Source organism: Methanosarcina sp. 2.H.T.1A.6, from assembly GCF_000979455.1.
Classification (GTDB): domain Archaea; phylum Halobacteriota; class Methanosarcinia; order Methanosarcinales; family Methanosarcinaceae; genus Methanosarcina.
On record NZ_JJOY01000014.1, the window covers coordinates 57,672 to 115,342 of the forward strand.

General features: G+C 45.4%; 52 protein-coding genes and 2 tRNA genes (2 of these 54 cut by a window edge). 11 read left to right on the plus strand and 43 right to left on the minus strand.

Features of this window, described 5'->3' with window-relative positions:
- From EO98_RS17380 to EO98_RS03905, 5 genes are all read right to left on the minus strand, one after another.
- Positions 1 to 596, minus strand: the 5' portion of a protein-coding gene (locus EO98_RS17380) for a PGF-pre-PGF domain-containing protein (RefSeq protein WP_052739196.1). The gene continues 976 nt to the left of window position 1, outside the view; only the first 596 of its 1,572 coding nucleotides appear in the window; it begins with the start codon at positions 594 to 596; the stop codon falls past the left edge of the window.
- A gap of 456 nt (positions 597 to 1,052) precedes the next feature.
- Positions 1,053 to 1,124, minus strand: a tRNA-Thr gene (locus EO98_RS03885).
- Between the two features lie 562 nt (positions 1,125 to 1,686).
- Complete coding sequence (locus EO98_RS03890; RefSeq protein ID WP_048141502.1) at positions 1,687 to 2,697, minus strand: class I SAM-dependent methyltransferase family protein; 1,011 nt, start codon at positions 2,695 to 2,697, stop codon at positions 1,687 to 1,689.
- 779 nt (positions 2,698 to 3,476) lie between these two features.
- Complete coding sequence (locus tag EO98_RS03900) at positions 3,477 to 4,490, minus strand: transcription initiation factor IIB (protein WP_048134465.1); 1,014 nt, start codon at positions 4,488 to 4,490, stop codon at positions 3,477 to 3,479.
- Positions 4,491 to 4,682: 192 nt separating this feature from the next.
- A complete protein-coding gene (locus tag EO98_RS03905; RefSeq protein WP_048134510.1) occupies positions 4,683 to 4,943 on the minus strand; it encodes a Gar1/Naf1 family protein in 261 nt (86 codons plus the stop codon).
- Positions 4,944 to 5,264: 321 nt separating this feature from the next.
- On the opposite strand from EO98_RS03905, the gene ppdK reads away from it, so the two are divergent.
- Entirely contained in the window at positions 5,265 to 7,925 is a 2,661-nt protein-coding gene (gene ppdK, locus EO98_RS03910) for a pyruvate, phosphate dikinase (protein WP_048160032.1), read from the plus strand.
- 226 nt (positions 7,926 to 8,151) lie between these two features.
- Here the strand turns inward: ppdK and EO98_RS03915 are convergent, their stop codons facing one another.
- The 17 genes from EO98_RS03915 to EO98_RS03995 all read right to left on the minus strand — a co-directional run bounded on the left by EO98_RS03915 (position 8,152) and on the right by EO98_RS03995 (position 23,578).
- Positions 8,152 to 9,117, minus strand: a complete 966-nt coding sequence (locus EO98_RS03915) for a polyprenyl synthetase family protein (protein WP_048141586.1) — start codon at positions 9,115 to 9,117, stop codon at positions 8,152 to 8,154.
- A gap of 38 nt (positions 9,118 to 9,155) precedes the next feature.
- Positions 9,156 to 10,499: an RNase J family beta-CASP ribonuclease gene (locus EO98_RS03920; protein ID WP_048141509.1), complete on the minus strand. Its 1,344-nt coding sequence runs from the start codon at positions 10,497 to 10,499 to the stop codon at positions 9,156 to 9,158.
- Positions 10,500 to 12,036: 1,537 nt separating this feature from the next.
- Entirely contained in the window at positions 12,037 to 13,134 is a 1,098-nt protein-coding gene (fni, locus tag EO98_RS03925; protein ID WP_048141511.1) for a type 2 isopentenyl-diphosphate Delta-isomerase, read from the minus strand.
- A gap of 3 nt (positions 13,135 to 13,137) precedes the next feature.
- Entirely contained in the window at positions 13,138 to 13,920 is a 783-nt protein-coding gene (locus EO98_RS03930) for an isopentenyl phosphate kinase (protein WP_048141513.1), read from the minus strand.
- Positions 13,921 to 14,156: 236 nt separating this feature from the next.
- A complete protein-coding gene (locus EO98_RS03935; protein ID WP_048141515.1) occupies positions 14,157 to 15,062 on the minus strand; it encodes a mevalonate kinase in 906 nt (301 codons plus the stop codon).
- A gap of 214 nt (positions 15,063 to 15,276) precedes the next feature.
- Positions 15,277 to 16,080, minus strand: coding sequence for an MEMO1 family protein (locus EO98_RS03940; protein WP_048141518.1), 804 nt, complete (start codon positions 16,078 to 16,080; stop codon positions 15,277 to 15,279).
- Positions 16,081 to 16,148: 68 nt separating this feature from the next.
- The gene (gene rpsB / locus EO98_RS03945) at positions 16,149 to 16,886 is read right to left on the minus strand and encodes a 30S ribosomal protein S2 (protein ID WP_052733563.1); all 738 of its coding nucleotides are present in this window, start codon (positions 16,884 to 16,886) and stop codon (positions 16,149 to 16,151) included.
- A 68-nt stretch (positions 16,887 to 16,954) separates the two neighbouring features.
- Positions 16,955 to 17,137 carry a DNA-directed RNA polymerase subunit K gene (locus EO98_RS03950; RefSeq protein ID WP_048134451.1) on the minus strand — a complete coding sequence of 61 codons (183 nt, stop codon included), beginning with the start codon at positions 17,135 to 17,137 and terminating at the stop codon, positions 16,955 to 16,957.
- A gap of 111 nt (positions 17,138 to 17,248) precedes the next feature.
- A tRNA-Pro gene (locus EO98_RS03955) sits at positions 17,249 to 17,323 on the minus strand.
- Positions 17,324 to 17,512, minus strand: a complete 189-nt coding sequence (locus tag EO98_RS03960) for a DNA-directed RNA polymerase subunit N (RefSeq protein WP_048141520.1) — start codon at positions 17,510 to 17,512, stop codon at positions 17,324 to 17,326.
- 8 nt (positions 17,513 to 17,520) lie between these two features.
- Positions 17,521 to 17,925 (minus strand): 30S ribosomal protein S9, encoded by a 405-nt coding sequence (locus EO98_RS03965; protein WP_048134449.1) that lies wholly within the window; start codon positions 17,923 to 17,925, stop codon positions 17,521 to 17,523.
- Positions 17,926 to 17,938: 13 nt separating this feature from the next.
- Positions 17,939 to 18,361, minus strand: a complete 423-nt coding sequence (locus EO98_RS03970; protein ID WP_048134447.1) for a 50S ribosomal protein L13 — start codon at positions 18,359 to 18,361, stop codon at positions 17,939 to 17,941.
- 9 nt (positions 18,362 to 18,370) lie between these two features.
- The gene (locus EO98_RS03975) at positions 18,371 to 18,751 is read right to left on the minus strand and encodes a 50S ribosomal protein L18e (protein ID WP_048134446.1); all 381 of its coding nucleotides are present in this window, start codon (positions 18,749 to 18,751) and stop codon (positions 18,371 to 18,373) included.
- A 171-nt stretch (positions 18,752 to 18,922) separates the two neighbouring features.
- A complete protein-coding gene (locus tag EO98_RS03980) occupies positions 18,923 to 19,447 on the minus strand; it encodes a DUF2240 family protein (protein WP_048141522.1) in 525 nt (174 codons plus the stop codon).
- 187 nt (positions 19,448 to 19,634) lie between these two features.
- Entirely contained in the window at positions 19,635 to 21,206 is a 1,572-nt protein-coding gene (gene serA, locus EO98_RS03985) for a phosphoglycerate dehydrogenase (protein ID WP_048141524.1), read from the minus strand.
- Between the two features lie 148 nt (positions 21,207 to 21,354).
- Positions 21,355 to 22,224, minus strand: coding sequence for an RPA family protein (locus EO98_RS03990; protein WP_048141526.1), 870 nt, complete (start codon positions 22,222 to 22,224; stop codon positions 21,355 to 21,357).
- Entirely contained in the window at positions 22,217 to 23,578 is a 1,362-nt protein-coding gene (locus tag EO98_RS03995) for a Single-stranded DNA binding protein (RefSeq protein ID WP_048141528.1), read from the minus strand. Before EO98_RS03995 ends, EO98_RS03990 begins: the two co-directional genes overlap by 8 nt.
- A 517-nt stretch (positions 23,579 to 24,095) precedes the next feature.
- Here EO98_RS03995 and EO98_RS04000 point away from each other — a divergent pair.
- On the plus strand, positions 24,096 to 25,202 hold the full coding sequence (locus EO98_RS04000; RefSeq protein ID WP_048141530.1) for a nitrous oxide reductase family maturation protein NosD: 1,107 nt from the start codon (positions 24,096 to 24,098) through the stop codon (positions 25,200 to 25,202).
- A 95-nt stretch (positions 25,203 to 25,297) separates the two neighbouring features.
- On the opposite strand, the gene EO98_RS04005 is transcribed toward EO98_RS04000, so the two are convergent.
- The 19 genes from EO98_RS04005 to EO98_RS04095 form a co-directional block, all read right to left on the minus strand.
- Positions 25,298 to 27,013, minus strand: a complete 1,716-nt coding sequence (locus EO98_RS04005; RefSeq protein ID WP_048141533.1) for a glutamate--tRNA ligase — start codon at positions 27,011 to 27,013, stop codon at positions 25,298 to 25,300.
- A 242-nt stretch (positions 27,014 to 27,255) separates the two neighbouring features.
- Complete coding sequence (locus EO98_RS04010; protein WP_048141535.1) at positions 27,256 to 27,561, minus strand: hypothetical protein; 306 nt, start codon at positions 27,559 to 27,561, stop codon at positions 27,256 to 27,258.
- Positions 27,561 to 28,295 (minus strand): fumarylacetoacetate hydrolase family protein, encoded by a 735-nt coding sequence (locus EO98_RS04015; RefSeq protein ID WP_048134432.1) that lies wholly within the window; start codon positions 28,293 to 28,295, stop codon positions 27,561 to 27,563. The genes EO98_RS04010 and EO98_RS04015 overlap by 1 nt, the downstream gene beginning before the upstream one ends.
- Before the next feature lie 77 nt (positions 28,296 to 28,372).
- Positions 28,373 to 29,152: a dihydroorotate dehydrogenase electron transfer subunit gene (locus EO98_RS04020; RefSeq protein ID WP_048141538.1), complete on the minus strand. Its 780-nt coding sequence runs from the start codon at positions 29,150 to 29,152 to the stop codon at positions 28,373 to 28,375.
- Complete coding sequence (locus EO98_RS04025) at positions 29,152 to 30,057, minus strand: dihydroorotate dehydrogenase (RefSeq protein ID WP_048141539.1); 906 nt, start codon at positions 30,055 to 30,057, stop codon at positions 29,152 to 29,154. The genes EO98_RS04020 and EO98_RS04025 overlap by 1 nt, the downstream gene beginning before the upstream one ends.
- Before the next feature lie 38 nt (positions 30,058 to 30,095).
- Positions 30,096 to 31,049: a hydroxymethylbilane synthase gene (hemC, locus tag EO98_RS04030; RefSeq protein WP_048141541.1), complete on the minus strand. Its 954-nt coding sequence runs from the start codon at positions 31,047 to 31,049 to the stop codon at positions 30,096 to 30,098.
- Between the two features lie 34 nt (positions 31,050 to 31,083).
- Positions 31,084 to 32,358, minus strand: a complete 1,275-nt coding sequence (gene hemL, locus EO98_RS04035) for a glutamate-1-semialdehyde 2,1-aminomutase (protein WP_048141543.1) — start codon at positions 32,356 to 32,358, stop codon at positions 31,084 to 31,086.
- Positions 32,359 to 32,814: 456 nt separating this feature from the next.
- Positions 32,815 to 33,789, minus strand: coding sequence for a porphobilinogen synthase (gene hemB / locus EO98_RS04040; protein ID WP_048134422.1), 975 nt, complete (start codon positions 33,787 to 33,789; stop codon positions 32,815 to 32,817).
- Between the two features lie 134 nt (positions 33,790 to 33,923).
- Positions 33,924 to 35,246, minus strand: a complete 1,323-nt coding sequence (gene hemA, locus EO98_RS04045) for a glutamyl-tRNA reductase (RefSeq protein ID WP_048141547.1) — start codon at positions 35,244 to 35,246, stop codon at positions 33,924 to 33,926.
- 267 nt (positions 35,247 to 35,513) lie between these two features.
- Positions 35,514 to 36,209, minus strand: a complete 696-nt coding sequence (locus EO98_RS04050; RefSeq protein ID WP_048141549.1) for a bifunctional precorrin-2 dehydrogenase/sirohydrochlorin ferrochelatase — start codon at positions 36,207 to 36,209, stop codon at positions 35,514 to 35,516.
- Between the two features lie 43 nt (positions 36,210 to 36,252).
- On the minus strand, positions 36,253 to 36,711 hold the full coding sequence (gene ahbB, locus EO98_RS04055; RefSeq protein WP_048134415.1) for a siroheme decarboxylase subunit beta: 459 nt from the start codon (positions 36,709 to 36,711) through the stop codon (positions 36,253 to 36,255).
- A gap of 5 nt (positions 36,712 to 36,716) precedes the next feature.
- The gene (gene ahbA, locus EO98_RS04060; RefSeq protein ID WP_048134414.1) at positions 36,717 to 37,280 is read right to left on the minus strand and encodes a siroheme decarboxylase subunit alpha; all 564 of its coding nucleotides are present in this window, start codon (positions 37,278 to 37,280) and stop codon (positions 36,717 to 36,719) included.
- Positions 37,277 to 38,326, minus strand: coding sequence for a heme b synthase (gene ahbD / locus EO98_RS04065; protein WP_048141552.1), 1,050 nt, complete (start codon positions 38,324 to 38,326; stop codon positions 37,277 to 37,279). The genes ahbA and ahbD overlap by 4 nt, the downstream gene beginning before the upstream one ends.
- A 572-nt stretch (positions 38,327 to 38,898) precedes the next feature.
- Complete coding sequence (locus tag EO98_RS04070) at positions 38,899 to 39,306, minus strand: hypothetical protein (protein ID WP_235283671.1); 408 nt, start codon at positions 39,304 to 39,306, stop codon at positions 38,899 to 38,901.
- A gap of 216 nt (positions 39,307 to 39,522) precedes the next feature.
- Positions 39,523 to 41,706, minus strand: coding sequence for a DUF3160 domain-containing protein (locus EO98_RS04075; RefSeq protein ID WP_048141591.1), 2,184 nt, complete (start codon positions 41,704 to 41,706; stop codon positions 39,523 to 39,525).
- Between the two features lie 640 nt (positions 41,707 to 42,346).
- Entirely contained in the window at positions 42,347 to 43,444 is a 1,098-nt protein-coding gene (aroC, locus tag EO98_RS04080) for a chorismate synthase (protein ID WP_048141554.1), read from the minus strand.
- 5 nt (positions 43,445 to 43,449) lie between these two features.
- Positions 43,450 to 44,340, minus strand: a complete 891-nt coding sequence (locus EO98_RS04085) for a cation diffusion facilitator family transporter (protein ID WP_200895219.1) — start codon at positions 44,338 to 44,340, stop codon at positions 43,450 to 43,452.
- 278 nt (positions 44,341 to 44,618) lie between these two features.
- Positions 44,619 to 45,362 carry a 3,4-dihydroxy-2-butanone-4-phosphate synthase gene (ribB, locus tag EO98_RS04090; protein ID WP_048141558.1) on the minus strand — a complete coding sequence of 248 codons (744 nt, stop codon included), beginning with the start codon at positions 45,360 to 45,362 and terminating at the stop codon, positions 44,619 to 44,621.
- Positions 45,359 to 46,036 (minus strand): winged helix-turn-helix domain-containing protein/riboflavin kinase, encoded by a 678-nt coding sequence (locus tag EO98_RS04095; RefSeq protein ID WP_048134406.1) that lies wholly within the window; start codon positions 46,034 to 46,036, stop codon positions 45,359 to 45,361. The genes ribB and EO98_RS04095 overlap by 4 nt, the downstream gene beginning before the upstream one ends.
- 626 nt (positions 46,037 to 46,662) lie before the next feature.
- Between EO98_RS04095 and EO98_RS04100 the strand changes: the two genes are divergently transcribed.
- The 9 genes from EO98_RS04100 (at position 46,663) to EO98_RS04140 (ending at position 55,206) form a co-directional block, all read left to right on the plus strand.
- Positions 46,663 to 47,298 carry an HVO_0476 family zinc finger protein gene (locus EO98_RS04100; protein WP_048134404.1) on the plus strand — a complete coding sequence of 212 codons (636 nt, stop codon included), beginning with the start codon at positions 46,663 to 46,665 and terminating at the stop codon, positions 47,296 to 47,298.
- Complete coding sequence (locus EO98_RS04105; RefSeq protein ID WP_048141559.1) at positions 47,240 to 47,995, plus strand: protein-L-isoaspartate O-methyltransferase; 756 nt, start codon at positions 47,240 to 47,242, stop codon at positions 47,993 to 47,995. The genes EO98_RS04100 and EO98_RS04105 overlap by 59 nt, the downstream gene beginning before the upstream one ends.
- Before the next feature lie 148 nt (positions 47,996 to 48,143).
- Positions 48,144 to 48,869: a protein-L-isoaspartate O-methyltransferase gene (locus tag EO98_RS04110; RefSeq protein WP_048141561.1), complete on the plus strand. Its 726-nt coding sequence runs from the start codon at positions 48,144 to 48,146 to the stop codon at positions 48,867 to 48,869.
- A 113-nt stretch (positions 48,870 to 48,982) separates the two neighbouring features.
- The gene (locus EO98_RS04115) at positions 48,983 to 49,447 is read left to right on the plus strand and encodes a bifunctional nuclease family protein (protein WP_048141563.1); all 465 of its coding nucleotides are present in this window, start codon (positions 48,983 to 48,985) and stop codon (positions 49,445 to 49,447) included.
- 461 nt (positions 49,448 to 49,908) lie between these two features.
- Positions 49,909 to 50,730 carry an imidazole glycerol phosphate synthase subunit HisF gene (hisF, locus tag EO98_RS04120; protein ID WP_048141564.1) on the plus strand — a complete coding sequence of 274 codons (822 nt, stop codon included), beginning with the start codon at positions 49,909 to 49,911 and terminating at the stop codon, positions 50,728 to 50,730.
- Positions 50,731 to 50,995: 265 nt separating this feature from the next.
- Positions 50,996 to 51,397, plus strand: coding sequence for a hypothetical protein (locus tag EO98_RS04125; RefSeq protein ID WP_048141566.1), 402 nt, complete (start codon positions 50,996 to 50,998; stop codon positions 51,395 to 51,397).
- 237 nt (positions 51,398 to 51,634) lie between these two features.
- Positions 51,635 to 54,265 (plus strand): DUF3656 domain-containing protein, encoded by a 2,631-nt coding sequence (locus tag EO98_RS04130; protein WP_048141568.1) that lies wholly within the window; start codon positions 51,635 to 51,637, stop codon positions 54,263 to 54,265.
- An 82-nt stretch (positions 54,266 to 54,347) separates the two neighbouring features.
- Positions 54,348 to 54,797, plus strand: coding sequence for a nucleoside 2-deoxyribosyltransferase (locus tag EO98_RS04135; protein ID WP_048141593.1), 450 nt, complete (start codon positions 54,348 to 54,350; stop codon positions 54,795 to 54,797).
- Between the two features lie 151 nt (positions 54,798 to 54,948).
- Positions 54,949 to 55,206, plus strand: a complete 258-nt coding sequence (locus tag EO98_RS04140) for a pro-sigmaK processing inhibitor BofA family protein (protein WP_048141570.1) — start codon at positions 54,949 to 54,951, stop codon at positions 55,204 to 55,206.
- A 97-nt stretch (positions 55,207 to 55,303) separates the two neighbouring features.
- On the opposite strand, the gene EO98_RS04145 is transcribed toward EO98_RS04140, so the two are convergent.
- Positions 55,304 to 56,056, minus strand: coding sequence for a class I SAM-dependent methyltransferase (locus EO98_RS04145; RefSeq protein ID WP_082098462.1), 753 nt, complete (start codon positions 56,054 to 56,056; stop codon positions 55,304 to 55,306).
- Between the two features lie 65 nt (positions 56,057 to 56,121).
- Positions 56,122 to 57,671 carry the 3' portion of a lysine--tRNA ligase gene (lysS, locus tag EO98_RS04150; protein WP_048141572.1) on the minus strand. Its footprint extends 64 nt past the window's final position, so only the last 1,550 of its 1,614 coding nucleotides appear in the window; its start codon lies beyond the right edge, outside the window; its stop codon occupies positions 56,122 to 56,124.

Below are 57,671 nucleotides of genomic sequence, written 5' to 3' on the forward strand. Positions count from 1 at the left end.
ATCTCTACATTATTTATGGAGTAATACCATTCTGGATAACCAGTTTCCATTGCCACTCCACAATCTATGAACTGACAATTTTCTGCTCCAACAGCAGTAAGATATGTTCCCGACATACCTGTTCCACATTCTATGAACTGTGTATTCAGAGCAAAAATCCTATTATCAGTAATTGCTGCCATACCGATATCATAATGTATTATTTTACTATTCCTAACCTCACAACTTGAAAATCCGGCAGGAGTAGCACAGATCCAGGAATTACTACCATTATTCTCACCATTAAAAGTGAATCCATCCATTACTCCGTTTACTGGTCCATATAAATCACTAGCCTGAAATCCACCTTGAATTATTGTATTAGCATTTCCGGATTTAGACTTTATAATCAAGTCAGGTATTTCTACATAAATATCCTCAGTATAAGTCCCAGGCTCAACAATAATTGTATCTCCTGCAGTTGCATTATTAACTGCTGCCTGTATAGACTCACCATTGTGAACTATTATGTTCGCTGCAGCACCTATTCCAGAACCTGCCATTAAGATTAAAAAGGCAGATAAAATTGCAAGAAAGCGGTTTTTCAATTTCCACACAATGAACACCCAAAGAAAGTATTTTTTAATGACTTCGTCTCAAACAATAATATAAGGAAGTAGACTTTAGACTCACATAGGAGTTATTTATCTGACTTTGGTATTGATGAAGAAGTCAATGACTAATTTTAAAAGATTTATTAATAATAAAGAATTATATTAGTAGAATAGAAGATAGTATATAATATTGTCGAACAGTTATTAATATAACTGTAGACTTATATATTTAAGCAAAGGCTTGAAAATACATACTGGGGCTTAAAATGTGCAATCTGTAATGTTCAACCAATTATAAAAGCAAAAAATGTTAACGTTTCGTCAACGACAAGCTGATATTTCCAGAGATTTGCATTCTTGCAGTTTCTTTCTAATTGTCAGGATAACTAAAACAGTATTGAAACCGCAGACAACTTATAAAGCCACCCACAAAAAGAGGACACAAAACAAAAAAACAAGAGCCGTCGGGGGGACTTGAACCCCCGGCCTGCTGATTACGAATCAGCCGCTATACCGCTAAGCCACGACGGCACATAGATTAAAGAATAAGCAGACTTAAAATAGCGATAAAGAATTTAACCATTTCGCTCGTGAGAGTTGTTTCCTTCCCGCAAAGAGAAGAATTAAAGAGAAGGAAAGCAAAAACTGCCAGTTACTTTCTTGCTCTTTAATAATTATTTTAACTTATTATTTTTCTCTTTTCTGAAAGTACTTGAGATAAAACCATATAAAAATAAGAGCAACCAAAACTGAGAAACCTATCATGAAATAGGCAAATGTGGACATCAGAAATCAGCTCCCTGTAGAATTCTAAGTATGATCTGTAATTAAGCAGTTTTAAGCAACCTTATTGAAATTGTACCTGCAAATGTTTAAACATTTCTTTTACACAGGCTTCAGAATATTAGATCATACGGTTCCTTTTCTTCCTGCAAAAAATATTTTATATATTATATTTTAATTGGCACACCCTGGCTACCAGTTACACCCTGGCTACCAGTTACACCCTAGTTGCCAGTATAAGTCGCCCGGCAGAGAGATTTTCATGCTCCGACCTTTGCGAGAGGTCGAGAAGCGAAAAATGGCAGAAATCTCAAATTACCCTTGCTTCGATGCATATATTATACTGGTGGGGGGCATAGGAACGGACTACTTTTTCCTCCAGAATTTCAATCTTCCGCCCTGCTTTTTCCGCAGCTTTTCTGATAAGTTCGACGGAGCTTTCGAAGAGATCGTCTTCATGAGTCATTCCGTAATAGTGGATTATGCCACCTGGTTTTGTAAGGAGGACAGCAGAGTCAAGGAACTCATGGGCACTGTGAGGAAGGTTCATGATTACATGATCGGCAGTGCCTGCAAACCTTTTTGCTTCTTCCCGGGCATCGCCTTCGATTGCTTCAATGTTTTTTGCGGAGTTAAGGGTTATATTTTCCCTGAGATAGCGGACAGCATCCGGGTTTTTGTCGATTGCCACAACTTTTGAAGGCTTTTTGCTTTTTGCAAACAGGATGCTGTAAGGACCGACACCTGCAAACATATCGACAACGGTATCGCCGTCCTTAACCCAGGCGAGGATTCTTGAACGTTCAGTAGAAAGACGGGGAGTAAAATAAGCTTTTGAAAGGTCGACTTTGTAGCGGCAGCCATACTCCCTATGGATGGTTTCGGTTCTGGGCTCGCCTGCAATTACCTCAAATTCCCTGATCCTGAACTCTCCGATAACAGGAGTAAGAGGCTTGACAACGGTTTTTATGTTTGGCTGGGCAAGAAGGAGGACATCGGCGATTTTGAAGGCTGTTTGTGAGTCCAGACTCTCGTCTTCCAGAAGCGCAATATCTCCGATGAGCTCATAAGCCGGATTGAAACCAAGAAGATCTCCAGGTGTGGGTTTTTTCTCCTGAGGCTCAAAATCAAACTCAGCAAGTTCAGCTTCCGCAGGAAGATCTGCCAGCTCATGCGAAAGAAGCTCTCTGGAAAGGGGAAGATAAAGAAAAGTTTCATCCGAACCTATTTTCAGAGAATTATCAAGGAGTTCAAAATCAAGGAGTACTCTCCTTGCAGATTCTCCTTTCTTTTTGGGAATTTGTATGCATTGTCGCTTCATAGAACTCCTACCTTCTGAAACTCTAAAGCTATCCTTTTGTTATTAAGTTTTCTCAATATCGAAATTGAATTTGGGACTTATTTTAATAAGGGACTTATTTCAGGAACTTTGTTTCCAAAGGCATCTTTAGACTTGAAATGATATTAAAATAGGAATTATCAATAAGCGTTCAAACAGATGGAGGGGAGTTAATCTGGCACCTGGACTGACCATATCGGAACTCAGAACTATATCACTTAGTCTACAAATAGCAACTCTATTACTTTACATAATAAGCGTTGGGGCTTTAAAGAAAAATAAATCGAAAAAAGAAGGAATAACAAAACATGGAAAAATAGTAACTGGGGGATATGCTCTTGCGATATTATCCGGCCTTTACATGTTATATTCCGCTTACAATTTAATCATTGCCGGGAAAGCCCCTTCAGTCATATATATTCATGGCCTTTTTGGAACCATAGCCCTGGCTTTTGGTTTTATCTTTGTAATTAACAGATGGAGCTGGAAAACTCTTCAAAATATGAGAATACAGCTGGCTTTATGGATACTGACCTTTAGTGGTGGGATATTGATCTATCTCACTCTTACCGGAAAATTATGAGGAAAAAAGAAAGAGAAATGTATAATTATAAAAATTAAACGCGATATGAAAACAGGATATATGCACAGCTAAAAGGCTCGATCTGAAGAAGACTGAACACAGAAAAATAGGGCACTTATACCCTGCACATACCGGAAAACCCTTTAATCAGGCTGGAAAATAAAAAAAGAAGAAGAATTTAAAGGATAATCTCAATATCCAGTTCTTCTGCTAGTTCCTTATACCTGTTCCTTATGGTAACTTCCGTAACCCCGGCAACATCTGCGACTTCCCGCTGAGTTCTCCGCTCACCGCAGAGAATGGATGCAATGTAAATTGCAGCTGCTGCAACTCCTGTTGGGCCTCTTCCGCTTGTAAGTTCTTTTTCTGATGCTTGCCTGAGGATCTCAACACTCTTTGACTGGACTTCTCCTTTCAGGTTAAGCCCGGAGCAGAACCTCGGGACATAGTCGATTGGGGAAGTTGGCATGAGTTTCAAGGCAAGTTCTCTGGAAATGAAACGGTAAGTCCTTCCGATTTCCTTCCTGCTGACCCTCGAAACCTCTTCGATCTCATCAAGAGTCCTCGGGACACTGCACTGGCGGCAGGCAGCATAAAGAGCTGCTGCGGCTACGCCTTCAATACTGCGGCCGCGGATAAGGTTCTTGTCCACAGCTTTTCTGTAAACTACTGCCGCTGTTTCCCTGACAGTTCTCGGCAGACCCAGAGCAGAAGCCATTCTGTCCAGTTCGGAAAGGGCAAAAGCCAGGTTTCTTTCAGTTGCGTTACTTACACGAATTCTGCGCTGCCATTTTCTTAAACGATAGAGCTGCGCACGGTTTTTGGAGGAGATAGACTTTCCATAGGAATCACGATTCCTCCAGTCAATCATTGTGGAAAGCCCCTTGTCGTGGATTGTGTATGTCATGGGCGCACCCACACGGGAACGCTTCATACGTTGATCGTGATCGAAAGCTCGCCATTCGGGCCCTTCATCCACAAAATCGGCATCTACGACAAGTCCGCAGTCACCGCAAACGAGCTCTGCCCGCTCGTAGTCGTGAACAAGGTTCCTACTGCCGCATTCCGGACACACGGCCTTTTCGTTCTCAAAACTTTGCTCCTTTTGCTTCTCTTTGCGAGCTTTGATCATGGCACGTATTTTTTCTCTTTCAAGAGTGTCCGAATAGCGAACCCTTTCGACTTCTACCATATTATATCACCTTACAAATTAACATGACTATGTTTATGATTCCCTGCAATCTCAAGCCTGCACAACATAAATTACAGTATATATATAAAAGAAGGGATACGAAAACTTGCGGCTATAACTAGCAAAAAACATATAAACCAGTTAAAGTTAACCATAACAAAGGATTTAAATCTTCATCGACAATCAGAGATCTCACCGAATATAGACTCTTTCATTGACGAGAGCCCGAATTTCTGAATCAGGAATTTGCCTAAAGCCCCTCACTAAAAAATATGGATGGTTCACAGGTCCAAAGACACTGGCAATTGTACCAATCCGACTCAGGGCTTTGTCAACAACAACCGAATTCAACTTTGGAGGACTACCTGAGACATTATCGGGTTTTACCTCATCCCCTCTAATTATCAGGTTTTTAGGACCTGACCTGTGCAACACGGTACCGAGTCGTTTCATATCAGCCACGAATAGTTATGCCTCTCTGCGCAGGGTAGAATACCCCGGCTTCGAGTGGATTAAACTGTCAGTCCCGAATAAGAATATATATTATAGACTGAGAAGCATATGTAGTCTACGTTTATAACATATAAAGATATCGCAAGACCTATATTATACATTGATTGGAACTAAATTGAGAGAGTAAAATATAAGATACAGTCAAGGAGAACCACAAGCTTATATATTAAATGGACATTGTTGGCAACAACCAGGCCTTAGGTCTGGGGAATTATCAGACTCTAACTCCGATTAATGATCTCGTTTCAGGGAGGAGAATCATTGTCTAAGTTCGTATATTTTTTTGGAAAGGATGTAACTGACGGCAAAAGTAGTATGAAAGACCTGCTTGGAGGTAAGGGTGCAAACCTTGCCGAGATGGCAAATCTCGGAATTCCCGTACCACCTGGCTTTACAATAACAACCGAAGTCTGTGTACTTTATCTAAAGGAAAAGAAATATTCCGCAGAACTGCTCAGACAGGTCGAAGAAGCAATCGATCGATTAGAAAAACTAAATAATAAAAAACTGGGAGACCCTGAAGATCCACTACTTGTTTCTGTAAGGTCCGGAGCCAAAGTATCCATGCCAGGGATGATGGACACCGTCCTGAATCTGGGGCTTACGGACAAATCCGTGATTGGACTCGCAAAAAAAGTTAATGATGAAAGATTCGCTTACGACTGCTACAGAAGATTTATCGCCATGTTTGGGGACGTGGTGCTTGGAGTTGAATTCAGAAAATTCGATTCCTTAATCGAGGACACTAAAAAGGAAATGGGGATTAAGTCCGACACTGACCTCGATGCAAAAGCATTAAAAGAATTGGCAGAAAGATTTAAGGAAGTAATCAAACTCGAAAAAGGATTTGAGTTTCCACAGGATCCTAAAGTTCAGCTTCAGATGGCAATTAATGCTGTTTTTGATTCATGGAATAACCAGAGAGCCATCACCTACAGGAAACTCAATGACATTGATGACAGCTGGGGTACAGCTGTTACTGTACAGACCATGGTTTATGGGAACAGAGGAAACACCTCAGGTACAGGCGTTGCTTTTACAAGAAACTCATCTACAGGCGAAAAGAAGTTCTTCGGAGAATACCTCATCAATGCACAGGGCGAAGACGTGGTTGCCGGGATAAGGACCCCTGCTTATATTAATACTCTAGGAGACAAAATCCCGGCAGCATATGCCCAGCTTGTGGATATTTGTCAGAGACTTGAAGCCCACTTCAAGGACATGCAGGACATAGAGTTTACCATTCAGGAAGGAAAACTCTACATGCTGCAGACCAGAACCGGAAAGCGCACAGCTGCCGCAGCCGTAAAGATTGCAACGGACATGGTGGCAGAAGGGCTCATAGACAGGGAAACTGCAGTAAACAGAGTAAAAGCAGAACACATTGACCTGCTCCTGCACCCGAGGATTGACCCGGAAGCAAAACTGGAAATAATTGCAAAAGGGCTTCCCGCATCTCCCGGAGCAGCTGTAGGAAAGGTAGTATTTACTGCCGAAGCTGCTGAAGAGATGGCAGAGTTAGGCGAAAAGACAATTCTTGTCCGCACCGAGACCTCTCCGGAAGACATCGGAGGCATGGCAGCTGCGCAGGGAGTCCTTACCGTGCGCGGAGGGATGACTTCTCACGCCGCAGTCGTTGGTAGAGGCATGGGCAAACCCTGTGTCGTTGGTTGCGGAGAGATCTCAATCGATATGAAGAGCGCTCACTTCATGGTAAACGGTTTCACCATCAAAGAGCACGAATATATTACGATCGATGGAAGTATCGGAAGCGTCATAATCGGGAAAGTAGACCTGATTGATGCCGAAATAAATTACGATCTGAGAAAGCTCCTCACATGGGCTGACGAGATAAGGACTCTCGGAGTAAGGACAAACGCCGACAACCCGGCTGATGCAGCCCTTGCCCGCGAACTCGGTGCAGAAGGTATCGGGCTTTGCAGGACAGAGCACATGTTCTTCGGAGAAGATAGGATCCCTGCAGTCAGGGAAATGATCATGGCCGAAGACGAAAAGACCAGGAAGAAAGCCCTCAAGAAACTGCTCCCCATGCAGAAAGCAGATTTCCTCGGAATCTTCCGCAGCATGGAAGGCCTGCCTGTAACCATCCGGCTCCTTGACCCACCTCTGCACGAGTTCCTTCCTGATAAAGAAGAGCTCGATGAAAAGCTCAGGGAACTTGAAGCCTCTGGGGATTGCGGGAAAATCGATGAGATAAAAAAAGTTATCAAGCGTGTAATTTCCCTTAAGGAACTCAACCCCATGCTCGGGCACAGGGGCTGCAGGCTCGGGATCACCTATCCTGAGATCTACAACATGCAGGTACGTGCAATAATGGAGGCCGCCTGTGAACTTGCATCTGAGGGAATGGAGATTGTTCCTGAAATCATGATCCCACTCGTTGGCCTTGTAAAGGAACTCTCCCTTTCCAGAGAGGAAGTCTGCAAGATGGCAGAAGCTGTCATGGCTGAAAAAGGCGTAAAGATCGACTACAAGGTAGGAACCATGATCGAACTGCCCAGAGCCGCAATCATTGCAGACCAGATCGCAAAGGAAGCCGACTTCTTCTCCTTCGGAACAAATGATCTGACCCAGACAACCTTCGGGTTCAGCAGGGACGACGTATCCAAGTTCGTGCCTATCTACCAGAAGGCAGGAATCCTTGAACACGACCCCTTCGCAGTCCTGGACCAGGAAGGCGTAGGCGAGATCATGAAGATTGGTATACAGAAAGGCCGCTCCGTCAAACCCAACCTCAAGATGGGAATCTGCGGAGAACACGGCGGAGAGCCGAGATCCATTGCCTTCGCTCACGAAATCGGTATTGATTATGTGAGCTGCTCCCCCTACAGAGTCCCAATTGCAAGGCTTGTAGCTGCACAGAGCACAATGGAAATGAAAAACACAAAAGGAAAAATCTAAAATTTAAAACTCTGGCGGGACCATATCCTGCCATTTTCTTCTTTTTTTGAAAAACAGCTCTTAGGAGCGTAGCAGCTAACCCGCATTTAGCCTGCTTCAGGACTTAAATAAATCATCCCATGTTGCACTAATCCTCAAAAACCAGAAATCGAAAATTCAAAAAAAGGCGATCGAATTGCAGCAGGATCTGCCGCAATCCTTCAAGAAAGATAAATGTTCAGAAACTTCAGTATTCCCTTGCAATCATATAATCGGCAATCTGAAGGAGGAGATCCTTTTCTGGACAGTCTTTCAGAACATCCAGTTTTGCCTTGCCTTCATTGATATATGAGATTGCAAGATTTTTCACGTAATCGAGTGACCCACATTCGGTAAGAGTCCGGACGGCTCCTTCGGTTTCTTCGATAGTGGCTTCTCCTTTTCCGAATATGTCAAGATTTATGCCTTTCCTGAAAGCGTCAATGACAATCAGGGTATGCTTCCCTTCCATAAGGTCACTGCCTCTTACCTTTCCAAGTATTTCTTCAGGAGAGATCATGTCCAGAACATCATCGTACATCTGGAAGCCAATTCCTATAAGACGACCATATTCGGATAAGGCCTCAGCAACCTCGTCAGAGGCTCCACCGAGGAGAGCACCGATCTTGGCTGCGGCTGCATAGAGGACAGAGGTCTTCTTTTCCACCATTTCGATGTACTCAAGTTCCGTTACCCTATCCCTTATTTCGAAGTCCATGTCAAGCCACTGCCCTTCACAGATTTCGGTACAGGTCTTTGAGAGGACATCCATGCACTTTAAAATCCTTACAGGTTCGTTATCGACCTTTGACAGGATCTCGAAAGCTTTGGAGTAAAGGGTGTCTCCGGCAAGGATAGCACCGGCTTCGCCCCATTTAACATGAACCGCAGGCATTCCCCTACGGACGTCGTCCTTATCCATAATATCGTCATGGATCAGGGTGAAATTGTGTACAAGTTCCACAGCCACTGCTGCAGGCAAAACGGATCTGAGATCGGAACCTACAGCTTCTGCTGCCAGGATAAGAACCGCCGGACGAAGGCGCTTTCCGCCAGCGTCCACAAGATAACGAGAAGCTTTGTACAGCTCCTCGGGACGGGTTATTGGAAGCAGTTCGTCAATTGCAGCATCAACATGGGTACTTCTTTTTTGAATCTCATCAATAAGCGTCATAAGCATCACGAGAATACAGAGAGGTTTTCATTATAGAGTTACTCTTCTATATATAACACTTCGCCGTTCCTGAGAAGGTGTACGGTATCTCCGAGTACATACCCCGCATCCTCTGCCATTTCGATGTAATGCCCGTGCATTTCCATGTCTCCATGGGCAGGAATTACATGCTCGGGATTGACCATGCGCAAAAGCTCCCAGTGGTCTTCCCTGTAAGCGTGCCCTGATACGTGAACATTGTCATAGATCCTGCCGCCCCTCATCCTGAGTTTGGTCTCAAGAGCATAGCGGTTTGCCTGAGTCATTGGGCTCGGGATCACATTTGCTGAGAAAATGATCCTGTCTCCGGGGTCGATTGTGTAAGGCGTTTCCCCGTTTGCAACCCGAACGAGAATGGAGCCTGGCTCTCCCTGGTGTCCTGTAACAATAGGAAGATACTTGTTCTTGCCTTCCTGCATGATGCGCTTGAATGCCCTGTCGACATCTTTTCTCATGCCGTAAATCTCCACATTGGAGGGCAGTTTAAGGTAGCCGACATCTCTGGCTGCACTCACATAACGTTCCATGGAGCGCCCCATAAGCACCGGAATTCTTCCCATTTCCTCGGCAGCCTCGATAATTGCTTTTAGCCTGGCAATGTGAGAGGCAAAAGTTGTAACGATCATGCCCACATCGGACTCTTCTGTCCCGAGCAGTACATCCCTGACCATGTCCTTTGCAATCTGTTCCGAGGGGGTCTTTCCTGAGCGTCCTGCATTCGTGCTTTCGGTAATCATTGCAATGACCCCTTCCCTTCCGAGGGATTTGAAGCGCTCGAAGTCAGGAGCATCACCCATAGTAGGAGTCCTGTCCAGCTTGAAGTCACAGGCATAAAGGACTGCCCCTGCAGGAGTGTGCACAGCTGCAAGTACACAGTCGATAATACTGTGCTGGACCCTGATGAATTCTATTGAAATATCTTCCGTAACCTGGTAGGTCCCACCTGCCTGTAAAGGAATAACCCTGTTGCAGACCTCGAACTTGCGCTCAGACTCAATCTGCTGTTTGATGATAGCTGCGGTATAGGGGGTAGCAAGTATAGGAGCATTATACCTGTGGGCAAGCTTCGGAATCGCGCCTACGTGGTCAAGGTGCCCGTGAGTACAGACAATCGCCCTGACAGTCCCGTTGATTTCTTTCATAATAGTATCATCAGGGATTGCACCCATCTCGATCAGTTCAAGAGAATGCATTTTGTCAATTTCAACATCTTCATGGATTTGAACCCGGTCAAGCCTGAGCCCCATATCCAGAATGACAATATCTTCACCTATAATGATAGCAGTCATATTGCGGCCCATTTCATTATAGCCGCCGACTGCAACAATTCCTATTTCAGTCATATTTTTTAACCTCTTATTAAATTTTTTAATTTTTCATCCTTGTGAAACCGAAACCTCAAAACGAATCAGGTAACGGTCTTAAATCAATGACCATGAATGTAAACGGTATAGTAGAGAAGTATAGAATCATCTTTAGAAAAGTCACTTCTAAAAGCTACCTCTTATACCCTTGAAGAAATCCTCTCCTGGATGAAATGCACCAGGCTGCAGTCCCTAGCAGGATAATGCCACTTTAAATATATATTTGTTTCATTATACAAATATTTTGATCTGCCAGAACTTCCGGAAACGACCTCTGATTCTGTTCTCAGGTAATACAGATTTTAAAAAGGCTTTCCGACCCATTGAGAGATTTCCGGAGCCGAACTTGATCTACAGGCACTTTCAGTATCCTTCCTTAGTCACAACTATTTCTCAAAAGGCCTGATTCCAAACATACTCCGAATTAAGGGTAAGCTTTTACCTTTAAATGACTTTACTAACCTATTTCCTATATTTCAATAACCTAGAATATATATTCCAATAATCTAGATTATATATTCCAATGATTTGCCTTCATACTCCAATGACTTATTTCCTGAATTCCAGTATTTTCCAGATTCCAGTTGATCAGGTATAGGAACTTACTTCAATACTTGCCTAAATTATTTGTTTATAATTGATCCCTAATTCCAGTTGATCTTATGAACAATTCCTGATTTAATGAATCTGATACGTGACCTTTAATTTAACAATTCCATAAATGACTCTAATGAACGATTTAAAGAAATTGATTATTAAATCAAGATTTTAAAGAACCAATTCTTTGAGTTGGTCCTGAATTGATGATTTTAAGGAGTGTATTTCAAGGAAAAATTAACCCCGATTAATGTTTCGAAGGTCTTTACCTCGGGAAATTGATATTCAAACTAAGAATTTTATGAGGTAGTTCTAAGAGTTAATTTCTAAATTAAGGATCTTAAGGAGCTAATCCCTGCTTTGCTTAATGAAAGTAATTTGACATTGAGTCCTATTCAGCTAAGTTCTATTATGGTAATTATATTTATCTGAATTACCAGAAAAATAATCTCTTTATTTCACGATGTTACAGTAAACTGACAGCTGCCCTGCCAATTTATTATGTATGATCTTTGCTTTGTAAAGGTCTTACCGCAGTACTGACCTGCAAATCCCAGTAAAACTGCTTCCAGTGTTCCAGATGAAATCATGATAACTCTGGTATTCTCATGCAGTCTTAATAACCGGCGTTCTTTTACTCTTCCGGTATACCTAAAGGGAAACAAAGCTAATTACTTTTTCCCTGATTAAGAGTTCTGAGAGATAAATAAGTTCTCAGGTTAATATTGACTAATATTAACTATTTTCTTTTGAGACATTACTTCCGTTTTACGTATAAACATTGTCATGGAATAAATCTGTAATCGAACAAATCTGTAATCGAACAAATCTGTAATCGAACAAATCTGTAATGGGCTATGCAGGTTATGAAGGATAGAAGTAAGGGACGATGGAATGATTACAGTCCCTCTTCCATTGATTAAAGTGCGTTTTTGCGTAAAGAATAGTCTTTTACATTAAAACCGCGCTGCCCAAGGTATTCGAGTGTCCATCCGGTGACAACAACCGGTGCATTATGCAAGGCCTGGATGTTTGCACAGCCGCAAAGAAACATTGCAGCCCTGAACTCATCCAGCATGTGGGAGAGGACACTGACAACCGAGTCTTTTCCTTCAAGAGAAGGTCCCACAAAGGGTAGGGCTGCACTTGCCACACTGGCTCCCAGAGCGAGGGATTTTGCAATATCAAGCCCGTTTCGGACTCCACCTGTTGAGATAATCGGGAGGGAAACTCTGGATTCTATTAAGCTGGCAACAGTAGGAATTCCAAAGTCCCAGAAAAGTTCCCCGAGACGTTCGGAAACCGAATCCCTGCTTTCTTTTGCCCTGTAGACCTCGACTCCTGCCCAGCTGGTGCCCCCAACTCCTCCGACATCAATTGCAGAGACTCCGGCTTTCTGAAGGAGAAGGGCATCTTCCCTGGAAATGCCTGCTCCTGTCTCTTTCACAATCACGGGAGTTTTGAGCATAGAACATAGTTCAGTAATCATATCCAGGCAGCCGGTAGCATCCCTGTCCCCTTCGGGCTGGATGGCTTCCTGTAAGAAATTAAGGTGAATGGCAAGGGCATCTGCATCAATCATTTCGATGAGTTTTTCTACCCCTTCAACCCCGTACTGACGAATCTGGGCAGCCCCAACATTTCCGTAGACAAAGGCTTTCGGAGCTTCATCCCTTACAATCCTGAAAGAGTCCTCCTGAGCAGGGTCGTCAATCGCAGCTCTCTGGCTGCCAACCCCTATCCCGACTCCCAGCTCTTCGGCTGCACCCGCAAGTGCAGCATTGATAGGGATGGTATCAGGGTGCCCTCCTGTAATAGATGCAATCAAAAATGGAGCTTGCATGCTTTTACCAAGGAAGTCCACTGAAAGGTCGAGCTCATCCATGTTTAATTCAGGAAGCGCTCTGTGGATTAGAGTCACATCTTCAAAACCCGAACTGACCCCCCGGGCTTCAACCGGGCTTTCAGCACAGAGCTTCAGGTGTTCTATCTTTCGCCTTGAGGTAGTATTGATCATACTTCATACCCTTTTATCCGGACTGATCCTGGTCCCTATGGATTCCCCATTTAAGAACCTGTAAATGTTATCCGCTTTTCCTGCATTGAATATATGTGAAGTAATACTAGAATTTTTGCTAAGTTCCAGAAGTTCCAGCACCTTCCCGAGCATTCCACCGGTAACATCGGTACTTCCCGAACCCCCGATACATTGCCGAAATTCCTCAAAGTTGGCAGGAGTGAGCTCAGGCACCGGTTTTCCATCCTTATCAAGCACCCCGTCCTCAGCCGAGCCCAGCCCGAGCCTAGTGATCCCGAGTTCCTTTGCCAGATAAGGAACTATCTGGTCTCCCGAGAGGATACAGGCCCCGAGTTCAAGATCCATAACAACGTCTCCGTGCAGTACGGGGACAAAGCCTTTTTCGAGCATGAGTTTTATGCTGTCAAGGTACATGCTCTCTATCCTCCCGTTTCTGCAAACGGTACAACCCATAGGATGCACAGCGATAGCCATAACTCCGAAACTGTTCAGGGCATCCACTACCCTTGAGGCGAGTTTCTTTACGGATTCATGCGTTACAATTGCCCCCTCGGGGTCAAAAGTCCTGTCAAGCCCGTATTTTTTGGCATAGGTATGCCCAAAAGAGCCAGCCCCATGTACAACAATCATTTTTCCCCGGAAGCCTGAAACTTCCCGTGCAATCCTGAGAAGGTCAGCCTCTTTTACAACCCCTTCATTTGCGCCTTTGTCGGTAATGGCGCTGCCTCCGAGTTTAAGGATAACAGATTCGGTTGAAGCGTTCATTATATCACTCGATACCTTATTAAATAGCTTTCAGTCGATCTAAGGATTAATCTGCGACAGTATTAAACCGTGAATAATTAAACGGGAATAATTAAACGGGAATAATTGTGATCAAATGCTCCATCCGCCCTTTAAACACACTTTTTTTGAAAAATCCGTAAAGATTCCGGAGCGTTTTGATTTCGGAGAATATAGGTATTTCCTTTGCAGGAAAACCCATGGGAGTTCCTTAAGGCTCAGTCGACCTTCAGTCCCTGTTCCGTGGGTTTTGTAATGGTGACCTTACCTCCTGCGTTTGCAATGGCTTCAGCTACCTGTATGGACTTTTGAGGTGCCGTAAGTGCAACCATACAGCCGCCACCTCCGGCTCCCGTAATCTTTGCCCCGAAGGCTCCTGCTGCCCTTGCTGAATAGATTAAACGTGAAAGCTCAAGGATATTTACCCCAAGAGCATCAAGCAGGCCCTGGTTCACGTTCATGAGCCTGCCAATAGAAGCATAGTCTCCTGAAAGCACAAGGGGTTCTCCAATTAGGGAGATTTTGCCAATAGAAGCCATAAGAGGTTCAATCAGCTCAGGGTAGCTATCATGAAGCTGCCTTACATTTGCTACAAGCTCTTTTGTGGAAGAAAAAACTCCGGTATCCCCTATCACAATTCCGCAGTCAGGTGTTTTTAACTTTCTACGCTCCGGGATGGTGACAACCCCTCCGAAAGTAGAAACATAGGTATCGGTAGGGCTTGCTGAACCCTGTACCCGGATCTCGATTTCATGCCCAAGTTTTGCAATCTCTTCAAGGGAGAGGCCACATCCAAACAGCTCATTTAGAGCGCCTATGCTTGCAATTGTTACCGCAGCAGACGACCCGAGCCCTGAACCCACAGGGATATTGGAATCAACAGTCAAAAAGACGCCTTTTATGGGTACAAATTCCCCCATTTTTTCAATAACTGCAGAAACATAGGGATGTGTTTCAAAATCAATCCCTGTTCGACCAATTTGTGACTGGATAACTATGGAATTGTTTAACTCTACCCTCACCCGGGTCCTCAACTCTACCGCACATGCTATTGCGGTTTCTCCGTAAACAACCGCATGCTCTCCGAAAAGATAGATTTTGCCGGGCGCAGAACATGAAACCATATTATTCCTCAAAAATTTTCAAGTTTTGTTGAATTAGAGTATGTAAAGTTTTGTTGAATTTGAGCATGTAAAGTAATGAACTTTATCCTCGGAGAAGATAACCATAAGTAAAAGTAAGAATTATATAAAAAAACTTATCCCGGCATGAACTTTATCCCGGGTGTTTTCTGCATAATAAAAAACAAGCATACTTCATTTTTCGTAAGATATGTCTTTACTCCACAATAATCGCAGCATACCCGACAACTGCACTCATATCTCCTGAAACTTCTCCGCTGTTTGCATATTTAAGTAGAGTTGCCCTGGACCCTCCGAGCTTTTGGGAAGCTGAAAGCATTGCTGCAATAGGCCCATATCCGCATACTGAAGCATTTCTTCGCTGGAGCCGGTCATACATGCCTGAAACATTGAGATTCAGGATAGCATCTATAACTTCGTTATCGGTTTCCCTTGCGCGTTCTGCAGTTTCGTAATGAGTAAAATCACTGGACGCTATGATAACCGCACGTTTCCCGCTTTCGGAAACAAGGTCAGCAACAAGGTTTCCCACCTCAACTGCTGTTTCTTCGTCCTGCATACCCATGCAAATAGGAAGAATTTTAAAATTCCGTCCGAAACGGTATTGAAGAAAAGGAAGCTGGACTTCAATAGAGTGCTCGTATGTGTGCCCCAGTTCATCTGCATCAACGATGCTCCCGAGAAATCCTTCTGCAAGTTCGAGATCAACATCAATAGTTCCCAGAGGGGTTTTCCACGTGTCTCTGGATACTGATACTGGCGAACCGTACCCTGTATGGTTGGGGCCGAAAAGGATATAGGTATCGGCTTCAGGAAGGGTTGCATAAACATGTGCAGCCACTTTCCCGGAATAGATATACCCGGCATGCGGGCAAACAGCCCCAAGGACTTCTCGTTCCCTGAACTCCAGACCTTCGAAACATCGTAGAAGTTCTTTCTCCAGATTTTCACAATGCAGGGGATAGAACTGCCCTGCAACTGCTGGTTGTCTCATTTCCAATCACCCATAATATAAGATATGGGCAATTTGTATAAACCCTTGCAGTATGCAGGACGGATGTTTCGGAATCAGAGAGGAGTTTCGAAATCAGTCATCTCGTAATTGAAGGGGGTATTATTGAGTCTGGATACTTCCCTTGCAACCAGCCAGTAGACAAGAGAAAGGGCTTTTCTACCCTTATTGTTGGTTGGGATTACGAGATCCACATTTGAGGTCAGGTTGTTGGTGTCACAAAGTGCGATCACAGGCACCCCAATGCTTGAAGCTTCCTTCAGGACCTGGGCATCTCCGGCCGGATCGGTTACAATTATAACATCCGGTTCAAAGAAACCATGCATCTGCGGGTTTGTAAGAGAACCTGGAATAAACCTTCCAAGCATTGCCCTTGTGCCAAGTGCCCTTGAGAACATTCTGGCGGGATGCTGCCCATACTGCCTTGAAGATACTACAAGGAGTCTGGAAGGGTCATAGTGAGACAACAATTTTGATGCAGCTCTGACCCTTTCATCTGTGGACTGGATATCAAGTACGTATAACCCGTCAGTTCTGACCCTGTATACGAAACGCATCATATCCTGAGTCTTCTGCTGGGTACCGATATGAACACCTGCTGCCAGGTATTCGTCAATAGATACAAGGGATGTAGCTCCCTCTTTGGGAGAAACTGCTTCTTCCCCCGATTCTACAGGTACAGATCCGGTCTTTGCTGCGGCTTCCTTTTCAGGTTTTGCTTCAGCCACGACATTTTCTTCAGGCAAAGGCTGCTCTCCGGTTTCCTCCTGCCCTGTCTGCTCAATTTCCTCCATAAAGTCACCTCATATATAGAATCAACAATAAAACGCATTCAGCATCTGAAATGTATCCCATTACGTTTTTAGCTTTTCTTACGTTTGACCGTTATAGGAATAACTCCGGCCTTCAACTCTGCAATGGCTACACCCAGGGGGTCCAGCCGCCCGTCATCTTCAACCAGGACAGGAGCCCCCATTGCTATCTGCAATGCTCTTGCACCAACAATTCGTGCACGCTCGAACCGGGTATATTTTTCCTTAACCAACAGATCACCCTGAAACTTAAAAACGCTCCGATGAGTTCCGATAATCGAGAAGCATGATAAATTTGATATTCAGTACATACACCTGAAAACCAGTGCCCTTAAAAAGGGAAGTGGGACCGCTGAGATTCGAACTCAGGTTCCGGCGTCCCGAACGCCGAAGGATGGACCAAGCTACCCTACGGTCCCTTACTGGTACGGTGAAAGCACGTCAACAAGTTCGACATGGCTGAGGAACATTCTGCGGCAGCAGTAACGGGTGATCCCGAGATCATCCATTACTGTAGCAGCGTCTTCGCCATCGTTGACGCGTCTTTTGTACTCATCCCAATAGTTAGAGATTACTTTTCCACATGAGAAACATCGGACTGGGATCATAACTGTCCTTACCTGTAAGATTTCTGGTATTTAGCCCTTGCTCCAGGCCCACCAAAGTTCTTTGATTCTTTCTGCCTGGAATCGCTTACAAGTAAACTGCGGTCGTAAGTTGCGAAGTTGTCTCTGATGATTGTGTCATTTGTCCATTCCACAATCCCACGAGCAACAGCGGTCCTTACCGCATTAGCCTGCCCGACGATTCCGCCGCCCCGAACATCGACATTGATGTCAAGCCCGGAAACTACTTCATTTCCTGCGATTAGCAGAGGTTCGGAGATCTTCATCATTGCAAGCTCAGGAGTATAGAGCTCGAGTGGAATTTTGTTGATCCTGACCTTACCGGTACCTTTCATGACTGTTGCACGTGCAGTTGCAGTCTTGTGCTTTCCAGATGAATTAACTACTTTGACCATGAGGACTCACCCATTAGAACTTTGAACCCATTTTCTGGCTCACTTCACCAAGCTCCATGTACTTGTTGGAACTCAGAAGCCTCATGTCGGCATCTGCGATGGCGATCGTTTCAGCACCCTTAAGTTCATAGGGGACACCTACATAGACTTTGAGCCTGGACATTGCATCCTTGCCTCTTGATTTCTTATAGGGCAGCATGCCACGAATAGTCCTCTTCAGGATGCGGTCCGGACGCTTCGGGAAGTAAGGCCCGAATTCCGTTGCACCCCTTTCTCGGGTCTCCCGGTACTCTCTAAGGGTGGCTGCCCTTGCGCCAGAAATGATGGCTTTTTCGGCATTTATAATATAAACCTTTTCGTCTCCTGAAAGCAACTGTTTTGCAACTGTACTTGCAAGACGCCCCAGAATAAGTCCATTTGCATCGATAACCGTCATCTTGTCACCTCAGCGGAAAATCCGGATACCGGACCCTTTTGGATTTGCTTCCATGATCTCCTCGAGACTCAGGCACTTGCCGCCGGCTTCAGTTATTTTTTCAACTGCGGATTCGCTGAATGTTACAGCCGCAACCGTAACGGAATGATCAAGGAGACCTGCACCCAGGACTTTTCCGGGGATAAGCAGGACATCATCTTCAGCAGTGTGCCTGTTGATCTTGCTTATATTCACAGCCGCATAGTTTCTGGACGGCGCCTCAAGACGTTTCGCTATATCCTTCCAGATGGGGGCAGAATCTCCATTTGCCCTCTCTTTCAGGGTAAGAATCAGGGAAACGATTCTTGGATTTGTTTTTCGTACTAGTTTTACCAGTGATTTTTTACCCAATGTATGTCCCTCCGCAAGATTAGTATGAAATCTCACTCACGCGGAAAAAAATTCCCTATCGCGTTCGAACATCGCCATAGCTGCCGCAACTCTGAAGTTAGGGGCAGCAAATTAAAGATCAAGCGATTAGTCGGATGGTATGATGTGAATAACATTTCTAGTACATAAAGATTATGCGTAATCTGAAGAACCAAGAACACCCATGGAAACCTTCCCAAGTACCCCCTCTATTTCGCATCCGAACTTTCTTGCCACAATAAGTGCCACTATCCGGATATCCACAAGATAAGCAAGCCTATCCTGCATGGAATTAATTTCGGAAACAAGCCGTTGTCTGTTCACGCCCGTATCCGCGGAAACGAAATCAAGGATCTGTTCAAAGGATATTTCTTCCCTGTGACGACCTGCAGAAGATTTATCTGGTTTTCCGGGATTCTCATTGAGTTTGAGAAAATCTTCTGGCGGTTTAAAAGCATGGGGAAGCCGGACACTCTCAACATCAAAACAGGGTAAAAGTGTACCGTCCTTAAGGGAAAGCAAGCCTGCTTCAAGGGCGCGGTCCTTTACCTCAGAAGCAGTCTTCGGGGAAAACCATTTCAGGTCAAAGGCAAGGGAAAACTCAAAGTCTTTTTCCGGGAGAGAAACGGTAAGATTTTTTTTAAAAGGGGCCGAAACAACACGTTTAAGTTCTTCCATTCATGAACCTCGAAAAATAACTGCGCTGGGAGGGGCAGTATAGTATATAAGTCCCACAGGGTGCAGTTTCACATTTGAAGAATTCCGAAAAAAATTGAATATCTCCGGCACAGAAATGAAATTTAAGCCTGTACCGAAGTGAAATGTTTTTCGGAATATTTTTACTACAATTTACTGATGAACGAATTCAGAGGGTCACAAGCTTGGCATTGATGATTCCAGGGACCTGCCTTACCTCTTCAAGGATTGCATCAGAGACATCGACATCCACGTTAAGGACCATCATGGTAACGCCTCCGACTTCCGCCCTTCCGACCTGCATGCCTGAAATGTTGATGTTGTTTTTACCAAGAACCATACAACAGGGTCCGATAACATTCGGTTTGTTAATGTGCTTGGCAAAGATCATACGGCCTGCGGGGAAGATGTCTACACTGTCATCATCAACGGAAACGATCTTGGGCTCATCTCCAACAACAGTTCCGGCAACCAGCTTCGCCGTTTCTCCGCTGGTGAGCCTGATACTGACAGTTGAAGAATACTCTTCTGCAGATTCGGACTTGCTTTCCACTACTGCGATCTTTCTGGACTTCGCAAGGATAGGAGCATTGACGTAATTTACCCCGGAACCGAGAGCCATTTCAAGCAGCCCTTTGAGAGCAGAGACTGTAAGGGGCCTGGTGTCTTTTCCGGAGATTTCCCCATTGTACGCGATTTCTACCTTTTCGTAATTGCCGTCTACAAGCTGCCCTGCAATTTTACCCATGAGCTCTGCGAGCCTGATGTATGGAGCAAGGACTGCCATAGCTTCGGGCTTCACCGAGGGGATATTGATTGCGTTCTTTGCAAGCCCGCCAGTAAGGACGGAGACTACTTCCCTAGCGATGTCGATTGCAACATTAACCTGGGCTTCCTGTGTGGAGGCACCGAGATGCGGAGTTACAATGACGTTGTCAAATTTCAGAAGAGGATTGTCAAAAGGTGGTTCCTCAACAAAAACATCTAAGGCTGCCCCGCCGACCTTTCCACTTTCAAGGGCTCTTGTAAGGGCTTCTTCGCTTATGATGCCACCGCGTGCACAGTTGATGATCTTGACCCCTGGCTTCATGAGGGCGAACTGCTCGTCATCAAGGATATTTCTGGTTTCCTTGATAAGGGGAGTGTGCACTGTGATGTAGTCAGCCTCTTTTGCAATTTCATTAACTGTAGCCAGCTTGACTCCGAGTTCGGCAGCCCGCTTCTCGGAAATGAAAGGGTCATACCCCATAAGGTTCATCTCAAGCCCTGAAGCCCGCTTTGCGACTTCAGACCCGATTCTTCCGAGCCCTACAACTCCCAGTGTCTTGCCCTTGACCTCAACGCCCGTGAACTTGTTGCGCTTCCATTCCCTGGATTTCAGGGAAGCGTTTGCCTGAGGGATATTCCTGGACATCGACATCATCATAGCAATTGTGTGCTCTGCTGCCGAAATCATATTTCCTTCGGGAGCGTTGGCTACAATGATTCCTTTCTTGGTGGCTGCGTCAACATCGACATTGTCGACTCCGACTCCGGCCCTTCCAATAATTTTGAGGCTGTCAGCAGCCTCGATGACTCTCTGAGTAACCTGAGTGCCGCTGCGTATTACAAGGGCATCGTAGGCCCCGATCTTTTCCACCAGCTCGTCTTCGGAGAGACCGGTACAAACGTCAACAGTAAAATATTCTTTCAGAATCTCCAAACCTTCATTGGAGAGTGAGTCGCTGACCAATACTTTCATGTTAATTTCTCCAGATAAATACGATAAACGTGAGATGCTAAATTTTAACAAAGAATACCAATCAACTTAATCACACTTAAGCATTATCACATGTTTTTAGAGGCGGATTTTCCTAATATTAGGATCTTTAAAGCTCCACTCCACACGATTAACCTACAAGCCTTATAATTCCGATCTTCGGTTCGTAACACTGCCCTCCCGAAAGAAGAGAACGGACAACTTCTTCTACTAACTCTTCAGGGACGCCTCTTGAGACTGCGGCATCTACAAAACTAGCGTAATCAACTCCCTTGCCTCCACCCATTTCCCTGAGCAGTTCAAGTACGAACTCCTTCTGGTCAGCCTTGGCTCCTGCAGGATCTTCAGATTCGAAGTTCAGAGCGCTGAGACCTTCCCGGATAGAAGCCCTGAGCTGTTTTGCAAATTCCTGAGGGGAGCGTTCCCTTTCAAGAGCAATGGAAATCCCTTCCGCAAGCTCTCCGGAAATTCCTCTCTCAAGCAGGTATTCCCTAAGTGTTTCCCCATGGTATCCGCATGCGAGAGCATCCGAAAAAGCCTCAAGCCTGTCAACTGTCTGTTCTGCAGTATCCACAACCCACCTATTGCGGAGCTCTTCGTCTACGACGTTTGCCTCTTCTGCCCGGATTGAGATAAAAACAGAGCCCGGTTCGGGTTCGTAAATTCTGGCTTTTCCGGTAAGTGCTATGAAAGCAGGGACCTGAACCGTTGAAAAGAAAATGGAAGCATCAGGCTGGTACTGCCCTGCATATACCGTAAAAGCTCCCGTTGGGTCAACTATCCGGGCTTTCCACATTTCATTTTGTGTACCTATGCTGTCGAGTTCGGTAAGCACACCAATTGCAAAGACACGGTTGAGAATAAGCCCCAGCGGGCTGATAAGCAGGTTGGGGGATTTCGAATCAGCTGTTTCGGACGCGGATCTTGCCGATTTCTCAAGCTCCCTGCAGGCTTCAAATTCTTTTGCAAAAACCCTTTTTGCAACTTCTCTCTTAAGCAAGGCTTATCCCTCCCCCGGAAACCACTGAACCCGGTTCCTCTTCATCCTGCCCGAGCCTGTGTAATAATTCAACAACTCTAACTGCGAGGTCATCTTCGGGCACCCAGGCACTTTCTGCAACAAAAGAAATTCCATACTCTCCCTTTGAAGAATTCCCGCGTACTGCGAGGTAACGGCCGGTAAGGAACCGTCTCAGGTCTTCATAGACCGCATCTTTAGAAATATCAGAAAACATGAGCTGTTCGGCTTCCTCAAGGGTCTTCCCGTAGATAGATTCTGCAAGTTCCCTTGGAAACATGACTGACATTGCCCCTGTCCCGTCATCCAGTATAGCCTTAATTCGCATATCCCTTACGCCTTCCACCTTGCCATGTGCCCTGCAATTTGATTTCTGAACCACACGGCTGCACTCCGGACAGCGGGAAATGATTCCAGAACCCGGTCGGACTGAAACAACATTGCCTGCAGCAGCTATATCGAACATGCTGTCTCTTGAGTCTATTTCTTCGATTTTCAGAGGAGCAGGGTCTTTTGCTGCGGACTCGAAAGTAAAAGCAAGACTTTCAGCTTCTTCAGACCCGACTGAAGAGACTTTAGTACTGCTGAGGATATTGATCGAAGGCATTCCCCTGAACATGCGGATCTGGGCCCCTTCTATCCTGATTATGCTTCCTATGTCAATGCCCGGAAGTTCAACCCAGGCGCTGAAAGGCAGCCTGCCGGTCTCATCCGCAAGCACGCCGGAAATCACTTTAGACTGCTTACCCCTGACCAGAACTTCTCTGTGAGAAAGCTGAAGTACACAGGCTACGGTTCTAACGGAAAAATCCGCAGCACCGATATCAATCAATTTTTTTGCGGGACTTTCGGAAAGTTCGGAAAGCGGAGGGAGTGAAGAGTCAGAAACTTTAGATACCAGAGATTGCTCCCCTATAGAAAGCCTTATCCTGTTCTGCCAGAGGCGAGTATAGGCGTTCCTGACATTGATAACATCTCCAACCGAGCCCGGCAACTCCCTCCAGGAAGAAAACATGACTGAACCTGTTTCATCTGCAAGAACTCCGGTATACAATCTGGAAGGCCCCTCATGCACCCCTTCCTGAGGACGAAGTGCCTTTTCCCCGATGTCCAGGATTCTGCCTGTTATTTCAAAATTCTTAAGGGAAGCTGAAAGGTCTTTTACCTTCAGGACTTTCCTTTTTCCACCAAACTTTCGGAGGATACTCTCCTTTGCGACCTCCGGAGGTACGCGAAAAGCAAGAAGTTTATCGAATTCTGCCCGGATGCCACTTTTTTCAAGGTCTCCAAGCGCCCTGGTTAGCTCTTCAAGTTGGGGCGCAATTTTTTCATCCATTTTAAGCCTCCATTCGAGACACGAATAAAACAATTAAGATATAAGGGTTTAAGGTTTTACTTTAGATATAAGGGTTTTAGGTTATACTTTATGACTGCAGTCATTTACGACTGTGAGCATTTCGAGCATTTATAGGTAGTCAGGGTTCAGGACTTGATATTTTTGAAATCTGATAAGTAGGAATACTCAGTCCATCATAAAGATAACTTTTGGAAATAATTAACTGTTAGTTTAAACAAACTTCGCTTCCGTAAATCTTTTAGACACCACTTTTCAAGAATGATTGTTCAGAACTTGTGATTCCAAAGATATATCTTTTCAGGACAAAATTGTTTTCCTGATAAAATATTGAAAGAATTAGCTCTGAAAAACAAACAAGATTCATTTCTGAAAAAGAGATAAGATCCGTTCCTGAGAAACAGAGGAAATTCGGAAAAGAGGAAATTAACGGTTTCTAAAATGATAAAAACGAATGAAAGAACCATAAAGAAATGGAAGAGTAAAAGGGGAACTAAAGATGGAAAGAATGAAAGAAAGGAATTTACAGGTATTAAAAATAGTAGCAGCTGCATTTATTCTGGCAGTCATATGCACATGCTCTGCCGTTTCTGCAGCAAACTTAAACGTGGATTCTGAAGCAGAAGGGGGCTATACCACAATACAGGCTGCAGTGGATGCCGCAAAAGCCGGAGATACTATTTTTGTAAGCCCCGGGACTTATGTTGAAAACCTCAAAATAGACAAGCAGGTGAGAATCTGGTCTGACTCGAGGAACCCTGACAACACAATTGTAAAGGCAGCTGACCCTGCAGAAAGTACCGTAGAAATAACTACGGAAAGAGTAACTTTCAGCGGATTTGGGGTGGAAGATTCGAAGAAAGCCGGAATTTTGCTGACAGGAGTCAATAACTGCTATATCAACAATAACCGGGCCAGAAACTCAGAATACGGGATTCTGCTGCAGGAAGCGGGAAATAATAACATAAACGGCAACATCATAACCCTTAACGAAATAGGGATCAGGCTCGAAGGCTCAAACTCAAACACAATCCAGGACAATCTCGTTGCTTATAACTACGGTTTCGGGATCTCCCTTGAAGAGAGCAGAAAGAATATTATCTTTAATAATTATTTCAAAAACGCCGAAAATATCGAAGAAAACACCGTAAACGCAGACAACACCTGGCAAAGTACCCTCTCAACCAAAAGTAACCTTGTCCGGGGCCCGTATATTGGCGGTAATTTCTGGGCAGACCTTGAAGGGACCGGTTACAGTGAAACCTGCGTGGATGGAAACAGCAATGGAATATGTGATGTCTCATACGAGGTAACCGGAGGCGGATCCGATAACTCCCCACTTTACCCGAAAGTTCCGAATGCTGTCACATCCCTTGAAAGCAAACTGGATGCTGAAGCTTACGAGCAGGGCCTGGCAGACAGAGAAGGCGCAGGAAATGAGACTGGAACCCCTGTAGAAGAACAGACAGAAGAAAACGAAACCGCAGGGGAAGGAAATGAAACTAATGAAACAGAAGCTCCAGAAGAAAACGGAGCTCCTGGACCGGGTCTTGGATTTACAGTTCTGGCGGCAGGAGCGGCTTATATCCTGAAGCGGAGAAGGTAACAATAACAGTAATATAAAAATAGAAAACAGGAGAGGAAGCAGAAGGGACAGTTTATCTGTCCTTCTTCTTTCCCCTGCGGTTTCGTTTTCCGGAATCACTTGTGGGCAAAATAAGCCACAACTTGTTCTCCATCTACGGCATCAATTCTACAGAATCCGAATCTCTCGAACTGGACTATGTTGTCAAGTTCGGCTGCAATCCCGTGTTCTCCTATTCCTTCGATATCGCCTTCAGGACCTCGGACTTTAACTGAAATTCCGTCAACGGGAGCCCAGTGGAGGATTTTTGCTTTTGCTTTTTTAAGGGCTTCAAGAGAAACATCAGAGCGTTTTGCCTGTAGCGGGGAAAGGGAAGTGATTTCGATATTACAGAAATCTTTTAAGCGGAGGACAGAGCCCACTTCAAGTTTTTCTACATCGTCCTTACAGACAAGTACCTTATTTTCTACGGCAATTTCCCTTACACCTCTTGCATGATCAGTGGGGTGGAGCGGAAGTTTAGCAACTGCAGGCTCTGAATCGGTAATTTCCAGTTCTACCGGGTCCCAGACAAAGAAGTACCTGTTTGCAATGGGGTCCACTATTTTACGGTTTTCGGCATAAAGAGACTCCATGCTGATACTCACGTCAGTCATCCCGACTCCCATTTCGATCATGAACTTTTTGAGAGCTTCCGCCCTTATCCCACGGCGGCGGATTGCCCGGATTGTGGGCAGGCGGGGGTCGTCCCAGCCGCTGTATTCTCCGGATTCAATGGATTTGCGCAGGGTACTCGTGCTGAACTTTCCGAACTCGTGGATCTTGACCCTACCCCAGTGGGTGGTCTTCGGGTATGTCCAGCCGAAGTATTTGTAGATGTAGCCCTGCCGCTTTTCGCTGTCCATAAGGTCTTTGCCCCGGATGATATGTGTCATACCGAGTTCATGGTCTTCGATAGCGCCTGCAAAGTCCAGGAGGGGCCAGACAACGTATTTGTTTCCGATTTCAGGGCGGGGGTGGGACATTTTTCTAATCCTGAATGCGCCCCAGTCCCTCAAAGCAGGGTCCTTATGTTCGATATCGGTCTTGATCCGCAGCACAGCCTGCTGGTCTTCATATTCCCCGGCAAGCATCTTTTCCCAGTGCATGAGGTTTTCTTCAGGGCTTGTGTCCCTGTGCGGGCAGGCCTGTTTAGCATCCTTAAACTGTTTGAAGTCCTCCCCTTTACAGAAACAGACGTAGGCTTTCCCCATCTCAATTAGCTTTTTTGCATAATCATAATACATAGGGAAATGGTCAGAGGCATAGACAACCTGGTCAGGCACAACTCCGAGCCATTTGAAGTCGTCCAGATACCAGGTATAGGCTTCAAGCATGGGGCGCTTTATATCAGGATCGGTATCGTCAAAACGCAGGATGAACTTGCCTTCATAGATCTTTACGTACTCGGAATTGACTACCATGCCCCTTGCGCTGCCCATGGTTCCGGGCCCGTTGGGGTTAGGGGCAAAACGCATTACGACTTTACCGTTCTCTGCCCCTTCGAGGGGTTTTAAACCCTTGTCAGGCTCTTTCTTTACACTCAGGGCATCTATGAGCTCCGGAGCAATTTCCGACAGCCGGGCTTCCCAGGCTTCAGGGTTTCCATTAGCAATTTCTGAAACAATAGCTTCAAGTGCCGCAGAGACGGCATTGGGATCGGCCCTTAGCTGAGGGTACTCCCCCATTACCTTGCCCATTACAGCTTTTGGCTGGGGGGCTTTTCCGTATTTTACAGCATTTTGAAGGGCATATTTTTCTATTGATTTAAGATCTTCAGGACTTAAGGTCATAGGAGCTTCTCCAAAAATAAACATGGATTAAATCTTGATTAGATGAGACAAGAATATCACACAAGTTCAACTGAATAGATAAACCCACAAAAAGGGATAAATCCATAAGATGCGCTGAATCCGGTGATTGCGGAAAAAACATGTAAATAGGATTATAAAAAGTCACCGAAGCCCGGAACTCCGGAGAACAGCCCGGATTGCAAAAAAGCACATCCAGAAAGGGTTTTCAAAGACAAAAGCCTTTACTTCGGAATAGAGACTTCAATTTCCCGTATCCGGGACACTTTCTCATTGATACTGCTTAGCTCCCGCTCAAAATCCTGCAGGAATTTAGGGACAGCATCCCCTGGCACCGCACCCTGAGCTGAAGGCTTGATAAGATTTGCCTGCTCAAGGACTCTCAGGGAATAACGCACCTTATGGTTCTGCATCCCGGTAACTTCTGCAAGTTTAAGGATTCCTATGGGACCTTCTTCAATTACCTTTTTGAGCACAATCAGGTGGCGCTCTGTAAGGTCAAGTTCAGTTCCAATATGCTCAAGAAGCATCAGACAACCTCGTTACTAAGTTTTCCGATTCCCTGGATTTCAACTTCCACGGTATCTCCTCTGTGCAGTTCACCAACTCCAGGAGGTGTACCGGTAGCTATTACATCCCCAACTTCCAGGGTCATAATCTCGGTAATGAATTCAATAAGATAAGGAATATCAAAAATCAGGTTTGAAGTGCTTGATTCCTGCCTGGTTTCCCCGTTTACCCTGCAGGCAATCTTTACATCAGCAACATCAATTTCTTCTGTAGAGACGATATAGGGCCCGAATGCTGCAAACGTATCAAAACTCTTTGCTCTTGTCCACTGCCCGTCCTTTTGCTGGAGATCACGTGCAGTCACATCATTAAAACAGGTATAACCTGCAATCACGTCTTCGGCTTTTTCGGCTGAAATATTCTTGCAGCGCTTTCCGATTACGACTGCGAGTTCAGCTTCATAGTCCACCCTCGAACTGGATGCAGGGTAAATGATCTTGTCCCCATGCCCTATAACCGCAGAGGGAGGCTTTAAAAAAAGAACAGGGGATTTAGGGACTTCCATGGAAAGTTCTTCGGCATGATCTTTATAGTTCAGGCCAACACAGACGATTTTAGAGGGAAATGAAGGTGGTAGAACACGAAGTTCCGAGAGTTCAAATGCCCCGGCAGAGATCCCTCCATTGGGATACACACGCCCATCTTCGATTTCCCCATAAAAAATGTTATCTCCTGACCTGAACCTTCCAATCATATCTTTGCCTTCCTCATCCTGTATTCGCGGAGCTTTTTACCTGCTCTTGTTCATTTTTTAAAAGGATATATAGAAACTTAAATTTTAACTCTTCGCCCACTGGCATCCCGTGAATATTTTCCGAGTTCCGAACCAATGAGTTGAACCCCGGAAAACACAGGCCCGTCCTTGCAAACCCGAAGCCCGGAATGGTCTATGCAGCATGCCCCGCAAACTCCAATGCCGCATTTAAAATAGCGGTGGAGGCTGAACTCTGCCTTTTCCAGAGACTTTCTCTCTTCAAGAAGCCTGAAAACCGAAGACATCATTATTTCAGGGCCGCAGACTGAAATTCTGTCATAGGCTGCCATGTCAAGGCTTTTGAGGACATCAGTCACAAACCCTTTAACTCCTTTAGAACCGTCGTCCGTAGAGACATAAACCTTTCCAAGAGCTTCAAATCGCCCTTCAAAAAGCAGGTCTCCGGCACTCCGTGCTCCAAGAATAGTATGCACCTCAGCGCCTGCCGCAAAGGCTGCCTCAGCATAAGGAGATAGTGGAGCAGCTCCGACCCCTCCGGCTATAACAAGTATTTTTTCGCCTTTAACAGGAAGGGTAAAGCCCTTTCCGAAAGGACCCCTGAGCCCGAAAGAATCTCCTTCTTTTAACTCAAAGAGCTTTGAGGTTGCCTCCCCTACCTTCTGGACAGTTATGGAATTATTTCTGGAAAGGCCCATAGGAATCTCGTCCACGCCCCTGATCCAGACCATTACAAACTGGCCTGGTTCCATATCCTCAAACCTGGGGTCAAAGAAAAAAGTCCTGACAGCAGGGGATTCATCAGTTATCTGTGTTATTGTAGCATTAAGAGGAAGCATCAGACCATCTCGTGGGCAAGCCCTATAATTTTATTTATATTCGAATAACCTTTCCTCTCGAGGAAAGCCTCTATTCCTGCACCGATTTCAGAGAAGATATCCACCCTGTCATATACCGCAGACCCGACCTGGACAGCGGTTGCCCCTGCCATCATCATTTCCACGGCATCTTCCCAGGAAGAAACTCCTCCTACACCGATCACCGGTATTTCCAGGGCAGTGTAGAGGTCGTAGACGCATTTGACGGCTACGGGCTTGACAGCCTTTCCAGAGAGCCCTCCTGAGCGATTTCCAAGAACCGGATATCCGGATTCAATATCAATAGCCATTCCTTTCAAAGTGTTGATTGCAACAACAGCGTCTGCGCCCCCGGCTTCTGCTGCATTTCCGATGCATGTGATATCTGCAACATTGGGGGTCAGCTTGACCCAGACAGGAACGTTAACAACATCTTTCACAGCCGCCGTAACTGCCTCTACCAGGCAGGGGTTTGAACCGATTGCAGCCCCATAACCTTCAGCGTGAGGGCAGCTCACGTTCAGCTCGAAGGCATCAGGCTTTGCAGGAAGCAAGCCCTGAGCAACTTCAGCAAACTCAGACGGATTCCCGCCGAAAATGCTTGCAACTACCGGAGCTGGAGAGTTATTTTTTGCAAACTCGAGCTCCTGCAGGAAGCTGGGATATGAAGGGTTCGGAAGCCCCATAGCATTTAAAAAGCCGCAGTCCAGCCTGACCATGCTGGGGTTGTGGTGTCCGGTTTTCGGGGTGGGACCTATGGATTTGGTCACAACTGCACCTGCGCCCCCTTCACGCGCAACCCTGCAGAGGGAAGCGCCGGTTGTCCCGAGCACCCCGGCTGCAAGAATGGTCGGGTTTTTTAATTTAAGTCCGGTGAGAGTATACATTACATAACTCCATTTCCTGCCCGCGGGCAGTCTCTGTATCAATAATCGTATGAACCTTCTGTACCGCATGCGTCTCCGGAGATCTGAAGGAGCGCTTCTTCCGCCAGCCTCTTACCCCCCATCTCCACAAGCCTGTGCCCCAGTTTCCTGGCTCTCTCAATACCACCAATCATCGGGATAGACTCCTCAACCCGGACAACTTCTCTGCCATCCAGGGAAAGGACTTCAGCCAGAACATGAATTTCTTTCTTATCAGGTTTAAGCTCGGCATAAGAGCCAATAGGAGTTGTACAGCCCCCTCCGAGTTCGGAGATAAGGATGCGTTCGAGTTCAGTAACAATCCGGCTCTCGGTATGGTCAAGTTTGGAAACCGCAGCTTCAGCCTCAGTGCCTGCCCTTGTCACCACTGCAACCGTGCCCTGGTTCGGGGAAGGGCAGAAAAAACCAGGGGAAAGGATTTCTCCTTCAAGGTCCCAGCCCATACGCTCAAACCCTGCCTTCGCGAGCAGAATACCGTCATACTGCCCTTCTTTAAGTTTCCTGAGCCTGGTGTCGATATTGCCTCTGAGTTCCTGAGTAATAAGGTCAGGCCTGTAACGCCTGATCTGGGCAGCCCTTCTAAGGGAGCTGGTGCCTATAATGGACTGTTCAGGCAGTTCGTCAAGAGTAGTCCCATCGTATGTAATCAGGACATCAAATGGAGTGTCACGCTTCAAAACTGCGGCAGTAGGAAGCTCCGGCGGGCGGATTGTGGGCATATCCTTCATCGAATGGACAGCGATGTCGACCTCTCCTGCAAGCATGACATCGTCCAGTTCCCGGACAAAAGCCCCGACTCCTCCGGATACGGCATGCAGGGGACGGTCAGTAAACCGGTCTCCGCTGGTTTTTATAATCTTAATACTGGTTTCAACGCCCTGTTCCTTAAGAAGGCGTGCAACATTCTCGGTCTGGGCAAGCGCAAGCTGGCTGCCCCGGGTACCTATGATCATTTGGAATCCTCAAACGTTTTAAAAGATAAAATCTTCAGAGATTTTCCATATAAGCTTCAAGGGTCTTTTCAAGGTCTTCTTCGCTGTGGGCTGCAGATATGAAGTTAGTCTCAAACTGGGACGGAGGCAGGAAAACCCCGCTTGCAAGCATCCTGTGGAAGAATGCAAAGTAGCCATCCTTGTCACACTTCAGGACCTCCTGGTAATTATGAGGCTCTGCCCCGAAGAAAATCTTGAACATGGAAGCAATTCCGCACACATTATAGTCAAGTCCTTCGTCCTCAACGATTTCCGAGAGCACAGTGCGCATGTAATCTCCGGTTGAATTCAGCTTTGCATGAATATTTTCCTCTTTCAGGTAATCAAGCATTGCAATGCCAGCTGCCACCGAGCAGGGGCTTCCGCTGAAGGTCCCTGCCTGATAGACAGGCCCGGAAGGTGCGATCATTTCCATAATTTCCCGGCGGCCGCCAAAGACCCCTATTGGCAGGCCCCCACCTACGATCTTTCCGAGGGTAGTCATGTCAGGCACGACCCCGAAGTATTCCTGCGCCCCGCCCATTGCAAGCCTGAACCCGGTAATAACCTCATCGAAAATGAGAAGTACATCATTTTCCAGCGTGAGCTTTCTGAGTTCTTCCAGATATCCGGGTAACGGGAGAACAGGGCCTATATTCCCCATTACAGGCTCTATGATCACTGCTGCAAGATCGTCCCTATTCTTTTCCACAAGCTCGGTCATTGTTTCAATATCGTTATAGGGAGCCTGCAGGGTATGTTTGGTGAAATCTGCAGGAATGCCGAGGGAATCGGGTTCTCCGAGGGTAGTAGCCCCTGAACCGGCCTTTACGAGCACCGCATCATGGGCGCCGTGAAACCCGCCTTCAATCTTGATGAATTTATTTCGGCGTGTAAAGCCGCGGGCAAGGCGAAGGGCACTCATGGTGGCTTCCGTACCGGTAGAAACGAAACGGAGCATATCAATGCTGGGATAATAGCCTGCAACCTTTTCTGCGAGGGTTACCTCAAGCTCGGTGGGAGTTCCGTAGAGCCAGCCTTTATCGAGCTGAGTTTTTATTGCCTCCTTTATTACCGGATGGTTGTGCCCGAGGATAGCAGGACCGTAGGCAAGGCAGTAGTCAATATATTCGTTTCCGTCAAGGTCCCTTATCTTCGAACCGTCCGCAGAAGCGGTATAGAAAGGATAGGGTTTGATTGCGCGCACCGGACTGCTAACCCCACCAGGGATGAGGGTCTTTGCTTTCTCATACATCTGTCTGGACTTATCAAGTGTTACCTCAAACGTCATGGAAATCTCACCGGATGGACTTAAATGTTCAATAAAGGACTGTAAATAGATTAAATTGAGTAAATTAAAGGGACTGGATTAATTTGAGTAAATTAAAGGGACTGGATTAAATTGAGTAAATTAAAGGGAGTTTTGAGTTAAAAAGACCTTAAATAAAGGCCAATTTCAGGACTGAAATGAACTCCTGACTTAAAGATAATCTTTAAGCAAAGCAGGCTTTATTTTTCAAGTGGGCTTTCAGAAGTGAGCTTCTGGATTAAGCTAATGCTCTTTTCTGTGCTCCTTATTATCTTTATAACAGAGCCTTCACCTATTAAGCAGTTATTGATGGAAGCAACCATTGATGATAGCATACAGGCAAAAGACAGGCTTAAAAACAAAAGGTAAGAAAAGGAGGCGGGAAAGAAAGCCCTGACTGAAACCTCCTAAAAACAGGAATGCCTGAAAAGAAAGCAGTTACTTCAGCATCCTGGCAGCATCCTTTGCAAAGTAAGTAATGATGAAATCCGCCCCTGCCCTTTTGATCGAAATAAGGGACTCGTACATGGCTTTTTTCTCATCAATCCATCCATTGGCTGCAGCTGCCTTGATCATGGAATACTCCCCGCTTACGTTGTATGCGGCTGTTGGCATACCGAACTCGCTCTTGACTCTGTATATGATATCCAGGTAAGGAAGCGCAGGCTTTACCATCAGGATATCTGCCCCTTCTGCCACATCAAGGGTTACTTCCCTGAGAGCCTCGTCACTGTTTGCAGGGTCCATCTGGTAAGTCGAGCGGTCCCCAAAGGAATAACCCGATTCAGCAGCTTCCCTGAAAGGTCCGTAGAAAGAAGAATGGTATTTTGCGGCATAGGACATAATGGGAATATTCTCAAAGCCGCTGAAGTCAAGGGCCTGCCGGATTGCGTCTACCATTCCGTCCATCATTCCCGAAGGAGCTACCATATCAGCTCCGGCTTTTGCATGGCTGATAGCAATTCTCCCGAGGACTTCAAGAGTAGGATCGTTAAGGACTTCTTTAGTTTCAAAGTCGATTATCCCGCAGTGCCCGTGGCTGGTATACTCACACATGCAGATATCCGTGATCACCACAAGTTTATCTCCGAGTTCGGCTTTGATTCTTCTGACAGCTTCCTGAATGACGTCAGTTTCCCCGCAGGAAGAGCTGCCCTCTGCGTCCTTGAATGCAGGCACTCCAAAAAGGATCACTGCAGGAATCCCAAGCTCTGCAATCTCTTTTGCCTCTTTTGCAACTTCTGAGAGAGGAAGATTGTATATTCCGGGCATGGAGGAAATCTCAACTGGGGAATCGATATTCTCGTTTACAAAAATAGGCATGACCAGGTCGTTTGCGGATAAGGTAGTCTCCCGCACAAGGTCCCTGATTTTTCCCGTCCTCAACCTTCTTAACCTGACTTCTGGAAACATGTGATCACTCCTGAAATATGAATTGTTTTACCTGTGAATTCGTTAAGAAATATTAACTGCTTTACCTGTGAATTGCTTTAATTTGGAGATTATTTCTGTCTGTAATTGCTTCTGCTTTCCTTTACGTTTCGGCCTTAATCTTTTACAGCATATTGCTCTTTAACCTGTGCCTGTTCTTTTGTGCAGCCGGGTTTCACGTTTTCAACCTTCACCCTGTCTTTATCGAGGCAGAAGACCTTTGAAACCACATCAAGAAACTCTTCGTTTCCGAGTTCTGCAGCCTGGCGGAGGACTTTGGTAGGCTCGGCCAGGATCTTGTTGACAATTGAATGAGTGAGATCATCAAGCACCTCGGTTTCGATCTCCCCTATAGTATGATAGGCACTGAGCCGGTTGACTGCTTTTTCCCGTTCCCTTACGCGGACATCATAGACCTGCCGGTAAAGCTCGGAAATCAAACGGTCAGCTTTCTGGCGTTTGTACTGAAGATTTAAAAGCCGGATTTCGTCCTGGATAATGGCTTCAGCCTTTTTTGCTTCTTCTTTTCGCATCTTCAGGGTCCTTTCACTGATGACCCTCAGGTTATCGATATTGCAGAGCTCAACATTTTCAAGCTCCGCGACGGATTCCTCAATATCCCTGGGATTTGCGATATCGATAAGAAGGAGTTTTCTGTCCCTGTCCTTCAAGGCTTTTTCAATAATCTCCCGCGTAAGGATATAGTGGGGAGCTCCAGTGCCGCTGATCACGACATCCGCACCCGGGAGATAGGACCTGATATCATCAAGCTTGACCGCGTGCCCTCCTAGCTCGTAGGCGATTTCTTCGGCTTTCTTGAACGTGCGATTTGCAATGTAAATAGCTTCGATATCCTTTTCGGCAAGAGCCTTTGCAACCAGGACTCCTATTTCCCCGGCTCCGATTACAAGCACGGATTTTCCGGTGAGCCCCCCGAAGATATCTTCAGCAAGGTCTACAGCTGCAGAACCTATGGAAACCGAACCCTTATTGATCAGGGTCTCGTTCCGGATCTTCTTGCCTACCTGGATAGCCTTTTCAAAAGCCGTATCAAGGATTTTTCCAGTTGTCCCGGCTTTCTTGGAATAGGCATAGAGATCCTTTATCTGCCCCAGGATCTGGTCTTCTCCTACAATCATTGACTCGAGCCCCCCTGAAAGCCTGAGCAGGTGTTCCAGAGACTCGTCGTGCCCGTAAAAGTCGATGATGTGGGTGGAAGCTCCCATTTCCTTTGCAAAAGAGAAAAGTATACTGCTGCTTTTGGGGGAAACTACGTAGATTTCAACACGGTTGCAGGTTTTTAAGACGACGCACTCGTACACATACTCACGGTTGTACAGGTTATGGAGCAGCCCGTCCAGATCTCCGTGCCAGGCGGACTCCATTTCCTCAACCTTCGCTTTTTTATGGGATATAACCATACTTGAGATTTCTGTCACAGAGAGCCTCCGGATAGAATGAATAAGGAAATAAAATGAATAATATAAGAAGTTATAAATTAAACTTTGTTCAGAAATCCTCTGCCATTTTTTACTTAAGGGTTTCTATTTAAAGGGTAATTAAAGAATCATCGACCATTTTTCACTAAAGGGTTTCTATATAAATGGTAATTATTTAAAGCATTTTCATTCACAGAACATTTCTTCGTTCACAGAACGTTTCCTTTCGCAGAGTAGCCCTTTCCTTTCAATATACTCTGCATGTGCCTATGGACCTCCAGCCTGATTTAACAGGTCGGAATTTCCGAAATTCTCTGAGATTATTGCATATGCGATTTCTGCTGCCTTTTCATATGATTCGGAAAATCCATTCCAGACACTCTCGCTTTCAAGGACTTTCCAGAGAAGAGCTTTCCTTTTCCTCTGCTCCTTTACGTTCAGTTTGAGGTAAGTCCTCAGTTCGTCCTGAAGCCGGATCATATCGGAATATGCAGGAGTTATCACGCCTTCGATCTGCCTGCGGGTGTATTTCGAGACCGCCGGACTGTGCCCAAGGGTGGAGATCCCTATTACAAGGTCTCCTCTTTTTATGACTGAGGGGATTACAACATTACCTAAAGCATCCACCTGATTAATCAAAATATCGCTTTCCCCTGCAATATCAGTGATTTTCCGGTTAAGTTCGGAACTGCTGGTTGCAGGAATAACAAGAAAAGCCCCTGAAATGATTTCCCTTAGCTCGGAATCCGCTGCCGCCGTAAGGTCAAGCCGGAGCAGCCTTACCTGCCCTGATGCTTCAAGTTCCTGCAGCCTTTCGGAAAATTCCAGGCTGACAACGATAGTATCCGCACAGCCGCAGAAAAGCTCAGCCTTGCGCTCCCCAACAGAGCCGCCTCCGAAAATCACGATTTTCCTGCCTGAAAGGTCAAGCATTAGGGGGAGAAAATTATTTGTTCCAGCCATTTTCAGGGACCTCGATATATAAGATGAATTAATTAGTCAGCCCTTAAAGCCTGACTCCTGTTTTCTTGAACTCCCTGTCACTGAAGAAAAGGGTATAATCCTTAACTCCGGTAGCTTCCGAAATCCTTTCAGCTACTTTTTCGCAGTCCTCGGGAGTATAGGAATGGACCATTGTAAACAGGTTGTACTGCCAGTCAGGATAACGGGGGCGTTCATAACAGTGCGTAACTTCGGGAAATTCAGCCATGATATTCCCTACCGTTTCGATCTGCTCATCCGGGACATTCCAGACACACATTGCATTGGCTGTTATTCCTATGGCTCTGTGCCCGATTGAAGCCGCAAAGCGACGGATCTTCCCGGCTTTCTGGAGGCTTTTAAGCCTGTCAACAACCTCCTGTTCACTGATTCCAAGTTCGGCAGCAAATCCCCTGAAGGGAGAGTGTGTAATCGGAATTCCGTCCTGCACGAGTTTTAGCAGTTTTACATCCGTTTTATCCATTTTTTTCACCTGATATCAAACTTTACCTGGATCTTAAACAGGTGCTTTGTAGGAAGATCAAGAAGAGGACAGCCTGTTTTCTCCCGAATTTCGCTGAGAATCCTCTCAAGCCTGTTTTTATTAGGAGCAGAAAGCGTAAACCAGAGATTATATTGTGCAGCACTTCTGAGATAATTATGGGAAACTTCAGGATACTCGTTAATAAAAATAGCAACTTCCTCTATGCGGGACTCAGGCACTTTCAGGGCTACAAGAGTACTTACACCCCCCATATTTCTCATGCTGAGGATAGGGCCTACCCTTCTTACTGCCCCTTTCATGTTGAGTTCACGCAGCCTTTCAATGACTTCAGTTTCCGGAAGCCCGAGAATCTCGCCTAACCTTGCAAAAGGTTCGACTTCGAGGGGGACTTCCTGCTGGACCAGGTTGAGGATTTTCTTATCGGTTTCGTCAAGTTCTATTACCGGAACTTCCCTGTCATAAGGATCCATATCACAGGAAAAATCGGCTGCCTCTTTCTTGAGCTGATCTTTTAAATTATCAATGTCAATCATCTGGATCACTATCATTTTTTCCCAGGCTTGTAGATACAGTAAGGCTCTTCTTCGAGATAGTCGCCTGTAGCAGCATAGGCTCTTGCCCTGCAGCCTGCGCAGACTTTTTTGTATTCACAGATCCCGCACTTTCCTTTAAGCTCTTCGGGATCTCTCAGTTTCCTGAAAACCTCGGAGTTTTCCCAGACGTCCCTGAAAGACTGTTCCCTGATATTTCCAGCAAGTACGGGGAGATAACCGCAAGGGTAAACTTCTCCGACGCTTGAGACAAAGCAAAATCCCGTACCTCCGAGGCAGCCTTTTGTCATGGCTTCGTAACCGTGGGTCTTTACGGAGATTTCGATGCCTTCTTTTTTTGCCCTCTGGCGCATTATCCTGAAATAGTGGGGGGCGCAGGTCGCTTTCAGCTGGATTTCCGATTCTTTTTGCATGTCATAGAACCAGTGCAGAACACGCTCGTAGTCCGCAGGGGAAACCTCATCGGATTCTTCCCCCCTGCCTGTGGGTACAAGGAAAAAGACATGGTACGCAACTGCCCCGAGCTCTTTTGCAAGCTCAAAGGTTCTCGGGATCTCCTCAAGGTTGCGCCTTGAAATCGCTGTATTGATCTGGAAAGGAAAATCTGCTTTCCTGAGGACTTCGATGCCTGCAAGAGTTCTATCAAAGGCTCCCGGCATGCCACGGAACTCATCATGGGTCTTTGCAATCGCTCCGTCGATACTTATGCTGAGCCTCTGCACCCCGGCATCTCTTAATTTATCCACAACCTCAGGGGTCAGCAGAGTGCCGTTTGTTGCGAGTACTACTCTGAGACCCGCATCAGTCCCGTAACGTGCGATCTCGAAGACATCCGCTCTGGTGAGAGGTTCGCCTCCGCTAAGGATGAGGATGGGCTTTCCAAGCTCTACAACTTCGTCAATGAAATGCTTAGCTTCTTCAGTTGTAAGCTCACCTTCAGGAACCGAGGAAGTGGAAGACCCCCTGCAGTGCACGCAGTTCAGATTGCAGCCCGCAGTAAGTTCCCATGCGATAAGTCTTGGTGCATTTGTCATGGCAATCAGAGATTAATGGTTTATATTAATGGAAGTCAGAGATTTAATGGAAGTCGGAGGGAAATGAGATTTACAAATTAACGATAATTAGGAAGTAAAAATCATAATCTGAAGACTGAATATAAATCAGAACCAATTTTACTTAAAGTTAATCTAATTGAAACTTGAGAGGTCATATTAATAAAGTAATATTAATATTCTGCCATTTCAAACAATGACCTGTGAAAAGAGAAGAGGAAGTCATGTATTCATCCGAATGGTGGACTGAAGATTTTATTACTATATTACTATGACACTTCAATCTCCGCCTGAGCAGAAGGATGCTCGGACAGATTACATCAGTTTGAGAATCCGCAGCCCGGTAGGAAAATACTTTCTGGATAACGATATAGCATTTGGAAGTTGAGCATTAGTGGCGGGACTAGTCTTAAAATTACTGAAAAGCTTGCAAAAAAGAAGCTTGCAAAAAAGAAGCTTACAAAAAAGAAGCTTACAAAAAAGAAGCTTACAAAAAACAGGAATAAACTACTTCAAAATAGGTTTTATGTGAGTCTGACCCCCATTTTTCAATTTTTCCTTTTTTACGTCATTTCTGTAATGAACACGTTGAATTCTCCACTTTCATTGATTAGTTCAAAGATTACAGTGTTTGTAAGGTGTGGAGTTGAATAATAGGTTGCTGACATATTTTCAGATACAATATGGTAATGATAATCCCCGGATGCGAAGTACAAGTACCCATCCTTAAATGGGTTTGACCATTTTAGTAAAAGCTTTTTTGGTTTTTCTACACTTACAGTTTGTCCTGAATTGAGCTGATAATTTGTTTCTTCAAAATACTCTCCGTTGTATCCAGTAATTCTGATGGTTGCGTTATGTGGGTGTTCATCATAATTCGTGATCGTATAAAGTGGTTCGATTGTCGTGAACGCCAGTGGTGCTATAATAAGAAACATCATAAAAAAAAAGAAAATTAAAACTACTGCCATTATTTTATTAAATAGACTCACCTTATCACTCCTTTGTAAAGTAGCAAAATAACAATTTTTGTTGTTCTGTATATATGCGAAGGCGTTCCTTCTGAAAATTATGCTTCATAATTGCACACTTCAGGAGAGATTCCTCGCTTTTGTTTGTATTATCAACGCGTATTCTTAACAAGAAAAAAAATGAAGAAAAAGATAAGCTATTCAGGATAGCATCTTTTATCCCCTGAAGGAATCAACCCATTCCGGCCTTTCAGGAGGATTATTTGCCACCATATATCTCCACTCTTCATCAGTCAATCGTTTTCCCGGAGGCTGCCAGAACTCATAATAACTCATTACAGGACCTGCCCCGAGTACTATCCTGCCATCTGGCTGCTTATAGGCTACAACTATCAGGTCCAGTTTTCCGGTCCCTTCTTCCAGAACTCCAGCAGGAGATGTGTAAACATCCGCAACCAGAGTGGACATCTGAGACTTTATATCCACATTCTCAAGCATTGGAGCTATGTTTTGTCCGAAATTCCTGATGAATTTGTACTCTGCATCTGTCAGTTCTTTGTTTTCAAGCTCTTTAATAGAGATTTTCAGCAGTATTTCAAGAGTGTTTTCAAGAGTTGTGAAATCTTCATCTGACTGTTCATCAAGAACTTCCATTTCCGCCAGCCCGCTGTGTGCCATTTTAGTAAGGGCAAGCATCCTTGCATAAAATTCTGGAACTGGTTCCACATATCCCTGAACACGTTTTTCTTTCGGGGGAGGAGGACCTGTAAAGTACTCCTGCTTTGCATAGAGGATAGTATCATGCCTGAGCTCGGTCCAGGAAGCAAGGGCTGCATTAAGCTGTTTATCTTCCCAGGCTTTATTTTGCATGAAGGTGGGATACCCTTCGGGATAGCTTACAAGGAGAGGCTTTAAAGCATATAGTTGAGCCCAGTAGAGGTTTTTATTCCAGTCCTCCTCATCAAAAGCCCCAAATTCTTTTTCGAGAGACCGGTAGCGGTTTTTGTAGGCTTCATTTTCAGAAACACCCATATTTTTCAGGTGTTCTCTGGCCCTTTCAGAACCGAGGAGGCTCATGATGTTCAGGGCTGGAGGATTGAGCTTCTGGAGAATATAGGAGTCAGGAATGTAGCGCTGACCCATGAACCTGAAACCTTTTGCGGCCTCAAAGGTTTCGTTTTCAGTTTCAGGGCCTGCCGGAATTAGTTTCCCGGTTCCGCCGTAGATTTTGGGGCTTTCATATTTATCCAGCTCGGTAATCAGTTCTGCAAGGCTTTCGTTGTCAAAACTCACTCCGGATCTATCATTCCCAAAAACAGTATCCAGAGCTGTTGCATATTCATATGGCCCCAGGTCATCGGAAAAACCTACATAGAAAGCCGTCACGTAATAAATTCTGTCCCAGCTTTCCCGAATGTTTTTGTCCCTATCAAAATTGTCAGAAATTAAAAAGGCCTGCATAGTCTGAATTCTTTCTTCATTTTCCTGGTACTCTGCAGCTAATTCTTCTGCCGTTGATTCTTCTTCAGTAATCATGTCCGACTGAAGGAACATACTTATTCGACCGTGCCACATCATGGTCTTGAAATATTTCTCCAGGATTTCCGAGTTAGTGTAGTGTCCTCTGGGCACATACTGAGAATAATCTTCGTTGTACTTGAAAATAGGAGAGGCTTCAAAGCCTTTATGAGCTTCTATAAGAGCAAGCTCGGCTTCAACATCATCTTTTACAAATTCAGGAACCTTAAACTGAGACTTTATCTGATTCTCTTCTGGCTGGAGCAGGCTCAAAGCGACCGTAAAGTATGCAACATTTCTTCTTGCAGCTTCCTTTTTCCCCCCTGATGCGCTGTTATAATCATATATGGAGGCTTCAAGAAGAGCTTTGTCAAGTTTCCAGAGCTCGGAGTAAAATTCCTCAGATTCTACCCTTTTTAGCGTCTCATCAAACTGGATGTGATAAAGGTGAAGAAGAGAATCCGACGTAATGAAGATAGGAACATCAGCTATTTTCAGGTCTCGATAAGTTTCATTTACCAGTGTTTTCCCTGTTATCAATTGATTTTCGGAATCTTCACCTGCGAGTACAACAAATCCGTTTTTGTACAGCAAATTCCTGCTTTCGTTTGTAAGGGGAATTTTCTGAGTGAAATCGTTATAATTTGCAATTTCGGAAGCCTTTAGGGGCAGAGAATAAGCAGGAACTTCAGGCTCGAACTGCAGATTTTCTTTACTGTAATATCCGGAAAAGGAGCTTTGCTTTTCAAGGGTATTGCTCTTTTCGGAGAAGGTTTCTTCAGGAGCAGCTTCTGCGGCATTATTAAATGAACTGTCCTGATCATCTATTACTTCTTCCGGTCCTACGGTATCATTTAATGATCCTTCCAGGTTATCTGTCATTTCTTCCGGCCCGGTCTCATTGACCAGCCCGCTGCTGCTGTCAATGCAGCCTGATCCTGAGATCAGCGAAAACACCAGTAAGAAGACTATCAGTGCCCTTATTTTCAAGTAAAATCCCTCACATTTTAACTGAAGCAGGTAAATTCAGAGAAAACTAAAAAATTTAAGTAACGTTTCCCGGAAGGCATGACCAGGCAAGCCTTGAGACCCTCAAACCTGGCACAATCATGCCTCTGGAACGTGGAGTTCAGGCGAAGCTGGAAAGTACTTTTGAACTCCATAATTGACTTTTAACAGACCCTATATAAGTTTTCTAGCCAGATCATCAAACTGACAGGCTTCACACAATTTTCAAGTATGTAATCGACCCTCTAAGTTATGATAGTTTGAGACTCTGGTCAGAAAACTTATAAGGTAATAGCTGCCACAGCTGTTTTCCGCGGATAAAAAAGAATGGTCCCCAGTCTTCGGGTATTTACGTCGATATTCAAACCAAAATCTGAAATCCAGGTAACTACATGTCGGATCGTCGGTATTAAGGATTGAAAATTAAAGATAAAAAAGAAGTGATTTGCGGCGGAGAGTGTATATAAATTGGAGTGGATTTTGGGGGAGAGAGGCCGCACTCACTGTATTACCTTTATTCCAGCAGGGTCCTGGGATTAATAAAACCACTCCTCAGCATATGGTCGGCAAGCACAAGGGCAACCATGGCTTCGGCAACCGGCACCATGCGCGGAGGAATCGTGGGATCGTGACGCCCTTTGATTGCAATTTCGGCATTTTCATTAGTTGAGAGGTCAACGGTTTGCTGAAGTTTACTTATGGAAGGAGTGGGCTTTACTGCTGCACGGCAGACGATGTCCAGGCCCGATGAGATTCCTCCGAGGATGCCGCCTGCGTTGTTGCTCGAACAGGTAATTTTTCCGTCTTCCATGCGGAAGGAATCGTTCATTTCACTTCCGCGCATACGGGCAGCCTCAAACCCGGCTCCGATTTCAAAGCCTTTGACTGCAGGGATGCTCACAAGAGCCTTTGCAAGATCTGCATCCAGCCTGTCAAATACCGGTTCTCCGAGACCTGCAGGCACGCCTTTTGCAATAACCTCGACAATTCCGCCGACGCTATCTCCTTCCTGCCGCAGGGCTGCAACTTTTTCAAGCATATTTTCAGCAGCTTCAAGGTCGGCACAACGCACAGGGGTTTTTTCCACGTTTTCAAGGATTTCTTCGAAAGACAGGGGTTTTGCCCGGATTCCGCCAAGTTCCAGCACATGCCCGGCTATCCGGATTCCGTAATGGGAAAGCAAAAGTTTTGCAAGAGCCCCGCCTGCAACCCTGCCTATTGTTTCCCGTGCAGAAGACCTACCTCCCCCGCGGTGGTCCCTCATTCCGTAACGGGCCATGTACGTAAAATCGGCATGCCCGGGGCGGGGAGTGTCTTTAATAGCATCATAAGAAGAAGACCTGGCATCAGAATTCCAGACCAGCATGGAGATGGGAGTGCCTGTGCTCATGCCTTCGAAAATTCCTGAAAGTATCTCCACCCTGTCAGCTTCGCTTCTGGGAGTGGAAACCTCACTCTGCCCCGGGCGCCTTCTGTCCAGTTCTTTCTGGATGTCGGCTTCGGAGAAAGGAAGACCTGCAGGCAGCCCATCAACCACGACACCTACAGCCCTGCCGTGGGACTCTCCCCAGGTCGTGATTTGAAACATCTGCCCGAAAACGTTTCCAGCCATGCATCTTAACTGGTTTTTTTGCTATTTGATTCTTGGGGTAAGGCAGGTTCAAGGTGTACAACCACATCAGTAACGTCTTTGTACTCAACCTTCAGCATTTTGCTTACCCTGTGAGCGATAAAGTGTGCATCTTCAAGAGGCAGGTCAGACCGCACAAGCACATGCATATCTATCCGGATATCGCCCATGCCTCCACGAGTCCGGATTTTGTGGCAGCCGAGTACCCCCTCAATTCCTAAAACAAGGTTGCAGATCTCTTCTTCTTCAAGCCGGGACATGTCAAGCAGAACCTTTGAACTCTCTTTCATAATCCTGAACCCGGCCCTGAAGATAAGGAAAGAAATCAGAAGGGCTATTATAGGGTCAAGCAGGGGAAAACCTGACCGTATCGCAACCAGACTTACAATAACCGAGAAAGAGACATAGATATCACTTTTAGTGTGCATGGAGTCCGCAATCAGTACCGAGCTCCTCAAGGCTACCCCTTGCCCATGTTCATAGCGAGTGACCAGGTAGTTCACACCCATTGTCCCGAGCATAATGATAAAGCTCAGGGCTGTTACCCCGGGAGTGCTCCGTACAAGAAAACGATCCAGAGCATTTTGGAAGATCTCAAACCCGACAAACAGAAGCAAGACAGCTATAAAAATCGAAGCAACTGTTTCGTACTTCTGGTGGCCGTAAGGATGTTCCCTGTCAGGAGGGCGGGATGCAATAAAAATTCCCACAAGACCCACAATATTGGATACCCCGTCAAAAAGGGAATGATATCCGTCCGCAGTCATGCTTAAGGTGCCGGTTAATGTCCCGTAAATGATTTTAGCAAAAGCTACGGCAAGGTTCAGGAAAAGTACAAGAACAAGAACTTGCTGAACTTTTTTGAACCTATGTATCACCAGATGGCACCCCCATATGTGAACTGCAAAACACAGGAATACGGAACGACAGAAACAAAAGGTTTAGTATAGCCGGAAGACGCTGTTGTTAGATAGTAACTTACGTTTTATATTATAATATTCTGCTGTCCCGAACTAGCAAACCAGAAAAATGTAAAAAAGAAATAGAAAGTGGAAAAGAAATTAAAAGTGGAAAAGAAATTAAAAGTGGAAAAGAAATTAAAAGTGGAAAAGAAATCAAAGTGGAAAAGAAATCAAAGTGGAAAAGAAAAGGTGTTTTAGCACCCTGAGCCTGTCCACAACATATAGGCTTCAACTATTTCCTGCCCTTCGAGGAAGACAAGCCCGTGATCTTTGCCATATTCTTTTGATTTTTCTTTTGAAAGGGCTTTCCCATTTTCATCATCCAGCATCTCGCAGACAACCATTGCAGGGGTAATTCCTGCCATTCTGGCGAGGGCAACTGAAAGCTCTGTCTGGCCCATGCGTTCATCGAGAAGCCCTTCGGCAGCCCGGAGGAGAGCCACATGCCCGGGAGTCCGGAACTCGTTTCCAAACCGGACTCCGTTTCCGGAGAGGGAGTTTTCCGTGATTTCCCCGATTTTTCTGATTGTAAGGGCTCTTTCAAGATCAGGGATTCCTGTTCTTGTATCCCTGTGGTTGACCCAGATGGAAAAAGAGGAATGTGAATCGTACTTAAGGTCCCCATCTTTTTCAACAACTTCTCCGAGGGATTCACTTGTTTTACTGGCTTCCCGGACAATATCTGCCATAAAAGGCAGCCTGAGCTGTTTTGATGCCACAGGATCTACTGCCACACAGATAAGCCCTCCTGCGTCTTTCCGCATCCACTTAACGTCCGTGTAAGTGACAGCCTTTGCAGGGATCACAAGATCTGTTTCTCCTTCCCTGGAGTCCGAGTCATAGATCTGAATCATTTTTCCGTCACGCAGGGCTTCCAGTGCCCTGTTGATGTTCTCATTACTATACTTCAGGCATTCGCATACTGTACTCTCGCTCATTCCTGTCCCTCCATACCCTGCTTTTTTACCCGTGTCACAATTCTATCTCCGTCTTTCAATTTCAGGGCATCCCTGAGTTTTACCGGTGCAATAATCTCAATTAAATCCGATGGGTAGTGCGTCCTGTCAGGAACGACCACAGCAGCTTCTATGCCCTCTACTTTGAGAGGATAACAATTCCCGCCTCCGAAAGTGCGTTCTCCATCATTAAAACCTTCTATCCGGACTGCGGGCATTTCTAGCAGCCTGTTTCGAAGAGCCGAGCTGTTTTCAGAAAGCTGCACGTTCAGAGTACCCGGGAAAGGTACAAAATGCAGTTTTTCTTCAAATTGCTTCCTGTATCCGGGGATGTTTATATAGTACTGACCTTCACCAAGACCTTTAAGCACATTTCCTTCAAGTTCCAGGGTATCAGGCTCTGAGGAAAAGATCCTGTTGTATTCAACGTATTCGTTCTTTAGGATTTCAATCCCTTTTTCGGTCATTTTTATCAACTGGCCACCGGGGACTATCTTTCTTTCAATTAACCGCTCTTCTTCCATCTGTTTTAGCTTTCTTGCTGCGGTTTTAGAGCTGTCCCCCGTATGCTTGTGAAACTCACTCGAAGAGACCTTAACATTTTTGTTTACTGCCCCTCTGAGGGCAAGTTTCTTCAGGTATTCAATGTCCGGCACTGTCGGCACCCTTATTGCCTTAATTTTGAGATGCGTCTCAATTATGAGATGTAAGACTACGCATTTCATTATAATAAAACTTTTGATATCAGACAGGACGGGAGGATAGAGGAATCAGTATTCCGAATGGTGATATAAAAAGTTTTATGAAACAACTAAGTAGAATAGAGAGAATTGGAAAACATACCTGCCATGACACAGCAGATCAATATCGAATGCCACTCATGTTCGCCTGAGGAATCACACACTACTGGCATTTCAAGCCTTCTTTCCCACGCGCCGAGCGCCTCTTGAGCCCACCTGTGTAAGGCAAATACAAAAAAAATCATTAACCGGGCTGGAAAAACCTTGAATCCGGAATAATAACCATGAAGCTAGAGATGGGCTGATTTCCAGGATAATGGATAGTAATTTCCAGGATAATGGATAGTAATAGGATAACAATGTTCCAGGCTCAGGGTTTAAATTCAGGAGCCATTTGCTTTTTTACTCTTTTATCTTTATCTCGAATTTATTTTTAATGGGGCTTTTTTATGTCCGAACTTCTCCTGCAAGATACCTTCAGGAGAAAACATCACCGGAGAAGTTAAGTATTTAGTATTTTGAATCCATCTACTGATTAGACTATGATAAGAGAAATTGATATTGAGTGCCCCTCCTGTTCCCCGCAAGAGGAAGTTGGACATGAAGTTCTGAAAGAAGGACAGAGCCCGCTTGTCCGTTGTATGAAGTGCGGCCAGGTGCATCCTGCAAAGATTAAAACCCCGAAAAACATCAGCGTGAGAGTCATTGTCAGCAAGATGGATACCTCAAATACCTTCAAAACCGATCTGGATTCCGAGACTGTTCTTGAGGTGGATGACGAGCTGATTGTTGACGATGAAGAGACGGGAATGGTATGCCCTATCCTGATCACCTCCCTTGAAGCAGGAGGGAAACGTGTCAATGCAGGCATTGCAGAAGAAATAGAGACAGTGTGGGGAAGGGCAATTGATGAGATAACTGTAAAATTCTCCGTACAGCAAGGAACTGAAAAAACGGAAGTAATGGAAAAACGCGTTCCCGGAGACTATGAATTTGTAGTGGGAGCAGAGGAGAAAGTTGGAAACACCAGGATTTTCATCACCAAAATCAAGGTCAGAGACGGGCTGTTCAGGTCAAGGAGAGACGACGTTGTACTTGCAAAATATGTAAAACGTATATTTGCCAAAAAGAAAAGAGAAGGATCAATTCAGGGTGGGAGCAGAAGAGGACCGTGGTAAAGAAAACCACATCGAAAAAAAGGGAGTAAGAAAACAGGACGAAGACCAGGAAGAACTGCATAAACTCGAAGAGATGCGAGAGCACCTCATAAGAGGGCTTGAGATCCATGGAACAGGAAGAAAAGTCCTCAAAGCCATGCTCAAGGTCCCAAGGCATATATTTGTCCCGGAATATGCGAAAAAGGGGGCTTACATTGATACGCCTCTGAATATCGGCTTCGGGCAAACTATCTCTGCCCCTCATATGGTTGCTATTATGTGTGATCTCCTTGAGCTTTCGGAAGGACTAAAGGTCCTGGAAATAGGGGCGGGGTCAGGATATCATGCAGCAGTAATGGGGGAACTTGTAGGGAGGAAGGGGCATGTATACACTGTTGAGCGCATAGAGCCCCTTGTGAATTTTGCAAGGGAGAACCTGAAAAAAGCTGGCTACGAAAACGTTACCGTACTGCTTGAAGACGGATCTGTGGGCTATTCCAGCTATGCTCCTTATGACAGGATAGTTGTAACATGCGCAGCTCCTGACATCCCTGAACCTCTACTGGAGCAATTGAAACCCGGAGGAATAATGGTAATTCCTGTAGGGGAATATGTCCAGGAGCTTATCAGAATTAGAAAAGATAGCGAAGGCAATATACACAAAGAGAAAAGAGGGGGAGTTATTTTCGTGCCTTTGATAGGTAAATACGGGTTTTAAAAGAACCGAGAGTATGGTACAGATAGAAAAAGTTGGAAATCCACGCCTTTTCATCAATAAGATAAAAGTTAGGGATGGGGTATTCAGATCAAGAAAAGGCGACGTTGTGCTTACAAAATACGTAAAATAATTGCCAGAAAGGAGGGGGATGGTTCTGGTCAACGCGATTTCCGAAAAGGACTATGGTAAGGATAACAAGAGAAGAAAAAAAGAAGAAAAAGAAGAAAAAGAATTTGAAGAGCTTCGCAAGCTCCTTGTAGAAGGGCTTGAAGGTATCGTACTGGAAAAAAAAGTGCTCAAGGCCATGCTCCGTGTTCCCAGACACATGTTTGTTCCGGAATATGAGCAAAGGGCAGCTTATACGGACAGACCTCTCGAAATCAGCCACGGGCAAACAATATCCGCCCCTCGTATGGTTGCTATTATGTGTGAAATCCTGGAGCTGTCTGAAGGACATAAAGTCCTGGAAATTGGGGCAGGTTCCGGATATAATGCTGCAGTGATGGCAGAGCTCATAGGAAAAACCGGACGTATATACACGGTGGAGCGCATAAAACCTCTTGTAAATTTTGCAATGAAGAATCTGGAGGAAACGGGGTACGATAATGTTACAGTATTACTTGAGAATGGATCAATAGGTTATCCCCGGCATGCACCTTATGACAGGATAGCTGTAACATGCGCAGCGCCCTCTATCCCTAAGACTCTGCTGGAACAGTTGAAACCCGGGGGCATAATGGTAATTCCGGTAGGGGATTGTTACCAGGAACTTATCAAGGTAAAAAAAGATAGCAATGGCAATATACATAAAAAAAGAAAAGGTGAGGTTATCTTCGTGCCCATGCTTGGTAAACATGGCTTCCCAAGAAATTGAGAATGCGAAAATTTGGCATTAGAAAAAGTCTGAAACAAGGCTATAAGCATCTCCTTTAATAATTTAAAAAAAATTAAATAAGGTATTAATATATGTGAAATTAACTACTTGATATGGACATCGATAATTACGAGGATTTTGAAGAAATTCATGTCAAAGATGTCTATATAGTCGATGTTTTCAGTGACCCTACTCCGGTAGTACTGCTTGAGAATTTAAAAGGCGAGATGCTTCCCATATACATCGGGCATCTGGAAGCCCTTTCAATAGGAAACGTGCTTAAAAGTATCTCTCCTCCTCGCCCGATGGCTCATGACCTCATGGTTAATATTTTTGACCGTATGGAAATAAAGGTAGAGGGCGTAATGATCGATGATAAGGTAGATAAAGTCTATTATGCCCGCCTCCTGATAAGAAAGGACAATAACATAATGCAATTCGACGCAAGACCGAGCGACTGTATTGCCCTCGCCCTCAGGGTGGGAGCCCCGATCAGAATTAGAAAGAAAGTGCTGGAATGTTCAGAAATAGAGATGTCCAGACTTGAAGGCGCACGTGTGATGAATATATTTGGCTGAATCAGCAGAGTTGCAGCTCTGCAGTGCGCTGTCCTTTTCGCTCGCTCAAGAGGACTACTTAATGGGTTTTGGCATTTCACATCTGTTTATTCTGCTTTTTTGCAGGGCCTCCAGACCGGCTGGTGGAGGTGCTGATGTTTACTTGAATTAAAACACGGTTTCTGAGGTAAAGGAAAGTGTTCTCTCAGTCCGGGGGCATTTATCCAATGTATTTTTATCTCTCTTAATCGCGTTGTTGGTTTTTAGGTCGCTTATTATCTGGTTGGCAGGTCGGCCCAGGTCCTTGCGGCGCAGGGAGAGAAAACGGAAGATCTTCTCCCGGACTCTGGAATATATCAACCAGTTAATGAGGGACCACCAGATTATTCCATCTCTACTTATTCTGACAGCCTGCTGCCCTCAGGACTTCTACCGCTTAATTTCAATAAGCTTTTAATAACAGTTAACTTCAATATCCCTTGATGCTCACCAAAAGAATCATACCATGCCTTGATGTGACCCTTGACAGGGCAGGCGGCTGTGTAGTCAAGGGTGTGGAGTTTGTGGACCTGAAAGAGGCCGGAGACCCTGTGGAACTCGCCAAGCGCTATAATGAAGACGGCGCAGACGAACTTGTTTTCCTGGATATCACAGCTTCAGCTCACGGCAGGGGAACCATGATCGATGTGATCGAAAGGACCGCAGATGAGGTTTTTATCCCCCTCACAGTTGGAGGCGGGATCAGTTCAATTAACGCTATCCGCCAGATCCTGAGGGCAGGCGCTGATAAGGTTTCGGTCAACACCTCGGCAATAAAAAACCCTGATTTTATAAAAGAGTCCTCTGACATATTCGGAGCCCAGTGTATTGTTACTGCGATTGACTGCAGGCGAAATACAGACATAAAGAACAATCCCGGCAAAACCATCCTGGAACTTGAAGATGGGACCCCCGCCTGGTATGAAGTGGTAATTTACGGCGGCAGGGAAGCTACGGGAATTGATGCCGTGCAGTGGGCAAAAAGAGCAGAAGAACTGGGTTCAGGAGAAATCCTGCTTACAAGTATGGACCGGGACGGAACCTGCGCTGGCTACGATATCCCCATTACAAGAAAGCTCTCCGAAGAACTGGATGTCCCAATCATCGCCTCTGGCGGAGTTGGAAACCCACAGCATATCTATGAAGGGTTTTCCAAAGGAAAAGCCGATGCAGCCCTTGCAGCAAGCATTTTCCACTTCAGTGAATATTCAATACGAGAAGTAAAAGAGTACCTGAGAGAGCGGGAAATCCCTGTAAGGCTCTGAGTGCTGGAAAAAATTGAGGATGATGCCCTTCAGAAGAGCCTGGCATCCATAATCCTTAATATTCAAGGGATCTATATTTCCAGGAAATCTATTTTCCAGGGCTTTACTTCACCCAGAGCATTAAGGTATCAAGAGCCTCTATTACCTCAACGATTCTTCCTTCTATAATATATTTACTTCCAGATATTTTGAGATACTTTTTTATTTATTAGAGACAATCTCTTATCTGGAATTTTTATCTGAATTCTTATCGGGGTAATCGAAGATGTCAGAAACAGAAACTATGGAAACTCTTGAAGGGTTGCAGTTGAAGATCCTGAACAACACCGGTGAGGACTTTGTGCTTCAGGCTCAGAAAATTGAGAAGGGAAAGTACAAAAAAGGCCACTTTGCTCCAGAAAAAATCGGGTCTTATGAAGAAAAGATCTTTGAGCTTATTGCATGCGATGGAAGCTGTGAGGGTGGAGCGGATATTGAAGGCTGGATTAAATACGGGATAGGGTGCTCAGAGGGATACTTCAAGGTACACTTCAAGCACATGGGAAAGGAAGACAAAGTCAACTATTCCTGCGAATCCCACATGCATGATGGAAAAATACTCTGCGAAACCTCAAAAGATAAGAAAAACAACAGGATTATGACCTGGATAATTGGGCCAAAAGCATAACCCGGAAAAACATTATATCGGGTTTTGTCCGTTAGCTCTTTAATAATCTACTCCCCCCTTTTATTATTTTTACAACAGTATTACCGATTGGTTTTAAGGTGTTTTTTAGAGGAATTGATTCCTGAGCAGTTATCAGCTTGCAGGAAGGAATATTTCCGCACTTTTTGAATTTCAGTTTTATGTTCTCCAAAAAGGATGCCAAAGCTTAATTAAGAGCATACTCTGTAATCCCATTTGATGAAGCCTGCAAAACCTGAACTGCTGGCACCGGCCGGCGGCATGGAAGCCCTTACGGCAGCTGTAGAAAACGGAGCTGATGCTGCATACATAGGAGCCAGGGCTTTTAGCGCCCGGGGATATGCATCTAATTTTTCAGAGGAAGAGCTTGAAAAAGCTATTGATTATGCCCATCTCAGGGGCGTAAAAATCTACGTAACCGTAAACACCCTGCTCAAGGAAGAGGAAATGGAAAGTGCTCTAATACTGCTTTCCCGCCTGAGAGAAATGGGAACAGATGCGATTATCATTCAGGATCTTGGACTTATTTCCCTTTCCCGGAAATACCTGCCTGACCTTCCCCTGCATGCAAGCACGCAGATGACTCTGCATAACAGTGAAGGAGTTGCTTTTGTAAAGGACCTGGGAATCGAAAGAGTTGTACTTTCACGGGAAGTTTCACTTGAAGATATAAATAAGATAAAAGAAAAAAATGATGTAGAGATAGAGGTTTTCGTACACGGAGCCCTCTGCATTTCCTATTCAGGCCAGTGCCTCCTGAGCAGTCTTATAGGGGGAAGAAGCGGAAACAGAGGATACTGCGCTCAGCCTTGCCGCAAAAAGTACAGGCTGTACTGTGCAGGAAAGCAGGTTAAAACCAGCGGCAGTTATCTTTTAAGCCCTAAGGACCTTAACACGACCTCAGGCCTTGGAGCCCTTATAGAAGCCGGGATCGAGTCTTTCAAAATTGAGGGCAGGATGAAAAGGCCGGAATATGTTGCAGGAGTTGTCAGGATCTACCACCGCCTGATTGACAGGTACCTGAAAAACCCTGCCGGTTATTCGGTTTCCGAAGAGGAGCAGGAGACCCTTACCCAGCTATTTAACCGCGGCTTTACCTCAGGCTACTTTTTTGGAAACCCGCGTGAAAAACTTATGAGCCGGGAAAACCCCCACAACCGCGGGATTCCCGCAGGCACGGTTGTCAGCTATGACACGCGCACAAAGCGTATTCGCATAAAACTTTCAAACTCCCTCCGCCTGGGAGACGGGATAATGGTCGAAAATGCCGAGACCAGGCCTGAAGATAAAGGAAAAATCATATCCTCGATGTATACTGAAAGGGGCCCTGTATACAATGCGGGGAAAGGAGAAGTCATAGAGATCTCCTTTGAATCAAGAGCGCCATCAGGAAGCACGGTTTACAGGACACATGACAAGAAACTCATGGATTCCCTTAAAAAAGAAAGCGAATTCGGAGCCCTGAGGCCTAAGATCCCCTTACTTATCACAGCAACCATTGCCCAGGGAAAACCTGCCAGGCTCGAAATAAAAGACAGCGATTCAAATGTAGTGACAGTTGAATCCGAATATCTGGTCGAGAAGGCAGAAAAGGTGCCAACCTCAAAAGCCCAGATAGAAAAACAGCTCACCAAGTTTGGAAATACTCTTTTTGAGGCAGCCGAACTTAATGTGAATGTAGAAGGGGATATTTTTATTCCCGTTGGGCAACTGAACGACTTGAGGACAAAAGCGGTCTTGCAGCTTGAAAACCTGCGCGTATCAAAGTGGAAGCGGGCGCCTCTAGGAAATCTGCAGCTCCCTGTATTTGGAGAAAAAAATGCAAAGGAAATAGAGGAAAACGGGAAACCAGGGGAAACAGAGAAAATAGGGGAAACAGAGAAAAGAAAGGAAACGCGGGAGATAGAGGAAATAAAAACCCAAAAACTTCCGGGAAAGCCCTTGCTTTCAGTTGCCGTGTATTCCTCTGAAGGGCTTGAAGGAGCTCTTGCAGGCGGAGCAGACTGTGTTTACTTCGGAGAGGGACTGTATAGAAGGCCGAAAGCAGCCGGAAATGAGAAAAACTCCGACGGAGAGAAGGCTTCTGGCAGGAGTCTTGAATCTATTTTTGAAAGCGCTGTTCTGAAAGCCAGAGCTGCAGGCAGTAAAATCTATTTTAATACTCCTAAAATAGTGAAGGACTACGAGATGAAACCGGTGGAAGAACTTCTCTCCCGTGTGGAAAAGTTCGGAGCTGACGGTGTCCTTGTTTCAAACCTCGGGACGTTTAACCTCGCAAAAGAAAAAAAGGTTCCGTGTATTGCAGACAGTCCCATGAATATCTATAACGGCTATACCTTTGCCCTCCTTTTGCAGAAAGGAGCAGAAATGGCTGTAATTTCTCCCGAATTAACGCTTGACGAGCTCAAAGAAGTAGCTGCTTACGGACCTGCCGAATGCATTATCCACGGCCGCCTCGAACTGATGGAATCCGAACACTGCCTTGCAGGAGGGCTGCTCGGGAAAGGTGGAAATCAGTGCAGCGCGCCCTGTACCTCAGGGAACTTTAAGCTGGTAGATGAAAAGAATTACGAATTTCCCCTGCTCATGGACTACCAGTGCAGGACTCACCTCCTGAACTCAAGGTCCCTCTGCATGCTGGAATATGTCCCGGCACTTATCGAAAGTGGCATTTCAAGCCTGAGAATCGAGACTCTCGGAATGGACAATCCAGAAGAAATCAGGAGAATTACAGGGAAATACAGGAAAGCAATTGACGCATTTTGTGAGACCGGAGAGAGGGCAAAGGAAAAATGTGAGGATCTCGGAAAAGGTTTTACCACAGGGCATTACTTCAGAGGCGTGCAATAAGAGAACTGAAACAGATAAAACAGACAAAAAACAGGCAAAAAAGAGCGGCAAGAGACTGAAGAGAAAAAAGGATGATCGGATAATGGAAAAAAAGACAGTAGCAGAACGGCAGAACCCGAAAATATTCCTGTCAGGTTCGATCCGGGGAGGAAGACAGCTTCTTGAGACATACCGGTTTATGTACGACGCCCTCGAAGAAGCAGGAGCGGAAGTACTCAGCTGGCATGTTGCAGACCCCGAGCTGGAAGAAAACGAATCAAAAATGACTGAGCAGGAAATCTATGCCAGAGATATTGGTTTGCTTGCAAAAAGCGATGCACTGATTGCAGAAGTAACAGTACCGTCCACGGGCGTAGGCTATGAAATATGCAGGGCGCTTATCCGGAAAATTCCTGTACTCTGCCTGCACAGGTCCGATGCTGCAGTCTCTTCAATGGTGCTCGGGAATCCTGAGCCTTCACTGGAGGTACAAACTTATTCAAACGAGGCAGCACTTAATGAAATTATTGTTAAATTTGTCCGGGCGCTCTGAGGAAAAATAAGCCATAAAATAGTGTTTATTCCTCAAATAAAAAAGATCGGGATCCATTTTTGAGTATATATGGCACAAATTGCCAAAAAGCCACAACTGATTCATAAAACTCAATGATAAATATAAATAATTTGAACTCTATGTATAAACTATGGTAGTTGGAGTTCCCGAAATATCAGTATTAATTCTGGCAGCTGTAGTGGCATTTGTGCTGTACAAAGTCCTTAAGACTGCCACCAGCCTTGCAATAAATGCAGCACTTGGGATCGTAACCTTGATCGTAGCAAAGTTTTTGTTAGGACTTGAAATCGCAATCACCTGGGTAGCAGTCCTGGTATGCGCAATAGGAGGAATTTTCGGAGCCCTTGTAATAATCGTGCTTAATTACCTGAAGCTAGCTTTTGTATGAAAAATAAAATATTCAGGTTGTTTTTAAAGTTATATAGAGGGTCTGAAACGGCAAAAAACAGATGAGTAGGAAGATTCAGAAAAAATCTGAATTAAATTCAAAGTTTCCGGAAAACTCCCCTGACCATGTGCCGTTGATAAGATTCCCCTCTAAAAGTTTTCTCTTTTATTACATTTTCCAGTTCAAGAACTTCAAACCCGCAAAAAAGTTTCTTTACTTCTTCTTCAGTAAAATAATGGTAAATTATCCCATTTTGCCGGGCAAAAGTTTTTTCTTCAAATGGGCTTGAAGGCTCCCCTCCGCAGCGCATATCTTCACAGCCGAAGGCCTCGAAAAAAATAAAACCGCCACAGCAGAGAAGGCGAGAGAATTCCCTGACAGCAGCTTCCCGCTCTTCTTTAAAAAGATGCTGGAGCACCCCGTAACAGAGAATTCCGTCAAATGACCCGGATTTGAAAGGAAGGGCATGCACACTTGCCCCAAGATGTTCTGCAAACCTGCCGCTTCTTGCAAGCTGTGAGCGGGAACTTCCAAGTGCAGTTAAAGAGATATCAGCTCCAATCGCGGTGTAGTGCCTTGAAAGCTCCCCAAGGTACCTTCCGTTCCCTGAGCCTGCATCCAGAACTCTCGCTTCTGGCGCAATATAAGCCTGCAAACTCCGAATAGACGCAGGGCCTCCCCATTTGAGATGGGCGTATTCTTTATCCCAGGCAAGGAAGTGCTCTTTTGAAGAGCCTGCGGGTTTTTTCACCGGGGCATCCAGATCATTCATTCCTACCGTGCCAGTTATCTCTATTTCCGTGATGCCCATATCCTGTATATCCCGCTCATCATTGGTTTCTATATCCATCTGGATTTTTCCTTATATCTGGATTTTTCCTTATATCTGGATTTTTCCTTATTATCGGACTTTATTCACATGCGTTTTTCAGGGATGTATATTGAAGCTTCTCTGAACCGGGTTACCAGGAAATTCTCCTCAAAAGAAGATAAGAACCAACCGGCTTTAGGACCCGAACTCTGCCCGAGAATTGAGGTGTAAATCGCTTTGAAAAGGTCTTTTGGATCAACCTGTGGGGCCGGCTCATTTAACTTTTCCGCGATCAACCTGTTAAGTTCAGAACCTTCGTCTTTTGCGGAATAGACCAGCATATGGTATTCCTCTCCGCTGATCTTATCTCTTGCTTCGATAAGGTCTGCAAACGCCCCAAGAAAGGCTTTCTGGAGCTCCGAAAGGGTTGCTACCTGCACAGGCACTCTTTCTTTTACACTGAACCTGGCAAAAGGAGGGGCGTACAGTTCAAGCCATTTTGAGACATTATCCACAAGTTCCCTGATACACTTTTCATCTTCAATTGAAAAGCCCGAACGCTTTACGATCTTCAGCACCTGCCCGAAATCTCCCCGGGCGACCTGATAGATTGTCACCATCTGCTTGAAAGGAATTTCCGGATGGCAGATACCGGTTGCCCTGGAGAGTTCGTAAATCTTCTTTTCAAAGTCCCCGAGGGATGGATCATTTTCCCGGAATTTTTCCCTGAGCCGCTCGTATTCGTCCACCATGGTAAGGAGAGGCTGCCCGGGGTCGAACTTGATATGTTTTTCAGGTTTTGTACGGATGATAAGGTAGCGAAGAACTTCCGGAGGCACCACCTCAAGCATATCCGAAATCGAGACAACCACTCCCGTAGAAGAAGACATTGCTCCCTGCTTCCCAAGCATTATCCACTCATAGACTATAGGGTAGGGAGGTTCGTGCCCGTAGATTTCCCTTACTATTCGCTTTCCGGTATCATAGGAGCCACCCTTTGAGGCGTGGTCTTTTCCGAATGGTTCCACAGTTACCCCAAGAACAGCCCAGCGGGCAGGCCAGTCCACTCTCCATGTAAGCTTTCCCCCTCCTGCCATCGGCACTGTCCCGGAATGCCCGCAGGCACAGACATAGTCCACAGTTTCGGCTTCCAGGTCAAAACCCGTAACCTTCGTGGTCGTGATTTTACCGCATTCGTTACAGCGGGGGTTGAAAGGGCTCCATTCCTCTGCAACTGTTTTTCCCGAAACCTCTTCAAGGATTTTTGCAATTTCATTCCTTTTCACAAGAGCGGACTTTATCGCTTCGGTATACATTCCTGCCCTGTACATTTCGTCTGCCCTGTAAACCTCGGGGTTGATGCCAAGGCGTCTCAGGGCTTCAAGGAAAGGTTTCAGGAAATGCTCGGCATAGTTTGCACATTCCCCGCATGGGCAGGGAACCTCGGAAATGGGTTTACCCACATGCTCGGCATAACTTTCAGGAAGGAAAGGGTAAACCTTGCGCAGAGGGTCGTAGTTGTCGGCAATGTAGATTAAACGAGCATCTGCCCCTCTGTCAAGGAGTGCCCTGTAAGCAGCATCAGCAGTCACGACCTCCCTCATATTGCCTATATGGATATGTCCGGAAGGAGTGATTCCTGTGGCAACAAGGT

What these genes read in the sequence shown, in the direction of transcription:
- EO98_RS03890 (WP_048141502.1), bottom strand. Translation starts at nt 2,697, where the DNA reads ATGAAGCGACAATGCATACAAATTCCCAAAAAGAAAGGAGAATCTGCA.
- EO98_RS03900 (WP_048134465.1), bottom strand. Translation starts at nt 4,490, where the DNA reads ATGGTAGAAGTCGAAAGGGTTCGCTATTCGGACACTCTTGAAAGAGAA.
- EO98_RS03905 (WP_048134510.1), bottom strand. Translation starts at nt 4,943, where the DNA reads ATGAAACGACTCGGTACCGTGTTGCACAGGTCAGGTCCTAAAAACCTG.
- EO98_RS03915 (WP_048141586.1), bottom strand. Translation starts at nt 9,117, where the DNA reads ATGACGCTTATTGATGAGATTCAAAAAAGAAGTACCCATGTTGATGCT.
- EO98_RS03920 (WP_048141509.1), bottom strand. Translation starts at nt 10,499, where the DNA reads ATGACTGAAATAGGAATTGTTGCAGTCGGCGGCTATAATGAAATGGGC.
- fni (WP_048141511.1), bottom strand. Translation starts at nt 13,134, where the DNA reads ATGATCAATACTACCTCAAGGCGAAAGATAGAACACCTGAAGCTCTGT.
- EO98_RS03930 (WP_048141513.1), bottom strand. Translation starts at nt 13,920, where the DNA reads ATGAACGCTTCAACCGAATCTGTTATCCTTAAACTCGGAGGCAGCGCC.
- EO98_RS03935 (WP_048141515.1), bottom strand. Translation starts at nt 15,062, where the DNA reads ATGGTTTCATGTTCTGCGCCCGGCAAAATCTATCTTTTCGGAGAGCAT.
- rpsB (WP_052733563.1), bottom strand. Translation starts at nt 16,886, where the DNA reads ATGGAGGAAATTGAGCAGACAGGGCAGGAGGAAACCGGAGAGCAGCCT.
- EO98_RS03960 (WP_048141520.1), bottom strand. Translation starts at nt 17,512, where the DNA reads ATGATCCCAGTCCGATGTTTCTCATGTGGAAAAGTAATCTCTAACTAT.
- EO98_RS03965 (WP_048134449.1), bottom strand. Translation starts at nt 17,925, where the DNA reads ATGGTCAAAGTAGTTAATTCATCTGGAAAGCACAAGACTGCAACTGCA.
- EO98_RS03970 (WP_048134447.1), bottom strand. Translation starts at nt 18,361, where the DNA reads ATGACGGTTATCGATGCAAATGGACTTATTCTGGGGCGTCTTGCAAGT.
- EO98_RS03980 (WP_048141522.1), bottom strand. Translation starts at nt 19,447, where the DNA reads ATGGAAGAACTTAAACGTGTTGTTTCGGCCCCTTTTAAAAAAAATCTT.
- serA (WP_048141524.1), bottom strand. Translation starts at nt 21,206, where the DNA reads ATGAAAGTATTGGTCAGCGACTCACTCTCCAATGAAGGTTTGGAGATT.
- EO98_RS03995 (WP_048141528.1), bottom strand. Translation starts at nt 23,578, where the DNA reads ATGGATGAAAAAATTGCGCCCCAACTTGAAGAGCTAACCAGGGCGCTT.
- EO98_RS04000 (WP_048141530.1), top strand. Translation starts at nt 24,096, where the DNA reads ATGGAAAGAATGAAAGAAAGGAATTTACAGGTATTAAAAATAGTAGCA.
- EO98_RS04005 (WP_048141533.1), bottom strand. Translation starts at nt 27,013, where the DNA reads ATGACCTTAAGTCCTGAAGATCTTAAATCAATAGAAAAATATGCCCTT.
- EO98_RS04010 (WP_048141535.1), bottom strand. Translation starts at nt 27,561, where the DNA reads ATGCTTCTTGAGCATATTGGAACTGAACTTGACCTTACAGAGCGCCAC.
- EO98_RS04015 (WP_048134432.1), bottom strand. Translation starts at nt 28,295, where the DNA reads ATGATTGGAAGGTTCAGGTCAGGAGATAACATTTTTTATGGGGAAATC.
- EO98_RS04020 (WP_048141538.1), bottom strand. Translation starts at nt 29,152, where the DNA reads ATGCTTCCTCTTAATGCTACAATAACACAGATAACTGATGAATCCCCT.
- EO98_RS04025 (WP_048141539.1), bottom strand. Translation starts at nt 30,057, where the DNA reads ATGTATACTCTCACCGGACTTAAATTAAAAAACCCGACCATTCTTGCA.
- hemC (WP_048141541.1), bottom strand. Translation starts at nt 31,049, where the DNA reads ATGATCATAGGTACCCGGGGCAGCCAGCTTGCGCTTGCCCAGACCGAG.
- hemL (WP_048141543.1), bottom strand. Translation starts at nt 32,358, where the DNA reads ATGACGTTTGAGGTAACACTTGATAAGTCCAGACAGATGTATGAGAAA.
- hemB (WP_048134422.1), bottom strand. Translation starts at nt 33,789, where the DNA reads ATGTTTCCAGAAGTCAGGTTAAGAAGGTTGAGGACGGGAAAAATCAGG.
- EO98_RS04050 (WP_048141549.1), bottom strand. Translation starts at nt 36,209, where the DNA reads ATGGCTGGAACAAATAATTTTCTCCCCCTAATGCTTGACCTTTCAGGC.
- ahbB (WP_048134415.1), bottom strand. Translation starts at nt 36,711, where the DNA reads ATGGATAAAACGGATGTAAAACTGCTAAAACTCGTGCAGGACGGAATT.
- ahbA (WP_048134414.1), bottom strand. Translation starts at nt 37,280, where the DNA reads ATGATAGTGATCCAGATGATTGACATTGATAATTTAAAAGATCAGCTC.
- EO98_RS04070 (WP_235283671.1), bottom strand. Translation starts at nt 39,306, where the DNA reads ATGGCAGTAGTTTTAATTTTCTTTTTTTTTATGATGTTTCTTATTATA.
- EO98_RS04075 (WP_048141591.1), bottom strand. Translation starts at nt 41,706, where the DNA reads ATGACAGATAACCTGGAAGGATCATTAAATGATACCGTAGGACCGGAA.
- aroC (WP_048141554.1), bottom strand. Translation starts at nt 43,444, where the DNA reads ATGGCTGGAAACGTTTTCGGGCAGATGTTTCAAATCACGACCTGGGGA.
- ribB (WP_048141558.1), bottom strand. Translation starts at nt 45,362, where the DNA reads ATGAGCGAGAGTACAGTATGCGAATGCCTGAAGTATAGTAATGAGAAC.
- EO98_RS04100 (WP_048134404.1), top strand. Translation starts at nt 46,663, where the DNA reads ATGATAAGAGAAATTGATATTGAGTGCCCCTCCTGTTCCCCGCAAGAG.
- EO98_RS04110 (WP_048141561.1), top strand. Translation starts at nt 48,144, where the DNA reads ATGGTTCTGGTCAACGCGATTTCCGAAAAGGACTATGGTAAGGATAAC.
- EO98_RS04115 (WP_048141563.1), top strand. Translation starts at nt 48,983, where the DNA reads ATGGACATCGATAATTACGAGGATTTTGAAGAAATTCATGTCAAAGAT.
- hisF (WP_048141564.1), top strand. Translation starts at nt 49,909, where the DNA reads ATGCTCACCAAAAGAATCATACCATGCCTTGATGTGACCCTTGACAGG.
- EO98_RS04125 (WP_048141566.1), top strand. Translation starts at nt 50,996, where the DNA reads ATGTCAGAAACAGAAACTATGGAAACTCTTGAAGGGTTGCAGTTGAAG.
- EO98_RS04130 (WP_048141568.1), top strand. Translation starts at nt 51,635, where the DNA reads ATGAAGCCTGCAAAACCTGAACTGCTGGCACCGGCCGGCGGCATGGAA.
- EO98_RS04135 (WP_048141593.1), top strand. Translation starts at nt 54,348, where the DNA reads ATGGAAAAAAAGACAGTAGCAGAACGGCAGAACCCGAAAATATTCCTG.
- EO98_RS04140 (WP_048141570.1), top strand. Translation starts at nt 54,949, where the DNA reads ATGGTAGTTGGAGTTCCCGAAATATCAGTATTAATTCTGGCAGCTGTA.
- EO98_RS04145 (WP_082098462.1), bottom strand. Translation starts at nt 56,056, where the DNA reads ATGGATATAGAAACCAATGATGAGCGGGATATACAGGATATGGGCATC.